The following is a 56,816-nucleotide window of genomic DNA, read 5'->3' on the forward strand; positions in this document are numbered from 1 at the left end:
CACCCTGTACCTGATCGAGCCGAACCTGCGCCGCGTCGATGCCCAACTGCACTGGGAACAGAAAGCCGGTGGCGTCATGCTGCTGGCCATCGCGGTCCTGGCGTTCTTCCTCGGCGTATACCCACAGCCACTGCTGACCCTGGTCCAGCACTCCGGCCTGGCGGGTTGATCGCTTAGGTTTCAACGCAACAAACAGAACGGCACCTTCGGGTGCCGTTTTGCATTTCGGGGCCCTGCCCTCCCCTCTTCCCAGCGAAACTCGGAATCGCCCTTCCTGTCACGTCGGCCCGGTCCGACATTCAGCCCAATGCCGCAGGCATAGACTGTTGCCAGATCAAACGCGGCGCTCAGCGGGCCTTGACCAAAGCTGCAGCGTCATCCACTCTATACGCAGGAAGCGTATGAAATGAATGCTCTGTTTATTGAACTACCGGCATTTGCACGGTACCGAAAGGACTTCCTTGACGACGAGTTGTTCTGCGAACTGCAGATCGAGTTGCTGCGCCACCCGCACGCAGGAGTTCTGATTCAGGGCACTGGCGGCTTGCGCAAGATGCGTTTCGTCGATGAGCGACGCAACAAGGGCAGGCGTGGCGGGCTGAGAGTGGTTTATTACTGGTGGTCCGGAGGGGCGCAGTTCTGGCTCTTCACCCTGTTCGACAAGGAGCAGATGGACGACCTGCTACCGCAGCAGCGACAACAGCTCAAACAACTGCTGGAACGTGAAATCGAGGCCAGAAGACATGACCAAACGTGACATCTTTTCCGAACTGGTAGAAGGCATCGACGCCCTCACCCAGGAGCGCCAGGGCAAGATCACCCTGCGCAGCCATAAAGTGAAGCTGGACAAACTGCCCCCCATCACTGCCACCGAGGTGATGAACATCCGCCAGCAACTCAACCTCTCGCGTTCAGTATTCGCCATGTACCTGCGCACCAACACCCGTACCCTGGAAAACTGGGAACAAGGCCGCGCCACACCCAACGCCCAGGCCACGACCTTGATGCGCCTGGTGGAACGCTACCCGGACACAGTGGAGCGCCTCGCCTCGCTGGCCTGATCCGGCACTGTTCGAAGGGCAACAAAAAACCCGCACCAGGCGGGTTTCTTGTTGCAGCAAACGCCAGCTTAGTCAGCCAGGCGCCAGGTCGTACCGCCCTTGCCGTCTTCCAGAATCACGCCCATGGCGGTGATCTGATCGCGAATACGGTCGGACTCAGCCCAATCCTTGTTGGCACGGGCTGCCAGACGGGCCTGGATCAGCGCCTCGACCTGTGCCCCATCGACCCGACCTTCGGCACCGGCCTGCAGGAAGTCATCGGCTTCCAGTTGCAGCACGCCCAGCACGCTGGCCAGCTCTTTCAGACGCGCTGCCAGACCCGCCGCCGCATCGATATCGCTCTCACGCAGGCGGTTGATCTCACGCACCATCTCGAACAGTACGGCACAGGCTTCCGGAGTACCGAAGTCGTCGTTCATCACCTGGGTGAAACGTTCGACGAAGGCTTCGCCACCGGCCGGAGCGACCTTTGGCAGGCCCTTGAGCGCGTGATAGAAACGCTCCAGCGCGCCCTTGGCGTCCTTGAGATTGTCTTCCGAGTAGTTGATGGCGCTGCGGTAGTGGCTGGCCACCAGCAGGTAACGCACCACTTCCGGATGGTACTTGTCGAGCACGTCGCGAATGGTGAAGAAGTTGTTCAAGGACTTGGACATCTTCTCGCCATTGATGCGGATCATGCCGCAGTGCATCCAGGCATTGGCGTAGGTCTTGCCGGTCGCCGCCTCGCTCTGGGCAATCTCGTTCTCGTGGTGCGGGAACTCCAGATCGCTGCCACCGCCATGAATGTCGAAGGTCTCACCCAGGCAGCAGGTGGACATCACCGAGCACTCGATATGCCAGCCCGGACGACCAGCACCCCACGGCGACTCCCAGCTCGGCTCGCCCGGCTTGGCGGCTTTCCACAGCACGAAGTCCAGCGGATCCTGCTTCGACTCATCCACTTCGATCCGCGCACCGATGCGCAGGTCTTCGATCTTCTTGCGCGACAGCTTGCCATAGCCCATGAACTTACCGACGCGGTAGTACACGTCGCCATTGCCCGGAGCGTAGGCATAACCCTTGTCGATCAGGGTCTGGATCATCGCGTGCATGCCAGGGATATGGTCGGTGGCCCGCGGCTCCATGTCCGGCTTGCGGATATTCAGCCGCGCCTCGTCCTCGTGCATCGCCGCGATCATACGCTCGGTCAAGGCCTCGAAGGACTCACCGTTCTCATTGGCACGATTGATGATCTTGTCATCGATATCGGTGATGTTGCGCACGTACGTCAGGTCATAACCGCTGAAACGCAGCCAGCGGGTAATCAGGTCGAAGGCCACCATGCTGCGGCCGTGCCCAAGGTGGCAGTAGTCGTACACGGTCATGCCGCACACGTACATGCGCACCTTGTTGCCATCCAAAGGCTTGAAGACTTCTTTGCTCTTGGTGAGCGTGTTGTAGATCGTTAGCACGTTAGTTCCTTGACTGAATCACTGACCCCAGGAGTCGCGCAGGGTCACGGTACGGTTGAATACCGGAGCACCGGGTTTCGAGTCCTTGATATCCGCGCAGAAGTAGCCTTCGCGCTCGAACTGGAAACGGTCTTCCGGCTGTGCGTTGCCCAGCGAGGGTTCGGCACGACAACCAGTGAGCACTTGCAGGGAGTCAGGGTTGATGTTGTCCAGGAAACTCGCGCTGTCCTCGGCCTTCTCCGGGTTCGGAGAACGGAACAGACGATCGTACAGGCGCACTTCGCACTCGACGCTGGCGGCAGCCGGCACCCAGTGGATCACGCCCTTGACCTTGCGGCCTTCAGGGTTCTTGCCCAGGGTGTCCGGATCGTAGGAGCAACGCAGCTCGACGACATTGCCCTCGGCATCCTTGATCGCTTCGTCAGCACGGATCACGTAGCTGCCGCGCAGCCGTACTTCACCGTTGGGCTCCAGGCGCTTGTAGCCCTTTGGCGGCTCTTCCATGAAGTCATCACGGTCGATGTAGATTTCACGGGCGAACGGCAGCTTGCGCACGCCCAGTTCTTCTTTCTGCGGATGACGCGGCAGTTCGAGGTTCTCGACCTGGTCTTCCGGGTAGTTGGTGATCACGACTTTCAACGGACGCAGCACGCACATGGCGCGCGGGGCATTCGCGTCGAGGTCCTGGCGGATGCTGAATTCCAGCATGCCGTAGTCGACCACGCCGTCAGAGCGGTTGGTGCCAACCATCTCGCAGAAATTGCGGATCGATGCCGGGGTGTAGCCGCGGCGGCGGAAGCCCGACAGGGTCGACATGCGCGGGTCGTCCCAACCATTCACGTGCTGCTCGTCCACCAGTTGCTTGAGCTTGCGCTTGCTGGTGATGGTGTAGTTCAGGTTCAGGCGGCTGAATTCGTACTGACGCGGGTGCGCCGGCACCGGCAAGTGCTCGAGGAACCATTCGTACAGCGGACGGTGGCTTTCGAATTCCAGGGTGCAGATCGAATGGGTGATGCCTTCGATGGCGTCCGACTGACCGTGGGTGAAGTCGTAGTTGGGGTAGATGCACCACTTGTCACCGGTCTGGTGGTGATGGGCATGGCGGATGCGATACATGATCGGGTCGCGCAGGTTCATGTTCGGCGAGGCCATGTCGATCTTGGCCCGCAGCACCCGTGCACCGTCTGGGAATTCGCCGGCACGCATGCGGGCGAACCAGTCCAGGTTCTCTTCAACCGAACGCTCGCGGAACGGGCTGTTCTTGCCCGCTTCGGTGAGGCTACCGCGGTACTCCCTGGCTTGCTCGGGAGTCAGGTCGCAGACGTAGGCCTTGCCTGCCTTGATCAGTTCCACGGCCCAGTCGTGCAATTGGTCGAAATATTGCGAGGCATAGCGCACTTCACCGGACCACTCAAAACCCAGCCACTTGACGTCGCTTTCGATGGCGTCGATGTACTCCTGGTCTTCCTTGGCCGGGTTGGTGTCGTCAAAGCGCAGGTGGGTGACACCACCGAACTCCTGAGCCAGGCCGAAATTCACACAGATCGACTTGGCGTGACCGATGTGCAGGTAACCGTTGGGCTCCGGAGGGAAGCGGGTCACGATCTGTGTGTGCTTACCCGAGTCCAGGTCCGCCTGGATGATCGGGCGCAGGAAGTTGACCGGTACGGCCGGTCCAGTCTTGGAATTCGAGGTAGGGTCGACAGTGGGCTTGCTCATAGGATCCTTGAACGTACAAGTGCGCGGCCGGGTGCGGCCTGATAAATCAAAACGAGTATCATAGCCGATGCTGTCAAGTGCCTGACAGAGCGCAGCTTTAAAACTGCGGCTATTAATAGCGTGCAAGTGAAAAAACAGCCTCGAAATTCATGGCGGTCACGCTAAACTGCGCTCCTTGGCTGCAGGATGGCCAAATCGGTGCGGACCGCATGCGTGCCCCGCCACCCAGGATTTTCTTGAAAACGCTTCTCCTTATAAAGAGTACCGACCATGACCCAAGTCAAACTGACCACCAACCACGGCGAGATCGTGCTGGAATTGAACGCCGAGAAAGCCCCGTTGACCGTGGCCAACTTCGTCGAATACGTGAAAGCCGGGCACTACGAGAACACCGTGTTTCACCGCGTCATCGGTAACTTCATGATCCAGGGCGGCGGCTTCGAACCTGGCATGAAAGAAAAGAAAGACAAGCGTCCAAGCATCCAGAACGAAGCGGACAACGGCCTTTCCAACGACAAGTACACCGTCGCCATGGCCCGTACCATGGAGCCGCATTCGGCCTCCGCGCAGTTCTTCATCAACGTCGCCGACAACAGCTTCCTCAACCACAGCGGCAAGACCGTTCAAGGCTGGGGCTACGCAGTATTCGGCAAAGTGATCGCCGGCACTGAAGTGGTCGACAAGATCAAAGGCGTGGCCACCACCATGAAATCCGGCCACCAGGACGTACCCGCAGAAGACGTGATCATCGAGAAAGCCGAGATCATTGAGTGATACTGCTGATTTCAGATTTGCATCTGGAAGAGGAACGCCCGGACATTACCCGGGCGTTTCTGGATTTACTCGGTGGGCGCGCCCGCGCCGCCGAGGCGCTGTACATCCTCGGGGACTTCTTCGAGGTATGGATCGGCGACGATGCCATGACCCCCTACCAGCTTTCCATTTGCCAGGCACTGCGCGAGCTCAGCGACAGCGGCACGCAGGTCTTCCTGATGCATGGCAATCGCGACTTCATGCTCGGCCAGGCCTTTTGCAAGGCAGCCGGCGCCACCCTGCTCAAGGACCCCAGCGTCGTCGACTTCTACGGTGAGCCGGTACTGCTGATGCACGGCGACAGCCTGTGCACCCGCGACGAAGCCTACATGCGCATGCGTCGTTACCTGCGCAACCCGTTGAGCCTGTGGATTCTGCGGCATCTGCCCTTGCGCACCCGGCGCAAGCTGGCGCGCAAGCTGCGCAACGAAAGCCGCGCCCAGACGCGCATGAAAGCCAACGACATTGTCGATGTGACCCCGGACGAAATACCGCGGGTCATGCGCGAACATGGAGTGGGCACCCTGGTTCATGGCCATACCCACCGCCCGGCGATTCACAAGTTGCAGATTGGCCAACAGGCCGCCAAACGCATCGTGCTGGGGGATTGGGATCGACAGGGCTGGGCATTGCAGGTGGACGAGCAGGGTTTCCAACTGGCTGCGTTCGATTTCGTACCCACGCAGCTGGCGTTGCCCGGTTCGTCCTGAACAGACGCCTTCGCTGGCAAGTAGCCCCTACAACAAATGCCACACCGTAGGAACCGGCTTGCCGGCGAAGTGGCCAGCAAGCCTTGCATCGCCCTTACGGACGCCTTCGCTGGCAAGCCAGCTCATACGACATTGGGCATCAATGCCCCGCCGACGCCGGGCCGGCCTTGGCGGCAAACGGTGGCTTGGCCAACCACACCAACAGAATCAGGCCCATGAAGCCCCAGCCCAGCAAGGTGAAATAGTCCACGGTCGAGAGCATGTAAGCCTGGCTGGTGAGCACTTGGTCCAACTGCGCGTAGGCTTGGGTGCTGGCACCGCCGAGGTTGTTCAACGCATCCCGGGTGACCGGATCGAAGATGCTCATGCTTTCGCTCATGTAGGCATGGTGCTGATCCGCCCGACGAATCCAGATCCAGGTCGTCAGCGACGCCGCAAAGCTACCCCCCAGCGTCCGCAGGAAGGTCGCCAGGCCGGCGCCGTCGGCGATCTGGTGCGGCGGCAGGTCGGACATGAGGATGCTCAGGGTCGGCATGAAGAACAGCGCCACGCCAATCCCCATGAACAGCTGCACCAGGGCGATGTGCTGGAAGTCCACCTCATTGGTGAATCCGGCACGCATGAAGCAGCTCAGGCCAATGGCCAGGAACGCCAGGCCAGCCAGCAGGCGCAGGTCGAACTTGTGGGCGTACTTGCCGACAAAGGGCGACATCAGCACCGGCAAAATGCCAATCGGTGCCACGGCCAGACCGGCCCAAGTGGCGGTGTAGCCCATCTGGGTCTGCAACCATTGCGGCAGGATCAGGTTGATCCCGAAGAACCCGGCGTAACCGCCCACCAGCACGATGGTGCCGATGCGGAAGTTGCGATGGGCGAACAGCCGCAAGTTGACCACCGGATGCCGATCCGTCATTTCCCAGATCACGAACACCGCCAGGGCAATCACCGAGATCAGCGTGCCGGCGATGATGAAGTTGGACTCGAACCAGTCCAGGTCGTTGCCCTTGTCGAGGACGATCTGCAAGGCACCGACCCCGACGATCAGGCTCAGCAGGCCGATATAGTCCATCGGCTGGCGACTGGTCACCACCGGTCGCGCCTTCAGTTGCTGCTGAACCACCCAGGCAGCAAACAGGCCGATCGGCACATTGATAAAGAAGATCCACGGCCAGCTGTAGCTGTCGGTGATCCAGCCACCGAGTATCGGCCCGGCAATCGGCGCCACCACCGTGACCATGGCCAGCAGCGCCAGGGCCATCCCCCTCTTCGCGGGCGGGTAGACGGCAATCAGCAGGGTCTGGGTCATGGGATACAGGGGACCTGCTACCACCCCTTGCAGCACCCGAAAGCCAACAAGCTCGGGCATCGAGGTGGAAATACCGCAGAGAAACGAGGCCAGCACAAACAGCAGGGTGGCCCAGATAAACAGCTTCACTTCACCGAAACGCCGGCTCAGCCAGCCGGTCAGTGGCAAGGCAATGGCGTTACTCACGGCGAACGAGGTAATGACCCAGGTGCCCTGCTCCGAACTCACCCCGAGGTTGCCAGAGATGGTCGGCAACGCCACGTTGGCGATGGTGGTATCGAGCACCTGCATGAAGGTCGCCAGTGACAGGCCGATGGTACTCAGCAGCAGGCTGGGAGGCGTGAAAGACGCGTTATTGCTCATCGCGAATCCTTAGGAACTGGGCTGGCACCCTGGTCTCTAGACGACACCAGGGTTGACGGATTGGCGAATCAGCGCTGGGCCGTCTTGCCGATGGTCGCGCTGTTGTCGTGGATCAGACGGGCGATCAGGGCATCGGCCTCGCCCAACTGACGGTCATAGACGTTGGTGCTGAAGGAAGCCTTTTGCGGTGGTTGCTGGGCCAGTACCGGGCCGCTCTGATCCCGCAGGTTGACGTTCACCAGGGTCGACAGGCCGACCCGCAGCGGGTGCTTGGCCAGCTCATCGGCATTGATGTGGATACGCACCGGCACACGCTGCACGATCTTGATCCAGTTACCGGTGGCGTTCTGCGCCGGCAACAGGGCAAAGGCGCTACCGGTGCCGGCGCCGAGGCTATCGATGGTGCCGCTGTACTTCACATCGCTGCCATAGATGTCGGCCTCGATGTCTACCGGCTGGCCAATGCGCATGTCACGCAGCTGGGTTTCCTTGAAGTTGGCGTCGATCCACAGCTGGTCCAGGGGAATCACCGCCATCAGTGCAGTGCCCGGCTGGACCCGCTGGCCCAGTTGCACGGTGCGCTTGGCCACATAACCGGTCACTGGCGCAATCAGCGTGCTGCGGGCGTTGTTCAGGTAGGCCTGGCGCAACTGTGCGGCCGCGGCCTGCACATCCGGGTGATTGGAGACTACGGTGTCGTCCACCAGGGCATTGGTGGTGTTGAGCTGCTGCTGGGCGTTGGCCAGGGCATTTTGCGCCGAGGTCAGGTCATCACGAGCGTGGGACAGTTCCTCCTGGGAAATCGCTCCGCTGGCCGCGAGGTTCTTGCGGCGATTGAAGTTGTCCTGGGCTTTCTGCACTTCGGCCTTCTGCGCCGCCACTTGGGCCCGCATGCCATCAACATTGCTGTACAAGCCGCGCACCTGGCGTACGGTGCGGGCCAGATTGGCCTCGGCACTTTGCAGGCCGACCTGGGCATCGTTGGGGTCGAAGTTGATCAGCACCTGGCCCTCATGCACCAGATCGCCATCGTCGGCGCCGATGCTGACCACCGTGCCGGTGACCAGCGGGGTGATCTCCACGACGTTGCCGTTGACATAGGCATCGTCGGTGCTTTCATTCCAGCGCCCATAAAGTTCGTGCCAGGCGAACACGCCCAGACCGCCGAGAATGACGATGGCCGTCAGCCCCAGGAGCATGACTTTGCGCTTGCGGGAGTTACCGGCGTCCGGGGTGTTTTCGGTTGCTTGAGTGTCGACAGTGGCCATGACAAATACCTCGAATTATTTAGTCTGAGGAGCTGGGGCTGGGTCGGCCGAAGCCAGGTTCTGGGCACCGAAGCCGCCCCCCAACGCCTGCATCAATTGAATCGACAGATCGATCTGCTGAGCATTCAGCGTGGCCAGCTGGCGCTGGGCCTGCAGCAGTTGCTGCTCAATACTCAGCACGTCCAGGTAGTTGCCGATCCCGGAGCCGAAACGCTGGACCACGGTGTTGTAAGAGTCCTGAGCGATGTCGGTGGCGTGCTGCTGAGCGACGATCTGCCGTCCGATTTCCCGCAGTTGGGAGATGCTGTCGCTGACATCCCCCAGGGCAGCCACCAGGGTCTTGTTGTATTGCGCGACTGCCAGGTCGTAGTCGGCATCCCGGGCGTCCAGGTCAGCCCGCAGCCGCCCGCCGTCGAAAATCGGCAGCGAGACAGTCGGCGCGATACTGAAGAAGCGACTGGCGGAACCGAACAGCGCATCCCCCAGCAACGCCTCGGTGCCCGCTCGCGCACTGAGGTTGAGGTTGGGGTAGAAACGGGTCTTGCTGGCATCGATGTTCTTGCTCGCCGCTTCCACCCGCCAGCGAGCCGCCACCAGATCAGGCCGGCGCCCCAGCAGTTCAGCAGGCAGCGTCGAAGGCAGGGCTACGGCGCTGGCTTGCAGGACCTTGGGTCGGGAGATGTCATCGGCCCGATCCGGACCCTTGCCGAGCAACACGGCCAAGGCGATCTTCGCGCTCTGCAATTGCTTCTCGGCGTCGATCAGGCTGGCCTGGGAGCTGGCCTCCAGACTTTCGGTCTGCTGGTACTGGTACTGACTGTCGATCCCGGAGTCCAGGCGACGGCGACTCAGGTCGAGCATCTGCCGGGTACGCTTGAGGTCCTCGTTCGCCAGGTCGTACACGATATGCGCACGCCCCAGGTCGCTGTAGGCACGCGCTACATCGGCGGCCAGGGTTAGACTCGCTGCCTGGCGGTCGACTTCAGCGGCTCGGGCCTGCCCCAGCGCTGCTTCCCAGGCCGCGCGCTGGCCCCCCCAGAGATCGAAGTTGTAATTGAAGCTGGCGCCAATGTTGCGCACCGTGGAATAAGCCCCGCCCTGCCCCAGCGGGTCCTGGTCACGGGCCAGGCGCGAGCGGCTGATACCGGCACTGGCATCCAGGGTCGGCATCCGCTCGGCATCCGCGGCATAGGCCGCAGCATTGGCCTGATGGGCACGGGCACTGGCGATCTGCATGTCCGGGCTGTCCCGCAGGGCTTCCTGGATCAGCCCGTCAAGCTGGGTATCGCCCAGGCTTTTCCACCAGTCACTTTGTGGCCAGGCTGCCGGCGACAAAGTCACACCGTTGAGAGACTGTCCCGCTGCGAGGCTTTTCGCCTCAAGGCTTACGCCGGAGGTATCCAGGCCGCTGTAATTGGCACAACCGGCCAGACTCATGGCCAACAGCACCAGGCTGAGGCGGGTACGCGAGGTTTTACTGCTCATTTTTCACCTAAACGCAGGATGGTGATCGGGTCACCGGCAGCCAGCAAAATTTTCTTGAGAATCTGCTCAAGGGTGCGCAACTCCTCGGGAGAGATGGCACCCGCCAATTGGTTCATTGCATTGGCACCGATGTAAGGCAGCCGATCAGCAAGCTTGCGACCTTCCTCGGTCAGCACCAGGCGCACCTGGCGCCGGTCGTCCTCCGAGCGTTGACGCGCCAGGAAGTCCTTCTGCTGCAGGCGGTCGAGCATGCGGGTCATCGAACCGCTGTCCAGGGACAGGTGGCGGCACAATTCGGCCGGGGTATCGACGCCGAACTGGGCCATGATGATCAGCACCTTGAACTGCGCGGCAGTGATGCCGTGGGGCTCCATGTGGGTGTCGATGATCCGGTCCTTGAGCAGGGCGGCACGCCCCAGCAGCAAGCCGAGATGGCAATTGTGAAAGTCGTCGGGTTTGAAATGCTTCATCTGACCACCAGTTAGCTGCCTAGGCAGAGAGTGTGTGTCGAGATATTACTGCCTAGGCAGCCAATGTCAACGCAGTGATTAGCTTGCTGTTTATTTGGTTGATCAACGGCGCAGCGCCGCCGGTTTGAAAACCGGCGGGCGCCTTGTTCGATCAGGGAGAGGTGGCGTGGACAAGAAGGGGGCCATGCCCCCTTTGGCGGCGAGCCTTAGAAGTCGCGCTTGTAGAAGATGTCCAGGGAGCTGGCAAAACCGCTGGCCGCTTCCAGGTAGACCTTCTTGCTCAGTTTGTAGCGCAAGGCAATGGTGCTGGCGGGTTCGAAGACCCCGACGCCATAACGCAGACTGAGTTTCTCGGAAATATTGCCGCTGGCCACCACGCTGGTGCTGTTGCCACTGCCTTGGGTGTCCAGCTGAAAGTCCTGGATGCCCAGGTTCTTGGCAATGCCGCCGGTAAGCTCGGCACTGCCCATCAACCCCAGGCCCAGGGCGGCCTGGGCCAGCATGTTGTTGTCTTCACCGGTGGAGCTCAGCGGCCGCCCCAGTACCAGGTAGGACAAGGCCTGTTCCTGACTCATGGCCGGTTCGGAGAAGATCTGCGTCGCCGGTTGCTCGGCGCTGCCACTGAGGCGGATGCCGGCAATCACGTCGTCGGTCTGGCGCACTGCCTCGATATCCAGGTACGGCTGGTCGATGGGGCCGGCAAACAGCAACCGTGCACGACGCACCGTCAGGCGCTGGCCATAGGCCCGGTAACGACCGTCGTTGAGCCACAGCTCGCCGCGGGTATCCATGTTGTCGCCAATGTGCACATGCCCCCGCAGGTTGGCGGTAAGGCCGAACCCGGCAAAGCTGAGCTTGTCCTGGCCCACTTCCACATCGATGTTCATCGCCATGGCCATGGGCTTCTTACCCTCGTCGGTCTGCTGGCCGACGATGACCGTGTCATCGGAAACCTTGACCGTCGAGGGCGGCAATTCGCGTACGGTGATCTGCCCCTTGGGGATCAGCACCTTGCCGTCGATTGCCAGCTTGTCGTCTTGCAGTGAGATCTTCAGGTCCGGAGCCATTTCCAGCGCGGCATAGGGCTCGACAGTGACGGGCAACTGCGTGCCCTTGAGGCTCAGGTCCACCGCCAAGGCTCGCCCCCAGGCGATATTGCCATTGAGGTTGCCCTGCCCGGCCTTGCCGCTTTTCCAGCCGCCGTTGAGTTGCACGCTCTCGCCCATGATCTGCGCGCTCAATTGCAAGTCTTCAAGGCTGATGGGCAGCTCGGAACCAGAGACCTCACCGCCACTGAGTTGCAGATTGCCGTTGACCTGAGGCGCCAACAGCCCGCCAGACAAGCGTCCACTGCCGTTCAGGTTGCCACTGAGTTTCTCCACCATGGGCACAAACGGCCGTGCCACGGACAGATCCAGACCACTGAGGCGGAACTCCCCGGACAACGGTTTGCTTTTGGGCAACGGATTGATCTGTGCCTGGACCATCAGTTCGCCCAACTTGCCGCCGTCGAACTGCAGCTGGGTATCGATGCGTCGCGGGTTGAGGCGGGTATCGAGCTTCAACGCCTGATAGGGGAAGTCCAGCCATTGGCCCTTGTCCTTGACCCGCAGGGTGCCACCACTGGCATCCAGCAGGATCTGGCCTTTGGGACCGCTGGCCGGCAGGTCCAACTGTACCTCGGCATTGAGCATGCCCTTCCAGGCGAAATCCTTGGGCAGCCATTGAGCCAGGCTGTCGATGGGGAAACGCTTGAGGTGATAACGCAGCTTCGGATCGGGCATCAATCGCTGGTCTTCGCCACACAAACTGGCATCGCCGCTGGTCCAGCAATGGGCGCCAAAGTTGAGGGTGCCATTGGCCAAACGCTCCAGCTTCGCCGGGTTCTGCAGTTTCCAGTCCTGGCCGCCGGTCTGTACATCGCCACTGGCCAGGCGCCCCCGCCAGTTGCCTTGATCCAGCGCGCCATCCAGCCCCAGGGCCAGTTTCAACAGTGGGCCTTGCAGGTCCAGTTGCAGTTTCTGTTTCTTGATATCGCCCTGGCCGGCCAGGGTCAGGGTGCCAAGCTGGGTGTCTCCGGCCTGAATTCCACTGCCCTTGAGATCCACCTGGGCCTGTTGTGCGCCGTCGAGAGTCGCCCCCAGTTTGAGGCTTTGCAGGCGGTTGTCGGCAAAGGCCAGTTGCTGCCCCGAGAGGTCCACCTTGCCCTGTGGCGCCTTGAGTGTGCCTGCCAGATCTACCCGGCCATTGAGTTGCCCGCGCAACTGCGGCCATAGCAGGCCCAGACGCGGCAGCTTGATGTCCAGCTGGCCGGCGATTTTCTGCTGCAGGCTACCGGAGCCATTGATGCGGTTGTCCCCCAGGCGGATATCCAGGGCACTCAGGTTCCACTGCTCCCCGGCTCCGTCGGCCTTGGCCAGCAGCACGGCCGGCTGCCCCCGCAGGCGCCCCTTGAGGTCGAGGTCGCCTGTGACCTTGAGCTGTTCGTTCTTCATTTCCCCCTGGCTGCGCAAGGGGCCGGCCAGGGTACCGGGCAACTCGGCCAGCCAATAGGCCGGGTTGATGGCCGACAGTTCCAGCGCCGTATCCCAGGCCACACCGTCGGCAAATTGCAGGTTCAGGTGCCCCTGGGCCTTGCCTTGTCCGGCCGTGAGCTGGAATTGCGGCAGGAAGATCTTGCTCAGGTCGCCGCTGAAGGGACTGCTCAAGCTGAAGGCGCCTGCCGGGCCATCCAGGTCACCCTTGAAATTGCCCAGGTAGTTGCCATCCCGGTAGGCCACTTCTGCATTGAAGCTGCGCAGCGCCACGGCCGGTTCTTCGATCAATGGGTAAAGGCGATGCCAGGGAAAATCCAGCCAGGCAAGCTTGGCCTCGGCCGAAAAGCCTTGGCTCCAATCAAGCTGACCGCTGAGATTGAGGCTCTGCTTGTCGTTGGCTCGCAGGTCCAGCGTGGCGATCTGCGCGCCCTTGGCGTCGACCTTGCCTTGCAACAGCAGAGCCACCGGCCCTTGCTCCGCCGGCAGACTGGCCTTGCCGTCGAGCTGATAGCCGTTTTTCAAGTCCCCCTTGCCGGTCAGTTCCAACTGATCCAGTTGCAGGGTGTCCGGCAAGTCGGCGCTGGCCTTGAAGCCACTGGCAATGATCCGCACTTGCGCCGGCAGGTTCTCCACCAGAGGTTGCAGCTCACCGCTCAACTGCCCTTGCAGATAGCCACTGCTGTCGGCCTTGAGTTTCAGGGTCTTGAGCAGATCGCCTTCGACCTGCATAGCCAGGGCCCAGGGACCACCGCCAGGAGCGGGCAAGCCGAGGGTGCCCTGAGCCGTCAGGGGCCAGTCGCCACTGGGTTGCAACAGGCCGGACAGGTCGAGGCTCAGGTCATCGCGCTGCAGGTGCACCGAGTCGATCTGCAAGCCCTGAGCGGTCCAGTGCGCCGCCAGTTGCAGCCCCTTGAGTTCTTCACTGCCGTTGAACAACAAGCGGCCGACCCGTACCTGTCCCAGCTCGATGGCCACGGGCAGACGCAGTTCCGGCAGGCTGATGGGCCCTGTGCTTTCTTCGGTATCGTTGCTGGGAGCGAACTGCAGGCTGACCTGATCGGCCTCCAACTGCTCAATGCACAGGGTCATGCGCAACAGGCAGGCAGGAGACCAGGCAAATTTCACCGAATCGAGCTCGACCCGACTGCCGTCCTGCTGCCAGAGCAGATGGTCTGTGCTCCATTGGCCACCCAGATGGCCCTGGAAATTGTCCAGGGTCAGCCCCGGCACCAGGCCCAGGGCCCAGCGGCTGCCGGCCTGGGTCCCCAGCACCGTGGTCAAGGCCAGAAGGGTCAGGATCACCAGCGCAAGAATCGCCAGCAGCGTAATCTTCAAGGTGCGCTTCAAAGCTCTGGCCCCATGGAAAAGTGCAAGCGAATCCCACCGTCGTCATTCATCGCGTGGGCCAGGTCGACCCGGATCGGACCTACCGGCGACACCCAGCGCAGCCCCACACCGACCCCGGTCTTGAGGTTCGGTAGCTCCAGTTTGTTGAACGAGTTGCCCTGATCGACAAAGGTCGCGATCCGCCATTTCTCGGCAATGGAGTACTGATACTCGACACTGCCAGCCACCATGTAACGCCCGCCGATGCGATCCCCTTCGGAGTTCTTCGGGGACAGGGTCTGGTAGTCGTAGCCACGCACGCTCTGGTCGCCACCGGCGAAGAAGCGCAAGGACGGCGGAATGGACTTGTAACCGTTGGTGGCGCTGCCTCCAAACTGCACACGCCCCAGAAAGCGGTGATTGTCCCAGGCCGTGGTCAGGCCTTTGAGCAGGACCGTTCCGTACAACAGGTTGGTGTCGGAGCCCACGCCTTCCTTGGCCAGCTTGGTATCGAATTGAATGCGATAACCATTGTGCGGATCGATACGATTGTCGCTACGCAGGTAGGAATAGGTCAGGCCAGGCATCAGCAGATTACTCAGGCCCGAGTCGTCCCCAAGGCGATACTCCTCACGTTGATACTTCAGCGAGACCACGCGCTGCCATCCGCTGGGCAACTTGCTGTGCCACTCGGGGCCCACTGTGAGCAGCTTACTCAGGGTATCGGTGCCGGAGATTTCTTCATTCTGATAACCACCGGCGAAGCGCAGCTTGTCGGTCAGGGGCGGGTCCAGGGGAATGTCATACCACAGGCCGACGTTCTGCCGGGGCGCCGAGACTTCGGCCTCCCAGCCATAACTGTGACCCTGTGGATTGACCCAGTGCCGGGTCCAGTTGGCCTTGACCCGGGGGCCGACGTCGGTGGAGTAGCCCAGGCCAAGCCCCATGGTCCGGGGCTTGCGGGTTTCCAGCAGGACCGCCACTGGAATCACCTCGTGCTCGGCAGCCGTGGGCGCGGCATCGACCCGCACACCCTCGAAATAGCCGCTGGACTGTAGCGCCTGGTTGAGTTCGGCAATCAGCTCGGAGTCGTAGGGGGCGCCGCTCTTGAAGGGCACCATGCGCCGCAACAGGTCTTCGTCGAACAAAGAATCCCCGGTGAAGCTGACCTTGCCCAGGGCATAACGCGGACCGCTGTCATACACCAGTTCGATGTCCGCCACCCCGGCCAGAGGGTCTACCGACAATTGCTGGCGGGTAAAACGCCCGCTGAAAAAACCGTAGCGCGAGGCCTGGTTTTGGATCAGGCGCTTGGCATCTTCGTAACGGCCATGATTGAGCACAGCGCCAGGCTTGAGCTGGTCACTGTCAGGGGTGCGGAAGGACTTGAGGGACGCTGCCGGGCCTTCGACCCGGATCGTCACGTTGCGCAGATGCACCGGCTCGCCGGGGTCGATACGCAACAACAGGCGGGGTTTCTCGCCGCCGCGCACTTCGCTTTCGATACGGGGCTGGTAGTAGCCCAATGCCTGGGCGGCTTTCTTCGCCTGCTCCTCGGCGCCCCGGCTGAATCGCAGCAGGGCTTCTTCATCGCGATCACCGACACCGCCAATGTAACCTTCCACATTGGCTTTCAGCTCGTCATTGGCGGGCTTTACCCTGACATCCAATTCGCTCTGCGCCAGCGCCGCACAGCTTGTGAACAACAGCAAAAAGCCGCTGGTAAATCTTCCTGGAAACTTCATAGGCGCGGATGCTATCACGAGCTTGGGGGGGCGATAGAGCGCTCAAGTGCTGGGAAAGTTCTATATCAGGCTGTTGCTCTTTGTAAGAGTTGCGGGTTCGGATGAAAGAATACGTGCTCGCGGACCGGCCCTACCGCGATCTCTCCAATCTCTTCATAACCCTGGCGTTTATAGAACTCCAGATAGCGCGGATTACCCGTATCCAGCACCACGCCCTGGGAATGCTCATCCACAGCACACCAATTGTGCACCGCCTCCAGCAGCTGTTCGCCGAAATGCTGCCCCTGGAATTGCGGGTGCACGCCTAGCAACGGCAACACATGGACCGCATCGCCGGGCAGGCAGGCCTGCACCGCCTCGTGGTACTCCAGATAGCGCCGCGTGCAACGAAACCCGGTACTCAGCACCATGCGCAGCCGCCAGGCCCAGCTTTCGGTAATGCCCAGGCGGCGTTGCGGTGGGGCGATCAGGGCAATGCCGATCAAGCGATCGTTGACCAGTAGGCCGATGGCCGGCAGGTCTTGCAGAAAATGCTGTTTCACCAGCTCACGCACCGTGGCCCGCACCCGCTGTTCATAACCGGCACGCTCGGATTCGAAAATGAAACCGAAGGTCGGCTCATGGCGATAGGCCTGGTACAGCAGCGACCGCGCTTCACGGGAATAGCCGCTGTCGAGCATATGGATATCGGCGATGGCGTTGGCGGTATCAGGCATGTCGGTCACTCTCCCCTGGGCCCGGCTCGAATGGCCGCGCTCTTGTTATTACGAACCTGGCGCGGCGCTGATCGTTCCCACGCTCAAGGACATTAGCAGCGCATTCGCGGGGCTGCCATGCTGGTCGACCCGGGCGTAGTCAGCTAGCATCGCTGTTTTGCCAGGACCGCCGACCATGAAGATCGTCTCGTTCAATATCAACGGGCTGCGCGCCCGCCCCCATCAGCTGGCGGCGCTGATCGACAAACACCAGCCGGACGTGATCGGCCTGCAGGAAACCAAGGTCGCCGACGAGCAGTTTCCCCTCGCCGACGTCCAGGCCCTGGGCTACCACGTGCACTACCACGGCCAGAAGGGCCATTACGGTGTCGCCCTGCTCTCGCGCCAGGCACCACTGGCCGTGCATAAAGGTTTCGAGGGCGATGACGAAGACGCCCAGCGGCGTTTTATCTGGGGTACTTTCGCCGATGCCAACGGCACGCCGGTGACCATCATGAACGGCTACTTCCCCCAAGGTGAAAGCCGCGACCATCCCACCAAGTTCCCGGCCAAGGAACGCTTCTACAGCGACCTGCAGCACCTGCTGGAAAATCGCTTTAGCAACGACCAGCCCCTGGTGGTCATGGGTGACGTGAATATTTCCCCGGAAGACTGCGACATCGGCATCGGCGCCGAAAATGCCAAGCGCTGGCTCAAGACCGGCAAATGCAGCTTCCTGCCGGAAGAGCGTGAGTGGATGGCACGCTTGAAGAACTGGGGCCTAGTAGACAGCTTCCGTCACCTGAACCCCGAGGTGAACGATCGCTTCAGCTGGTTCGACTACCGCAGTCGCGGCTTCGAGGACGAACCCAAGCGTGGCCTGCGCATCGATCTGATCATGGCATCCCAGGGGCTGCTGCCCCGGGTCAAGGACGCCGGCGTCGACTATGAACTGCGGGGCATGGAAAAGCCCTCTGACCATGCGCCGATCTGGCTCGAGTTGAGCTGATTCACAGGCACAAAAAAGCCCATCGCAAGATGGGCTTTTTACTACCGCTTACATGTGGACCACTTCAACCCGTTCAGTGGTGCCGGCTGCTGCGATGGCGTTGATGGCGCTCTCGAGAGTGGGCTCCGAATCGTACAAATGGCTGACCAGAATCACTTCCTTGCCGGCCTTGAGCTTGAAATAAGGTTTACCGCCCGATGAAATTTTCTTGACGTAGCGCTCAGGAGAAGCGCAGTGTGCGCGGAACAGGCCGAGAGCCGCCTCGGCACTGTCCCGGCAAGGGAATCGGTCGCTTTGAAGCATGGTCTGCGCCTCCTTTGTCTTCAGCAAGAATCTGCATGCACCACTGCCATACTGCTTCAGCTCGAACCAGGCACTCATTTGTAACTCCTTTGCTTACTACGAAATAGCAGCACAACACTGCCGGGGCATCTGCGGGGGGATGACGCGTTGGCAGTCGCCCCAATCCCCGCCAGACAAAGTTGCCAACTCTACGCAGCCTCCGAAGACTGGTCTTTAGGACAAGTCTCAAAAAATCTAGAGAAAACAGATATTTACGATGTAGGACTTTCGCCATTTATCGCCAGAAAGTGCTACCCGTCACATACCTGTCACCTCCCTGACTTAATCTCGCCAGCACTCTCCTCTTTCTCAATAGAAGGCCAGTGCCGCCATGCCCCGCGCTTCCACCGTCAGTGAACGAGATATCTGGTGCCGGACCATCAGCCTGTTTCTGATCGGCTTTGTTTGCTATGCCCTGCCTTGGTCGGTGTTTGCCGCCTTGCCCCTGGCGCCCGACAATGCCGCCGTGCTGCGTATCCAGGGCTCCAACACCATTGGCGCCCAGCTTGGCCCGGCGCTGGTCAAGGGCTTGCTTGAACAACAGGGTCTGCACAACGTCAGGATTGAGGGCGGTGGCAAGGACAATGAGAAACGCGTTCTAGGACAGAGCGCCCAAGGTCGGACAGTCAGAGTGGACGTTGCCGCCCACGGTTCGAGCACCGGCTTTAGCGCACTGAAAAACGCCCAGGCCGATATTGCGGCCGCCTCCCGACCGATCAAGGACAGCGAACTGGTGGAGCTGGAAAGCCTGGGGGACCTGAAAAGCCCTGGCGCCGAACAGGTCATCGCCATCGACGGGCTGGCAATCATCCTTCATCCGCGCAATCCGCTGAGCCAGCTAAGCACCGAGCAACTGGCCCGCCTGTTCAGTGGCGAGATCAAGACCTGGGAAGAGCTGGGAAGCACGGGCGGGCCGGTCCACCTGTATGCCCGGGATGATCAGTCCGGCACCTACGACACCTTCAAGGAGCTGGTCCTCAGCCGTCGCGGCAAGGCGTTGAACCCGGCGGCCAAGCGTTTCGAATCCAGCGAACAGCTGTCGGACGCGGTGAGCCGGGACCCTCAAGGCATCGGCTTCATCGGCCTGCCCTACGTACGCCAGGCCAAGGCCGTGGCGATTATCGACGGTGACTCCCAACCCATGCCGCCCCTCAACAGTCTGATCGCCACTGAGGACTACCCACTGTCGCGGCGTCTGTACCTGTACTTGCCGCCCAATGGGCAGAACCCCTGGGCGGACGCCCTGGTGAGTTTTTCCCAGAGCGCCAAAGGCCAGGCCATCGTCGCCGCCAACGGCTTTGTCGCCCAGACCGTGCAAGCCATGCGGGTAACGCCCAGCCCACAGATGCCCAAGACCTACCAGCAACTGAGCCGGGACGCGCAACGCCTGAGCGTGAACTTTCGCTTCGAGGAAGGCAGCGCCAATCTGGACAACAAGGCACGCCAGGACCTGAATCGCGTCCTGGATTACCTGCGCCAACACGGCAAGATGAACCGGCACGTCACTCTGGCCGGATTCGGGGATGCCAAGAGCGACCCGGCACGCGCTGCACTGCTGTCCAAGCTGCGGGCCATGACAGTGCGCAGGGAACTGGTAAAAAGCGGCGTGGTGTTTCGCGAGATCCGCGGTTTCGGCGCTGAGCTGCCAGTGGCGGCCAACAACGCCGACGAGGGCCGGATCAAGAACCGGCGCGTAGAAGTCTGGGTGTACTGAATACACAGCAACCGGCCTGCCACAGGCGTCGCCCGGCAGGCCGGCTGCATGATCATCAATGGCTGCTGCGCAGCATTTCCTTCGGCACATACTTGCCGATTTCGTACTTGCCAATGGCCGCGCGGTGTACTTCATCCGGGCCATCGGCCAGGCGCAAGGTGCGCTGCATGGCGTACATGTAGGCCAATGGGAAGTCATTGGATACCCCGGCCCCACCGTGAATCTGGATCGCCCGGTCGATCACCCGCAGGGCCACATTCGGCGCCACCACCTTGATCTGGGCAATCTCGCTCTTGGCCACTTTGTTACCCACGGTGTCCATCATGTAGGCCGCCTTGAGGGTCAGCAGCCGAGCCATGTCGATCTCCATCCGCGAGTCGGCGATCTTGTCGATATTGCCCCCCAGGCGAGCCAGCGGTTTGCCGAACGCAGTGCGATTCACCGCACGCTTGCACATCAATTCCAGCGCCCGCTCGGCCATGCCAATGGAACGCATGCAGTGGTGAATGCGGCCCGGGCCGAGGCGGCCCTGGGCAATCTCGAAGCCACGCCCCTCTCCCAGCAGCACGTTCTCATAAGGTACGCGGACGTTGTCGAACAACACTTCGGCGTGACCATGCGGCGCATCGTCGTAGCCAAACACCGGCAGTGGACGGACGATCTTCACCCCGGGGGTATCCACCGGCACCAGGATCATCGAGTGCTGCTGATGACGCGGCGCATCCGGATTGCTCAGGCCCATGAAGATCAGAATCTTGCAACGCGGATCACAGGCGCCCGAGGTCCACCACTTCTTGCCGTTGATGACCCACTGATCGCCGTCGCGCACCGCGCGGGCCGCCATGTTGGTGGCGTCGGAGGAAGCCACATCCGGCTCGGTCATGGCGAACGCGGAGCGGATCTCGCCACGCAGCAGCGGCTCCAGCCAGCGCTGCTTCTGTTCTTCGCTGGCATAACGCACCAGCACTTCCATGTTGCCGGTATCCGGCGCCGAGCAGTTGAACGGCTCGGGACCCAGCAGCGATCGGCCCATGATCTCCGCCAGTGGCGCATATTCAAGGTTGGTCAGGCCGGCCCCCAGTTCCGACTCAGGCAGAAACAAATTCCACAGACCTTCAGCCTTGGCCTTGAGTTTGAGCTCTTCCATGATGGCGGTCGGCTGCCAACGATCACCTTCGGCAACCTGACGCTCGAAGACCGCTTCAGCCGGATAAACATAGGCATCCATGAACGCGGTGACGCGCTCACGCAGCTCTTGAACCTTGGGGGAATAGGCGAATTCCATGGGCAGTTCTACCTTTTTGAAGAACGGGTGTTGGGGGACTGAAATCGATGCTAGATCAGCTACGAAAATTTACCTAGCCTATTCTCGGCGTGTATTAACATTCATCACCGATATATGATCGGCTGATCCGAAAGGCCTCCGAGCCTCCCTCACAGGCCCTAACAATAAGAGTGCAGCGCCATGAATCTGAGCAAGGTCGACCTCAACCTCTTCATCGTTTTCGACGCGATCTACACCGAAGCCAACCTGACCCGCGCCGGGCAGATCGTCGGCATCACCCAACCGGCGGTGTCCAACGCGCTGGCGCGTCTGCGCGAGACCTTCAATGATCCGCTGTTCGTCAGGACCGCCCAGGGCATGGTGCCCACCCCCATGGCACAGAACATCATCGGCCCGGTGCGCAATGCATTGTCACTGCTGCGGGTTTCAGTCCAGGAAAGTCGGATTTTCAACCCTCTGCAAGCGGTCAAGACCTACCGCATCAGCATGACCGACCTGACCGAGGCAGTGATCCTGCCCCCCCTGTTCCAACGCCTGCGTCGCCTGGCACCGGCGGTGATCATCGAGAGTTTCCTCTCCAAGCGCCGGGAGACCACCAAGGAACTGGCAGCCGGGCGCCTGGACTTTGCCGTGGACGCCCCCCTCAACACCGACCCCCAGGTGCGCCACGTCAAGCTCATGGAAGACCGTTACGTGTGCGCCATGCGCAAGGGGCACCCCCTGGCCGGCAAGGAAAAGTTCACCCTGGACGACTACCTGTCCCTGACCCACATCCATATTTCCAGCCGTCGCAGCGGCCTGGGCCATGTCGACCTGGCGCTGGGCAAGATGGGCATCCAGCGCAAGATCACCCTGCGCTCCCAGCACTACCTGATGGCTTCACAAGTGTTGCAACAAACCGACATGGTCATGACCGTCCCGGAACGTTTTGCCCGACGCCATGACCTGCAGGCCTTCAATCTGCCGGTCAATGATGTACCACCGGTGGAAACCCACCTCTATTGGCACGAAAGCACCGACCAGGACCCGGCTAACCGTTGGATGCGCGAACAGATGATCGAGTTGTGCCAACAGGTGACCGCCCACGAAAAGAAACTCGACCAGCAGACAGCCTGACCCCTTCGCCGGCAAGCCCTCACTGGAGGAGCCGGCTTGCCGGCGAACGGGATCGACGCGGATTGCTTGACGTATACGTAAACCTGCCTTTAGCTTAGCGCCAAGTCCCACCTTGAGCGCCTCCATGAGCAGCCAGACCTACAGCATCTCCGACCTCGCCCGCGAGCTCGACATCACCACCCGGGCCATACGCTTCTATGAAGAGCAGGGCCTGCTGGCCCCTGAGCGTCGCGGCCAGGAACGCATCTACTCCCCCCGAGACAAAGTCAGCCTGAAGCTGATCCTGCGGGGCAAGCGCATCGGCTTTTCCCTGGCCGAATGCCGTGAACTCATCGAGCTCTACGACCCCAGCAGCGGCAACCTGAAGCAGTTGCACAGCATGCTGGCGAAAATCGGCGAACGGCGAGAGCAGCTCGAACAGCAGTTGCTCGACATCGAACAGATGAAGCTGGAACTGGACACCGCCGAAGAGCGCTGTACCCAGGCGCTGGAACAAACCATCCAGAACCAGAAAAGCACCGCACAATAATCCTTGGGACACCTGCGCCGCTCGCGCCGGCATCCGCCCTCCCTCATAGAAGGTGAACCTGAATGTCACTCCCCAGCCATGTACGCCTGATCGAAGTGGGCCCCCGCGACGGTCTGCAGAACGAAGCCCAGCCCATCAGCGTCGAGGACAAGGTGCAATTGGTCGATGCCCTGACGGCGGCAGGCCTGGGCTATATAGAAGTCGGCAGTTTCGTCTCGCCCAAGTGGGTACCGCAGATGGCCGGTTCGGCCGAGGTCTTCGCCCGCATCCAGCGCAAGCCGGGGGTGGTCTACGGCGCGCTGGCGCCGAACCTGCGGGGCTTCGAAGACGCCCTGGCGGCGGGAGTCAAGGAAGTCGCGGTATTCGCCGCCGCATCGGAGTCCTTCTCCCAGCGCAACATCAACTGTTCCATCAGCGAAAGCCTGCAGCGCTTCGTGCCGATCATGGAGGCCGCCAAGCAGCATGGCGTCAGCGTGCGTGGGTATGTGTCCTGTGTGCTGGGCTGCCCTTACGAAGGTGAGGTAGCCCCGGAGCAAGTGGCCCTGGTGGCCCGTGAGCTGTACGCCATGGGCTGCTACGAAGTGTCCTTGGGCGACACCATCGGCACCGGCACCGCCGGCGCCACCCGCAGAATGTTCGAAGTGGTGGGCGCCCAGGTGCCACGGGAGAAGCTCGCCGGCCACTTTCACGACACTTATGGCCAAGCCCTGGCCAACGTCTACGCCAGTCTGCTGGAGGGCATCGCGGTGTTCGACAGTTCGATCGCCGGCCTCGGCGGCTGCCCCTATGCCAAGGGCGCTAGCGGTAACGTTGCTACCGAGGATGTGCTGTACCTGCTCAACGGCCTGGGCATACACAGCGGTATCGACATGGATCGCCTGATCGATGCTGGCCGGCAGATCTGCGCGGTGCTGGGCCGCCCCAGCGGTTCTCGTGTGGCCAAGGCACGTAGCGCCGGGTGAGCCAATGTGCGGCCGGGTGTTACCGGCCGCTCTAAACGGTGGCGGGAACGAGTAACACGGAAACAGTTTGTCGATTTTATTGCGATGCAGATTGTCCTACAAAAACATCAAGATGTTGATTTTAAAGGACTTTAAAAAGTTGGCACGGCTCCTGCTATCTCTATGGCATAACAAGAATAAAAAGCAGCAAACCTAATAAAAATAAGACGTAACGACTCTGACATAACAAAAACAACACGGCAGAGACGCAGCTAACAGATTTTTTTGGAGAGGATGTGATGTGCAGGAGGGCTTGCAAGAGCCACCCGCAACCGGTCAGAGAACAATAAAACTACCCTGAGGTAGCTCCCGAACTGGTTGGATCGCCCTGGCGACACGTTAGATCAGCGCTCAAAAAAATACGTTTGCTCTTGATCCCGGATGGGGATCGCCAAAAACAGCGGTAAAGGGCCACGGTTGCCAAAAACAACAATAGACCGCCCCTCAATAATAAAAAAAGAGCACGCAACGACAAATTAAAGGGGAGCTTCGGCTCCCCTTTGTGCTTTCTGCGATTTAGCTTTTGCCTGCCCTTCTCGCCCATAAAGCGTGCACCCGTCCAGATGCACGCTCCAACCATGCTCACACCCTGCTCACCTGCTCGCGCAACTCCTCGATGCTGATTTCGCGCATGCGGAATTTCTGGATCTTGCCGGTTACCGTCATCGGAAACTCCTCGACGAACTTGAAGTAACGCGGCGTCTTGAAGTGGGCGATGCGCTCCTTGCACCAGGCCTGCAGCTCGACTTCATTGGCGCAATGCCCGGGATGAAACTTGATCCAGGCGACGATTTCCTCACCGTACCTGGCGCAGGGAATGCCGATCACCTGTACATCGGCCACGGCAGGATGGGTGAAGAAAAACTCTTCCAGCTCCCGCGGGTAAATGTTCTCGCCACCGCGGATGATCATGTCCTTGTTGCGCCCGGCAATGCACACATAACCCTGCTCGTTCATGGTGGCCAGGTCGCCGGTGTGCATCCAGCCTGCCTGATCGATGGACTCGCTGGTGCCCTGGGGGTTGTTCCAGTAACCGAGCATGACGCTGTAACCCCGGGTGCAGAGTTCACCGATGGTGCCCCGGGGCACCAGATTGCCGGCCTCGTCGATGATCTTGCTCTCCAGGTGCGGCTGGGTACGGCCCACGGTGGTGACCCGCAACTCCAGATCATCGGCAGGACCGGTCTGCAACGACACCGGACTGGTCTCCGTCATGCCGTAGGCGATCTGCACCTCGCTCATGTGCATCTCGCTGATGACCCGGCGCATCACCTCGATCGGACAAGTGGCACCGGCCATGATCCCGGTACGCAGGCTCGACAGGTCGAACTCACCACGCCTGGGCTGGTCGAGCATGGCGATGAACATGGTGGGTACCCCATACAGGCCGGTAGCCCGCTCCTCGGCCACGGTACTGAGGGTCAGCAACGGGTCGAAGGCATCGTTGGGGTAGATCATGGTGGTGCCGTGGGTGATACAGCCCAGGTTGCCCATGACCATGCCGAAGCAGTGATACAGCGGCACCGGGATCACCAGCCGATCTGCCGCGGTGAGGCCCAGGCTCTCCCCCACCATGTAACCGTTATTGAGGATGTTGTAGTGACTCAGGGTCGCACCCTTGGGGAAACCGGTGGTGCCGGAGGTGTACTGGATATTCACCGGCTGATCGAAATCCAGGCTGTCCTGGCGCGCCTGCAATTGCTCGGCGGTGGCTCCAGCAGCCAGGGCCGTCAGTTGCGACCAGGGCAGAAAGCCGGAGGGCGGCTGGGCATCCAGGCTGATCACTCCACGCAACTCCGGCAGGCGCTCACAGTGCAATTGACCGATGGATTGCTCCGCCAATTCGGGGATCAGCCCCTGCAGCATGCCGTGGTAGTCAGAGGTCTTGAAGGCTCCGGCGCAGATCAGCCACTGGCAGCCGGACTGCTTGAGCACATATTCCAGCTCGGAACTGCGATAGGCCGGGTTGATGTTCACCAGGATCGCGCCGATCTTGGCACTGGCAAATTGGGCGATGCACCACTGGGCGCAGTTGGGGGCCCAGATCCCCAGTCGATCCCCCGTATTCAGCCCCAAGGCCAGCAGCGCCCTGGCATGCAGGTCGACTGCCTCGCGCAGTTGCTGCCAGCTGTAGCGCAACTGCTGATGACGCACCACCAGGGCTTCCCCCTGGGGATAGGCAGCGACGGTGTTGTCGAAGGCCTGACCGATGGTCAGCGCCAGCAATGGCTTGTCTTGCGTACCACGGGTGTAACTGCGATCCGGCTGGAAACCCGAGTGTTCCATGACGACCCCTATTGTCTTTATTAGTGGGTGTTCAGGAGCCTGGCCGATGGTGCGAAAAAGCCTGGCTCCAATCGAAAGCCCTGCTACTCTGGCGCAAGTTGACGTTTACGTAAAGGGCGATTGACAGCCTTCGGTCGCAGGTTTACGTTAACGTAAAGGTGAGAGCTAGACAGCGCCGCTCTCTGCAGCCCATTCCCTCAATAAAAACAAGTTTGAAGGTGCCCCGCCATGAGTTACCCGACCCTGAACTTCGCCCTCGGTGAAACCATTGACATGCTGCGCCAACAGGTCCAGGCCTTCGTCAAGGCGGAACTGGCTCCTCGGGCGGCACAGATCGATGTCGACAACCTGTTCCCCGCCGACATGTGGCGCAAGTTCGGCGACATGGGTCTCTTGGGCATTACCGTAGCGGAAGAATACGGCGGCGCCGGGCTGGGTTACCTGGCCCACGTGGTGGCCATGGAAGAGATCAGCCGCGGCTCCGCCTCGGTGGCACTGTCCTACGGTGCCCACTCCAACCTCTGCGTGAACCAGATCAACCGCAACGGCAACCATGAGCAAAAGAGCAAATACCTGCCCAAGCTGATCAGCGGCGAACACATTGGCGCCCTGGCCATGAGCGAACCCAACGCCGGCTCCGACGTGGTGTCGATGAAGCTGCGCGCCGACAAGCGCGGTGACCACTTCGTCCTCAACGGCAGCAAGACCTGGATCACCAACGGCCCCGACGCCAACACCTACGTGATCTACGCCAAGACCGACCTGGAAAAGGGCTCTCACGGCATCACCGCCTTCATCGTCGAGCGTGACTGGAAAGGCTTCAGCCGCAGCAACAAGTTCGACAAGCTGGGCATGCGCGGCTCCAACACTTGCGAGCTGTTCTTCGATGACGTGGAAGTGCCGGAGGAAAACATCCTCGGCGTGCTCAACGGCGGGGTCAAAGTGCTGATGAGCGGCCTGGACTACGAGCGCGTGGTGCTCTCCGGCGGCCCGACCGGGATCATGCAGGCCTGCATGGACCTGGTGGTGCCCTACATCCACGACCGCAAGCAGTTCGGTCAGAGCATCGGCGAGTTCCAGTTGATCCAGGGCAAGATCGCCGACATGTACACCCAGCTCAACGCCAGCCGCGCCTACCTGTATGCCGTGGCCCAGGCCTGTGAGCGTGGCGAAACCACCCGCAAGGACGCCGCCGGGGTGATTCTCTACAGCGCCGAGCGCGCGACCCAGATGGCCCTGGATGCGATCCAGATTCTGGGGGGCAACGGCTACATCAACGAATTCCCTGCGGGCCGCCTGCTGCGTGACGCCAAGCTCTACGAAATCGGCGCCGGCACCAGCGAAATCCGCCGCATGCTGATCGGTCGCGAACTGTTCAACGAAACCAAGTAAGAGCAGCCGCAAGTTGCGAGCTACGCGCGGCAAGCCACAACTGCCGTAACACCGACTTACTCTTGCAGCTTGAAGCTTATGGCTTCGAGCTGCGCTGGGAGCACCGATGATTCTGAAGTCTCAGCTCAACCCGAAATCACCCGAATTCGCGCAGAACGCTGCCAGCATGCTGGCCCAGGTCGACGCCTTGCACACCCTGCTCGCCCAAGTCCAGCAAGGCGGCGGCGCCAAGGCCCAGGAGCGCCACACATCCCGGGGCAAACTGCTGCCTCGGGAACGCATCAACCGCCTGCTCGATCCTGGCTCGCCGTTTCTCGAAGTCAGCCCCCTGGCCGCCTACGAGGTCTATGGCGAAGACGTGCCCGCCGCCGGCGTGATTGCCGGCATCGGCCGGGTAGAAGGTATCGAATGCATGATCGTGGCCAACGACGCCACGGTGAAAGGCGGCTCCTACTACCCGCTGACGGTAAAAAAGCACCTGCGGGCCCAGACCATCGCCCAACAGAACCGCCTGCCCTGCATCTACCTGGTGGACTCCGGCGGCGCCAACCTGCCGCGCCAGGACGAAGTATTCCCGGACCGCGAGCACTTCGGCCGGATCTTCTTCAACCAGGCCAACATGAGCGCCCAGGGCATCCCGCAGATCGCCGTGGTCATGGGCTCCTGCACCGCCGGCGGCGCCTATGTGCCGGCCATGGCCGACGAAGCCATCATGGTCCGTGAACAGGCCACCATTTTCCTCGCCGGCCCGCCCCTGGTAAAAGCCGCCACCGGCGAGGTGGTGAGTGCCGAAGAGTTGGGCGGCGCCGACGTGCACTGCAAGATTTCCGGGGTTGCCGACCACTACGCCGACAGCGATGAACACGCCCTGGCCCTGGCCCGGCGCAGCGTGGCCAACCTCAACTGGCACAAGCAGGGCCAGTTGCAGCAACGCACCCCGATCGCTCCGCTGTATGCCCGTGAAGAGCTTTACGGCGTAGTGCCGGCCGATCCCAAGCAGCCCTTCGATGTACGCGAAGTCATCAGCAGGCTGGTGGACGGCTCGTTGTTCGATGAATTCAAGGCCCTGTTCGGCACCACCCTGGTCTGCGGTTTCGCTCACCTGCATGGCTACCCTGTCGCCATCCTCGCCAACAACGGCATCCTCTTCGCCGAAGCCGCGCAAAAAGGCGCGCACTTCATCGAACTGGCCTGCCAGCGCGGGATTCCCCTGCTGTTCCTGCAGAACATCACCGGCTTCATGGTGGGCCAGAAATACGAGGCTGGCGGCATCGCCAAGCACGGCGCCAAACTGGTCACTGCGGTGGCCTGCGCCAAGGTGCCGAAATTTACCGTGATCATCGGCGGCAGCTTCGGTGCCGGTAACTACGGCATGTGCGGTCGCGCCTACGATCCACGCTTTCTGTGGATGTGGCCCAACGCGCGGATTGGCGTGATGGGTGCCGAACAGGCGGCCGGGGTGCTGGTCCAGGTCAAGCGCGAGCAGGCGGAACGCGGCGGACACCCTTTCGACGCCGCCCAGGAAGCCGAGATCAAACAGCCGATCCTCGATCAATACGAGCACCAGGGGCACCCTTACTACTCCAGCGCCCGGCTGTGGGACGACGGCGTCATCGACCCGGCACAGACCCGTGACGTCCTGGCCCTGGCCCTGTCTGCGGCCCTTAATGCCCCCATCGAACAGAGCCGCTTCGGCGTGTTCCGCATGTAATCCTGCGCGAGAAGAACATGAGCGACTTCAATACCCTGGAACTGCTGCGTGACCCTCGTGGCTTCGCCACCCTGTGGCTCAGCCGCGAAACCAAGAACAACGCCTTCAACGCCGAGATGATCCGCGAGCTGATCCTGGCCCTGGATCAGGTGCAGGGCGACCCGAGCCTGCGCTTCTTGCTGCTGCGCGGACGCGGCAAGCACTTCAGTGCCGGCGCCGACCTGGCCTGGATGCAGCAGTCCGCCGAACTCGACTACCAGACCAACCTCGACGATGCCCGGGAACTGGCGGAGTTGATGTACAACCTGGCCAAGCTGAAGATCCCGACCCTGGCCGTGGTGCAAGGCGCAGCATTTGGTGGCGCCCTGGGCCTGATCAGTTGCTGCGACATGGCAATCGGTACCGACGATGCGCAGTTCTGCTTGTCGGAAGTCCGCATTGGCCTGGCGCCAGCGGTCATCAGTCCCTTTGTGGTCCAGGCCATTGGCGAGCGCGCCGCCCGACGTTATGCCCTCACCGCCGAGCGCTTTGGCGGCCAACGGGCACGGGAAATCGGCTTGCTGGCGGAGAGTTACCCGGCTGCCGAGCTGGAACAGCAAGTCACCCAATGGATCGACAATCTGCTGCTCAACAGCCCCCAAGCCATGCGTGCCAGCAAGGACCTGCTGCGAGAAGTGGGCAATGGCGCCCTCACCACAGCCCTGCGTCGCTACTGCGAAAATGCCATCGCGCGGATTCGGGTCAGCGCCGAAGGCCAGGAAGGCCTGCGGGCCTTCCTGGAAAAACGCCCGCCCAGTTGGCAGTCCGAGACCACGACCAAGGAGTCCCGCTGATGAGCGCCCCTGTTCTAGACACTTTACTGGTGGCCAACCGTGGCGAGATCGCCTGCCGCGTGATGCGCACCGCCAAGGCCTTGGGCCTGACCACCGTGGCCGTGCACAGCGCAACCGACCGCGATGCCCGGCACAGCCGCGAGGCAGATATCCGCGTTGACCTGGGGGGCAGCAAGGCCGCCGACAGTTACTTGCAGATCGACAAGCTGATCGCTGCGGCCAAGGCCAGCGGCGCCCAGGCCATCCACCCCGGTTACGGATTTCTCTCGGAAAACGCCGGTTTTGCCCGAGCCATCGAAGCGGCGGGCCTGATCTTTCTCGGCCCGCCCGCCTCGGCCATTGACGCCATGGGCAGCAAGTCGGCGGCCAAGGCACTGATGGAAACCGCTGGCGTACCTCTGGTGCCGGGTTATCACGGCGAAGCCCAGGACCTGGAAACCTTCCGCAGTGCCGCCGAGCGCATCGGTTACCCGGTGCTGCTCAAGGCCACCGCTGGCGGCGGCGGCAAGGGCATGAAAGTGGTCGAGGACGTCAGCCAGTTGGCCGAAGCCCTGGCCTCGGCCCAACGTGAAGCCCAATCGTCCTTTGGCGATTCGCGGATGCTGGTGGAAAAGTACCTGCTCAAGCCCCGCCACGTGGAGATCCAGGTGTTCGCCGACCAACACGGCAACTGCCTGTACCTCAACGAGCGCGACTGCTCGATCCAGCGGCGTCACCAGAAAGTGGTCGAAGAAGCCCCCGCTCCCGGCCTCAGCCCCGAGTTGCGCAAGGCCATGGGCGAAGCCGCCGTGCGCGCGGCCCAGGCCATCGGCTACGTCGGCGCCGGCACCGTGGAATTTCTCCTGGATGCTCGCGGCGAATTCTTCTTCATGGAAATGAATACCCGGCTGCAGGTGGAACACCCGGTTACCGAAGCCATTACCGGCCTCGATCTGGTGGCCTGGCAAATACGCGTGGCCCAGGGTGAAGCCCTGCCCATCAGCCAGGAACAGGTCCCGCTGCTGGGGCACGCCATTGAAGTGCGCTTGTATGCCGAAGATCCGGGCAACGACTTCCTTCCCGCGACCGGGCGCCTGGAGTTGTATCGCGAATCCGCCGCTGGCCCGGGCCGTCGGGTAGACAGCGGGGTCGAGGAAGGCGATAGCGTGTCGCCCTTCTACGATCCGATGCTGGGCAAGCTGATCGCCTGGGGCGAAAACCGCGAGCAGGCTCGTCTGCGCCTGTTAAGCATGCTGGACGAGTTCGCCATCGGTGGCCTGAAAACCAACCTGGCGTTCCTGCGGCGCATCATTGCCCATCCAGCGTTCGCCGAGGCGCAACTGGATACCGGATTTATCCCACGCTATCAGGAACAATTACTGCCAGCGCCCAGCGAACTCGGCGCGGACTTCTGGCAAGCGGCCGCACAGGCGTTTACACAAAGCCAGCCGGAACGGGTGCGTAGCGACGACCTGCAGTCCCCATGGTCGGCAGTCAATGGCTGGCGCAGCGCGTTACCGGCCCAGACCAGCCTGCACCTGAGCTGTGCCGGACAGGATCAGGCCATCAGCCTGGGCGCTCGCTCGCCAGCCTTCCAGTTGCAAGGTGAACACCTATGGGTAGAGCAACAGGGGTTGCGTCGTGAACATCGCGCCATTCGCCGTGGTGACACTCTGTACCTGCACTGGCAGGGCGAGATGCACAGCGTCACGGCTTACGATCCGATTGCTGCAGCCGATGCCAGTCACAGCCACCAGGGCGGACTTACTGCGCCCATGAACGGCAGCATCGTGCGGGTGCTGGTCAGCGCCGGACAAAGCGTCGAAGCCGGTGCGCAACTGGTGGTGCTGGAGGCGATGAAGATGGAACACAGCATCCGCGCGCCCCAGGCAGGCGTCATCAAGGCACTGTATTGCCAGGAAGGCGAAATGGTTAGTGAAGGCAGTGCGTTGGTAGAGTTGGAGTAAACCCACTAATAAGAAAGCCCCTTCCTAGCTGTAGGAAGGGGCCTTTCAAGCAAGTTAAAACTTCGCAGTAGCTTGTACGACTACACCAATAACCCGGCACTCGTCGCTGTAGAGCATCTTCGGATAGGTGGGATTGAGGGGAACCAGATAATGCTGACTGCCCTCTTTCACCCACTTACGAAAGATCGCCTCGGCATTACCGGGACACTGTACGACCACCAACTTCCCAGGTTCGGCGGTAATAGCCGGGTCCACCAGAATCAGCATGTCCTGACTGATGCTCAAGCCGCTGGGCGCAATCATTGCGTCACCGACTACCACCAGCCAGAACGCCGCGCCTTGAGCCTGATAATCGGAAAGCTCATAGCGCTCCGGTACATAGGCTGACTTGCCATCTTCACGAACTTCCCCAGCAGCTCGCCAATCGCTCACCGGATAACGGAAATACGGATTGTACTTGTGCAACAGTGAAGGCTCGTTCACCAGGGGTTCGCCATCGTCACCGAGCATGGGTTTCTCGCGGACCACCAGGGCAACTTCCAGAAAGCCCATGCCGATCTCTTCAAGCACCCGATTCATGTCTTCGATCTTTGGCTGACGGCGTTTGCTCAACCAATGACCGATACCACCTTGAGACATGCCCAGACGCTCGGCGAGTTTTTCCTGTGTGACCTTGCGGCCTTTCATGTTGGCTTTGACCAACTCGATCCATTTGTCCATGGACTGAACAATACGTTGTGTATTTCCCGCCTCAACACACAACTTGTAGTATTTGAAATCTCGTCACAATTACAATACGTATTAATCTAGTTCATACCCCTCTTTCCTTTTCTCAAACAGGACGGAACACTTTATGAACGCAAGCAGCAAGGACGTGCCGGAGCTCGATACAGAGACCACATTGAATTCACTCAAGGGCAGCCACGCAGCACGACGGGCGATGGACTACTACTTGAAGCCCGCGCTAACCGGATCGGACAAGGAAGAGAAGTTTTTCGAGGTCAGGCGCAACCTCAGCAGCGAGGAAGCCATGATCCATGCATCCGATCTGCTGCGCTGTGCAGCAGCCACCGCCTATGACGCGGCCGACAATCTGCGGGGGGCCAAGCGTGACCTGGCTTTTTCCGTGGTGCACATGATCGACCTGGCCAAAGCCCTGGTGGACAAGTCCCTGGAAAGTCAGCGCTTTGAGTCCAGCTGAGGCGCCGGCAAGGAATAAACAGCGGAAACAGGAGAAATGGAAAAATATTTTCCGAAGGGCAGGGAAAAACATTTGACTTGCAAATGATAATGATTATTATTGCAAGCAACTGATCGCGAGATCAGTCGATAGCCCAAAGGACCTTAGGTCGGACCTTTGGATTATCTCCTCATCAGGCTAATCACGGTTTTTGACCCGGCTTTTTGCCGGGTCTTTTTTTTGCCAGTTTTCTGGCTTGGCTTCAGGCTAATGAAGACGTGGATGCAGCTAAAATAATGGCGGCGATAATAGCAAAAGAATGTCCTTTTGCAAGATAGCAGCCGTGCTAAATGGCCAGGAAAGACAAAAGTAGCGCTTGAGAATCAATCGCATAGCCACTAAGCTGCTTCTGCGTCAAGGACGACGCCCCCCCTTCTATTACCCCCCTCAGTGTGTAGAGTAGCGGTCATAACAATCCTATACAGGGACCGACCATGACCGTGGGTAATCACACTTCGTTTCAAATTACTGCCGACTTCGACAGCGGCAATATCAACGTGCTGGACATCAGCAATCCGCTGCAGGCACTGCTGGCCATCCGCCCGGATACCCAGAGTCCGCACTTCCAGTGGTTTCACTTCAAGGTCAGCGGCCTGCATGTCGGCCAGGAACATTGGTTCCGCCTGACCAACGCCAGCCAGTCCTCCTACAACAAAGCCTGGACCGGCTACCAGGCCGTCGCTTCCTATGACCATGTGAACTGGTTTCGCGTACCGACGATCTTCGAAGGTGACGCCCTGCGTTTCAATCTGGAGGCCACCCAGACTCACGTCTGGTTCGCCTACTTCGAGCCCTACAGTCGCGGGCGCCACGACTGGCTGATCGATCAAGCCCTGAGCAAGGCCGACACCGAACTGTTGGCAGTGGGCAAAAGCGTCGAAGGCCGGGATATCCAGCTTCTGCGCAAGGGCAGCGGCAAGGAAGGGCAGCGCAAGATCTGGATCATTGCCCAACAGCATCCCGGCGAGCACATGGCCGAATGGTTCATGGAAGGTGTGATCGAGCGCCTGCAACACCGGGATGACCCGGAGCTCAACTCGCTGCTGGCCAAGGCCGATCTGTACCTGGTGCCCAACATGAACCCGGACGGCGCGTTCCACGGCCACCTGCGCACCAACGCCAAGGGCCAGGACCTGAATCGCGCCTGGCAGAACGCCAGCCAGGAACTGAGCCCGGAGGTGCTGTTCGTCCAGCAGCAGATGGAAAAGTACGGCGTCGACCTGTTTCTTGATGTGCACGGCGATGAAGAAATCCCTCACGTCTTCACCGCCGGCTGCGAGGGCAACCCGGGCTACACGCAACGCCTGGCTGGACTCGAAGAGCATTTTCGCAGCCACTTGAAGCGCCAGACCCGAGACTTCCAGACTACCCACGGCTACGCCCGGGACAATCCCGGAGAGGCCAACATGACCCTGGCCTGCAATGCCGTCGGGGAGAAATACGACTGCCTGGCGCTGACCCTGGAGATGCCTTTCAAGGACCACGACGATAACCCCAACCCCGTCACCGGCTGGTCCGGCAAGCGCTCCATGCAGCTGGGCAAGGATGTCATGAGCACCCTCGCCGACCTAGTGGACCACCTGCGCTGAACCCGACTGACGGCTGCGCGAGCCTGTGCGCAGTCGTCACTCATCGGCGCCAGCCGGCACCCGTCGGCAATCCTCCGGCCCCAGCAAGCGCCCATCCGCCGCACGCAGTTCCAGCGCACGTAACGGTTGCCCGGTTTCCCGGTCGACCATTCGCGAATGCGCCTCGCCCTCCTCGTAGAAAAACGCCTCGCCCCATTGACGCAAGCCGATGATCAGGGGAAACAGCCCCTTGCCCTTTGGCGTCAGCACGTACTCCTGGTAGGCACTGCCATCCGAGGCCGGCACCACTTCAAAAACCCCGTGTTCCACCAGGGTGCGCAAACGTGCGGCAAGAATGTTCTTGGCCATGCCGAGGTTGCGCTGGAACTCGCCAAAGCGACGGATGCCGTCAAAGGCATCCCGCACAATCAGCAACGACCACCAATCACCGATGGCGTCCAGTGAGCGGGCCACCGGGCACTCGGCATCTTGCAGGCTGGTGCGTTTAACCATGCTGGGCAGTCTCCGTTCGGGCCACAGAAAAGTGGTTGCAATATAAAACCACGACCTCTACCGTACAACTGGTTTTATAACGAAACCAGATACGGAGCCCGACATGTCACGCGATCCTTCCCCTCCTGCCCCCTCGACTCTTTCACCACGGGTGGTGCTGCTGTTCGCCATCGCCTGTGGCCTGGCGGTGGGCAACGTCTACTACGCCCAGCCGCTTCTGGACGCCATGGCCCGAACCTTCGACCTGCCGCCGGCCACGGTGGGCATCATCATCACCCTGACCCAGGTGGGCTACGGCCTGGGGCTGCTGTTGCTGGTGCCTTTGGGCGACCTGCTCAACCGCCGGCGACTGATCGTCACCCAGACTCTGCTGTCAGTGCTGGCCTTGCTAATGGTGGCCCTGGCCCCCAACAGCGCCTGGCTGCTGTTGGGCATGGCCAGCACCGGCCTGCTGGCGGTGGTGACCCAAACTCTGGTGGCCTATGCCGCGAACCTGGCACCCACAGCCCAGCGTGGACAGGTGGTCGGCATGGTGACCAGCGGCATCGTGGTGGGCATTCTGCTGGCCCGCACCGTGGCCGGAACCATGGCCGATCTGGCCGGCTGGCGTTCGGTCTATCTGTTGTCGGCCGGCTTGACCCTGCTGGTGGCCCTGACCCTGTGGAGAGTGCTGCCCAGAGTTGAACAGCCACCCGCGGTGCAACGCTACGGGCAATTGCTCGGCTCACTGTTGCAACTGTTCAGGGAAGAAAAAGTGCTGCGCGACCGTGCAGTGCTGGCGATGTTGATCTTCGCCGCAGGCACCGTCTTGTGGACCCCGTTGGTGCTGCCTCTGAGCGCCCCGCCGCTGTCGCTGTCTCACACCGAAATCGGCCTGTTTGGCCTGGCCGGGGCCGCCGGCGCCCTGGGCGCAGCACGGGCCGGGCACTGGGCGGATCGCGGCCTGGCACAGTGGACCAGCGGCCTGGCCCTGGCGTTGATGTTGCTGTCCTGGCTGCCCATCGCCTTTACCCAATCGTCCCTGTGGGCACTGCTACTGGGAGTCATCACCTTCGACCTGGGCTTGCAGGCCGTCCACGTCACCAGCCAGAGCCTGATCTACAGCGTGCGCCCGCAAGCCCAGAGCCGCTTGGCCGCCGGTTACATGCTGTTCTACTCCCTGGGCAGCGCCGGCGGCTCGATTGCCGCCACCGCCACCTACGCCTGGGCTGGCTGGATCGGTGTCTGCCTGCTGGGAGCCGCTATCAACAGCCTGGCACTGGTCTATTGGCTGTGGAGCCTGAACCCCGGGAAAGCCCGGGCCGAGGCTCGCTGTGCCATTTGAACGACACAGCAGGTTTGCTCAAGGGGGACTCAACCACGCCCCCGCAGCATGCTCTGCAATACCCCGTCTCGGCGGACCCAGCCATGGAACAGTGCCGCCGCCAGATGCAGCAACACCGTCAGGAACAGCAGATAAGCCAGGTAGCCATGGGCCTTGCGCAAGAGAGCGAACACCTGGGCATTGGCCGGCAGGATCGCCGGCAACTGCAACGAACCGCTCAGCATCACCGGGTCCCCGGCCGCCGAAATCATGGCCCAGCCCAGTACCGGCAAGCCCAGCATCAGGGCGTACAGCAGCACATGTGAGGCTTTGGCCGCCAACACCTGCCAGCCCGGCAAGTCTGCCGGCAGCGGCGGTTGTCGAGTGGAAAAACGCACAAACAGGCGCACCGCCGCCAACAGCAGAATGGCGATGCCCAACGGCTTGTGCAGGTGGATCAGCCACTCATGACGGGCGGACACCGAGGTCACCATGCCGGCACCGATAAACAGCATGGCAATGATCATCAGCGCCATCAGCCAGTGCAGCAGACGCGCCAGCGGGGCGAAGTGTTGAGGTTGGCTATTCATGGACGCGGTTCCTGGGCGGAGGGCAATTGACTGACTTCACTGGTGCGACGCAGGTAGGAACTGGCGTAGGCGGCAGAGCGTGCCGCCAGCAGGGGATCATCGGAGGCCTGGATGCCATTGGGCAGGACCAGCGGGTCGTAATTGATGTCCCGGCACTGGCCACTGTTCTGCGGCTGGGTGCCTTGCAGCACCAGGGTCCCGGCATTGATCACCGGACGCTCTGCGGGCCAGGCCTTGCTGGCGTCATTGGTGGGGTCATCGGGCGCCGCCAGGGTGATCTGCAAACGCCAGCGCAACGGCCCTTGAGCCAGGCGCTGCGTCAGGTCCTGTTCCAGGTAGTCCGCGCCTTGCGGAGCACTGCCCGGGGCTGGCGCCTCACCGGTCTCGGGGACCACGCCCCAACGCACCGCCTGGCGCTGGCCACTGGCATTGACCAGGTAGAAGGCATTGATCCCGTTGTAGCTTTCACTGGCGTAGCTGGCTGAAGGCTTGGCGCTCTTGACCCATTGCAGGAAGGGCTCAGCCTCGGGGTGAGCGGCAAAGAACGCCGGCACCCTGGTCGGGTCCGGCTTGCCCGTGGCCGGATCAGGGGAGCTGGCCTGCTGCAGTTGATAGAACGCCTCGGGAGTGCCCACCGGAAACACCGGCATGCTGTTCATTCCCGTGCGCCACTGCTGGCCGTTGGCCTGGAGGAAACGCAACGCCAGGCTGCGGATCGGCACGCTGCTGTCCGGCGCATAGGGGTTGCCGCTGGGCAAGGCAAAACGCCCCACCACCGGCGTTTGCGCCTCGCTGAACACCTGTGCCGTGGAATAGGCCCGGGCCTCGCCACTGCTCTGGAAGTAACCGATGACACACACGCCCTTGGCGTGGTTGCGGCGAAACCCCGGATGCACGCCGTTATTGGTCTCCAGCACATCCACCAGGGCCTTGGGGGTCAGGCGTTGCGGGTCGAAACTGCCGTGCACGTAGGCCAGCGCCGCGGCAGCGGCGGCCACCACCCAGGCAATGGCCCCCAGGCGCAAGCTCAGGCTGACAGCACTCAAGGGCGGACGATCGGGTGGCGAGGATGGGGCAACCATGGACATCTCCAGTACGCGGGGCCAAAGGGGCAAGGACCTGTCAGACGCAACCCGGTACCGGTTATTCCAGACGCCGATATTTATTTTTCCGCGACTGGAATAACCTGCAGCACGGCGCGTCTTCCTAGTCCCAAGCCTAGTGACTGGCCCAGCACCTGCAGGACTTCATGAACGATTTCGACGAACAGCTACGCCTGCTGCTCCCCCGCCTCAGGCGCTTTGCCCTGTCCCTGACGCGCCAGCCCAGCAGCGCCGACGATCTGGTGCAGTCCTGCCTGGAGCGCGCCTTGTCGAGTCGGGCCCATAAACGCCCCGAAGGCGATTTGCGAGCCTGGCTGTTTTCCATCCTCTACCGGCAGTTTCTTGATGCCCACCGACGCTCCCGGCGTTACGCACGCATGCTCGAATTCTTTACCGGCCGTGACGACGCCCAGCCTTCGGTGGAGCGCACCGTAGTCGCCCAGTCGACCCTGGCAGCCTTCGAGCGCCTGAACGCCGAGCAACGCGCCCTGCTGCTCTGGGTCTCGGTGGAGGGCTTGAGCTACAAGGAAGTGGCAGAGATCCTCCAGGTCCCCGTCGGCACCGTGATGTCGCGCCTGTCCAGGGCCCGCCAGGCGCTGCGCCAACTCAGCGACGGCGAAATCAGCAGCCCCTCTCTACGGATACTCAAATGATCAGCCTGCCCCCCAGCGACAGCGACCTGCACGCCTACGTCGATCACCAACTCAGCGAAGCGGACCGCCGGGTGCTGGACAGTTACCTGGCCAACCATCCGCAGACGGCGGCCCAGGTCCAGGCCTGGCAGCAGGATGCCCAGCACCTGCGGGCCGCCCTCGGTGGCGCCCTGCTGCAAGCGCCCAACCCGGCGCTGGAGCCGACGCTGATCCGTGCGCGCCACCAGCAGCGGGGCTTGCGGCGCCTGGCCAGTGCCGCGGCACTGCTCGTGGCGGTCGGGGTTGGCGGTCTGAGCGGCTGGCAGGCCCGGGAGCTGACCCTGGCCGGCAACAGCGAGCTGCCGATGACCGATGCCCTCCAGGCGTATCGCCTGTTCGCCGAGCAAGGCATCCTGCCGGCGGACTTCAAGGTCCAGGACAACGGCGCCATGCAAGCCTGGCTGGATCGCTACTTCACCCAGGCCAGCCCGCTGCCGGACCTGCACGACGCTGGCTTCAAAGCGGTCAGCGGGCGCCTGCTCAGTACCGAACAAGGGCCGGCGGCAATGGTTCTGTACCAGGATCGCGAGGGGCGCAAAGTCAGCTTCTACATCCGCCCGCCAGGACCGCAAAACACCCTGCTACCCCGTGGCAGCCGCCGTGACGGCCCGTTGCAGGCACAGTACTGGTCCGGCGGGGGCTACAACTACGCCATGGTCGGCCCAGTGGAAATTCCCCTGTAGGCCTTCAGAACCCCACGTCCAGCACCACGTTGTCGATGTAGGTGCCCGCGGGTGGCGTGTTCTGGTCGGTGTAGATCCTGGCGTTGTAGTTGAAGATCTGGCTGCCGGTACCCAGGCCATTGCCCGGGTTCACTTCGGCATCGGTGCTGGAGCGCCGGGCACTGCCGACGCTGCCCCAACGGGTGTTGCCGGCACTTTTGAAAATGTCGTAGGCCAGGTAGTTGCTGCCGGAAATCATCCGCCGTCGCCCTCCTGCGCTCACGGGTTGCTGGCCGTCGCTCAAGCCCACGGTATAGGCACTGCCCTTGGTGCAGGACAGGTTGATGGTCTGCCCGGTGACCGTGGCGAACGCACTGACCACCGGCGCACTGCCAAAACTGATGTTCGGCGCGGTGATCACGCAATCGTTGGACACCGTCATGTTCACCGTAAGGGCCTGGGTGCCGCTGCCGATGTCCCGTCCCAGACAGATCCCCAGCGCGCCGATCCCGGCGCAATAGTTCCAGCTCCAGAAGATGCTCAGGTTCTCGGTGTAGACCCCTGCCGCTACGTTGCTGCCGGTGATGGTCCCCATGTAGATGGGCACGGTCTTGGCCACGGTGGCGCTGCCCAGCAAGCCCAGGAGGTCGATGATCGAGTTGCGCGCGAAGTCGAACTGCACGCCCCGAGTGATCGGATAGCTGGTGCTGTTGTTGGCGTACAGGGTGTAGCCGATGACATCGCCCGTGGGGCCGACCATACCGCTGGTGCTGGAAGTGATGGTGGCGTAGAAGTGGTCGTTGCTGGCCAGCAGGCTCAACAGCGAGCCGGTACAGCTCAAGCCCGCATTGGTGGTGGAAGCCGGCTGCGAAGTGGTACGCACCAGGATCGAGCTGACGGTCCCGAACCCCGCCGGTGCGGTGCTGACGGTGTTACACAGCGCCTGGGCCTGCAGCGTCAGCAGACTCGCCAGCAGCCCCACTATTGTCTGTTGCCATCCCTTGAACCTGTCCACCCTCAGCACTCCCTTGCCTCGTGACGCCACAACTACTGGCAGACCAGCGGGCCGATCAACGGCACCTGCTGCTGTTGCAGATCCATGTCGAACTGCGCACGGCAGTTCTGGCCATCAGCCAGGCTGACTTGCAGGCTGTTGTGTTGCGAAAGATTCTCCAGATACACCAGCCCATCCCAGCCGACCACCGCCCGAGCCCCGCTCTGCTCATGGGTCACGGTGCTGCCCAGGGGCAGTTCCCGTTGCTGGGCGTCCACCAGCACCACGCTGGCGGCGATGATCCGGGTCAGTGGAAACTCCAGCAAATAGCCGCTGCCACGACGCACCGCCACTCGCTGCTCCACATTCGGCGTCTGGACGTTGGCCGGCAGGTTCAACGGATCGATCTCGTACTTGCCCCGGTAATAGGCACTGCTCCAGGGCACCAGCAAGTGTCCGTTCTTGTCGGTCTGCCCCACCAACTGGTTTTCATAGCGCACCGGGATGTCCTGGTAACCATCGGTGCTGACCACCACGAAGGCATCGTCGATCTGGTTGGCGGCGAACACCTGGCGGTCCATCCACACCAGCGAGCCACTGGCATCGGCCCAGCGGGTCTCGGCATCGCGGGTGCCATAGACCCCCGCCTGCAGGCGCACCGACTGCAGGCGCCAGGTGGCATCCGCCTGGCGATAGTCGGCGCCATTGCCCGTGGCATAACCCAGGTTGTAGCCAACCCCGCCCTCCAGGGGCACCGAACGACTGAAATTGACCCGCTGGCGGTTTTCCCCCGTCTTGCTGCGTTCGTTGCTCAGGCTCAGGCTGCCGTGCAAGTCGAAGGGAATCACCAGCTGCGCCTGCATCGCCCACTGGCTGTCGCCGATCTCCCGGTTGGCCGACAGGTAGAAGCTGCTGTTGTGCCACAGCGGCTTGCTCCAGGTCAGGTTCAACAACCGGGTGCGGCTCGAGTCGGCGGCCCGCACATCGAAGTAGCCGGCCCCCAGGCTGCCGTAGCGATCCAGGTTGAGGCTCAGGGTCAGTTGCTCGCTGCGCTGGCTGAGGCTGATGTAGGGGCTGTCGACCACCGTCAGGTCGGCATACTGGTCACGACGTTGCATGCGCTGGTACGCCAGGCTGAAACGCTGGTTGTTGTACTGGTAGCCGAAGCTGAACTGCTGACCGCCGCTGCCGTCAAAACGGCTCTGGCTGAGCGCCGTGTTGAGCACGCCGAAGTTGCCCAGGCGCAGATTGCCGCCCACCCCGCCCAGCGTCAGGGAGTCCGAGGCCTCGGCATGCGCTTCCAGGGTCAGGCTGTCGCTCAGGCCATGGCGCAGGCTGCCGGAGGTGACACCCGGGCCATAGCCAAAATCACGCAGGGTGTAGTCCCGGCGCAGGTTCCCTGCGGCCACCGAGAAATCCGTCAGGCCCTTCTGCAGCAGGCTGCTGGTGACGTAGAACGGCACCGTGGTCGACACTTGCCGCCCCAGGGCGTCCGTGGTCACCACCACCGCCTCCCCCGCCCCGTTGATAAAGGGAATGTTGGTCAGGGTGTAGGGCCCCGGCTGCACCTCGCTGCTGCTGGACTTGTAGCCATTGATGAACAGGTCCAGGGAGGATGGCACCGCCGCTTCACCGGCAAACTGCGGCAAGGGATAGGTCACCAGGTCCGGGCGTACGGCGAAATCCCGAGACAGCTGGACCCCACCCAGACGCACCGAACTGCTCCAGGGCAAGGCGCTGCTCACCACGTCACCCGCCTCATAAGTCAGCAGGCGTTCTTCATCGGAAAAACGCCAGGTGGTGTCATAACGCCGATACCCATTGTTCAACGAGCTGCTGGCAACGCCGGACAAGGTCCGCCGGTACTGCCCGGTATTGGACAAGGTGCCCCAGGTATCGAACAGCCGCACTTCATTCCAGGCCGCCAGGTAGGTGCCGCCTTCATCGGTGTCATTGAGGTACAGATCGTAGTTGAGCAGCGCGCCGAAGCTGCTCAGGGCCGGTGTCCGCGGATAGGCCTGGCGACTGCCGATGAACTGCTCCGGCAGCCAATCCGGCGGCACATCAATCAGCAGGCGCTGGCCCTGACTGTCGTAATCGCTGTGCAGGCCCGGCAGGCTGTCCAGATCGACTTCGCTGCCCAGCCCCTCCGGCAGCTTGATGCCGGTTTCCCGCAGCGTCTGCACCGGCATGAACAATCGTCCGGCACGCTGCTCCACCGCCACCACCTTCCCTGTGTTCATCTGATTGATCACCAGTTCCAGAAACAACTGTGCATCGGCCAGCGACTCCAGGCTGCTGGGCGGTGGCGGCAGCTCGCCAGCTTGGCAAAAAGGCGCCAGCATCAGACCGCACAGGCCAGCCATCAGTCCTTTCCAGCAGCGCAAACAACGAGCAGCGTCCTGGCTCATGGCGGGTTCAAGTCCATCTATGGACATCTCCATCCCAAGGCGGATGCGTCACCGCGCTCACATCCGTCCGTACCTCTTCCTACCGCCACCTGGCAGGCGCTTGCATGACTGCAGTGGATCAGTGCGCAGGCGCCAGACTCTGCACCTGCGGCGCGCCATTGACCCGCAGTTGCAGGGTCGAATCCATTGTCAGGGGGTCCGTCACCGGCCAGCGCATGACTGCCCCGGGCAGCACGTAACCGAGTAAGCCCGGCGCCAGCGGCCGGGTCTGCCCGCCTTGCTTGAACGCCACATCGGTCAGGCGTGCGTGCACTGCCCCCTGGTTACGCAGCTCGAAAAACGTCTTGCCGTCCACCGCCACTTTGCGCCAGCTCAGGTCCGGCACCCCGGCGCCCTTGGGATCGCGAGGGCGGGAAGTGTCTTCCTTGCTCCAGAGCCCGGCGCCATAGGCGAACAACGGCACCGAGTAACGCATCTGGAAGCGGATCGCCGCCGCACTCTTGGCCCCCTCTTCCGGGGTGATGGGCTTGGCCGAAGGAATCTCGTCGATGATGATCCGGTACGCCAGCTCCTGCCCCGGCGGCACCTCACGGGTTCGGGTCAGGCGCACCAGTTGCTTCTGCCCGGGTTCGATCTTCGCCACCGGCGGGCTGCCGATGACGTCACGCTGGTTCTGATACTGGTCGGCAAAACCGCTCTGGCTCCAGGCAAACACCCGGATCTGCAGGTTGGCGGTTTCAGTACCGCGGTTTTCCAGCCACAGTGCACTGGCTTGCTGATCCGCCTCCAGAACCGGATCGATCGGCCAGATCAGCACCGAGCTGGCGGCCTGGACCCTGGGCACGCCGGACAACACGCCGGCCAGTATCAGGTAACCGGTGGCCCAAAGGCCCCGCAAAGGTAAATGCATACTGCTACTCCTTGTCCGCCTGCCGACTGGTTGTCGACTCGCCCCATCACCACGACAGCTGCACCTGCAGCACATCGCTGTAAGTCCCCCCAGGCTGATTGCCCGGCAACTGCACCTGCCCGTAAATCGGCAGGCTGATGTTATTGGCATCGCTGTAAGCCACGGCCACGCTCTGGCCTATGCCCAGGCTCTGGCTGTACGCCGCATCGCGAAACAACTGATAGGCCACCCGGGCACTGCCGCTATTGAGCTGCATATGTCGCCCGCTGCTGTTGTACTGACCGCCGTCCACGGTCATGTTCAGGGCCACTCCCGGTGTGCACTGCAATTGCACGCCCCCGATCAACGCCACTCGCACGGTGCTGGTGGACAACGCCGACTGGCTGCCGAAGGACAGGCTGCCGTAGTTGCTGACACCGCCTACCACCAGACAACCGGCGGTGATGGTGGCACTGACCTGGAAGTTCTGGCTGGTGGCCGCCCAGATCCACGCCGGCCAGGCACTGGCGCAGATCAGGGCAAACAGCGCAAGACCTTGGCTGGCCATGGCATCAGAAGGTCAGCTGCACGGACACCGTATCGGTGTAGGTGCCGGCCGGCAGCCCGGCCTTGCCCACGGCCTGACCATAGAGGTTCACGGTCTGCGCGACCCCGGTGCTCGGCGCCAGGTTGATCACCCCATTGATCGCCACGATCTGCGAGTGGCCGGAGTCGGTGTACAGGTCGTAGGGCACATAGTTGGCCACCCCGTCGTACAACGCCCGGGTGCCACCCGAGGACATACCGTCATTGTTGCCGCCCTGGATGGTCAGGCTGGGTGTGGTGCCGCTGGAGCAGAGAATCGACAGAGCCCCGCCACCGCCCCCCAGCACCTGGCCAGTGGCCGTCGTAAACAGGCTGTTGGTGGTGCCGAAGTTCAAGGCGCCGAAGTTCAGACCGGTGCTGCCGCCCACCCCGTTGACCTGGCAACTGCTGGTGAGGATCAGGGTCGAGCTGATCTGACCGGTGACCGTAGTGGCGGCGTTGGCCGTGGAAACCATGACCAGTCCCAACAAGGGCCAGCCAATCCTGGATACAAGCGCGTGCATGATGTGCGTCCTCTCGTGAGTTACCAATCCAGCGTGATGGTCAGGGTGTCGGTGTAGACCCCTGCCGGAACCGCGCGGGTATTCGCGACCACAGAGCCGAACACCGGAATGGGAATCCGCCTGCCGCTGCTCACTGCGAAATTGCGCTGCTGGCCGATGCTGTAGCTGTCGCTACCGGATGCATCGACAAACAATCGATAGGGAATGGTCTGGCGTCCGTTGCTCAAACGCCGGGTTGTACCGTCGCCGTTGAGGCCGCCATTGATGGTCACGGTGAAACCGGTGACCGAGGGATTGCAGGCCACCTGCAACTGGCCTTCGGCACTGTCGGTGAGGCTGGCCTTGATGGGGTTGACCCAGGTCGGCCCCTGCTGCCCGAAGTCGAGCATGCCCAGGTTGCTGATGGGGTTCGTGGAGGGCGCGCTGCCGCCACTGCTCACCTGACAACTGGCAGTGATCACCAGGCGCGCCTGGATCTGCCCGCTGATCGCCGCCTGGGCATCATCAACCAGCAGACACAGCGAGCCCAGGGCGACGATCGTCCAGGTCCTGCCTTTCATTGCACCCATCCCGGTTCCATCAGGACTCCCACGTGAGCCGTTCAACCTGAACGGCTGTCCCTGCTCTGCCCGGGTCCCCCGTGGCAGCTGTCATACCCCCGACCTCACCAGGTCAGGGTCACCTTCAATACATCGGAATAGCCCCCGGCCTGGGGAATCTCGGCCAGAGGTTCAATGCGCCCGTACAGGGGCAAATCCACAGTGCCGGAGTCCGGCACCCGTCCACTGACCGGGACATTCACCGGCAACGCAATGCGCCGGGCCGAGTCCTGGTAGAGGCGATAAGGAATGGGTTTGCCCAACGCACGGTTGCTGGCCAGGTAACGCACCTCGCCGACACCGCCATGCAGGCCACCGTCGACGCGCATCTGATAAGGGGTATCGGGATTGCACTCCAGACGTGGCAGACGACCACTGACCAATGCCGCAGCCAAAGGCCCCGCCGGATCGTTCAGGCGCGCAGTACTGCCAAAGTCCAAGGTGCCGAGTTGCTCGACACCCGCCTCCCGCTGCTGACCCACCAACTGGCAGCCACGCTGCACATCGACCCGGACCTGCACCTGCAAATCCGCGGCCCCCGCCGTCGTGCTGAGCAACGCGCTCATGACTGCCAAACCCTTATATCCATTCAAGGCCTCAATCCTTATGAGGAGCATTCGCTGAAATCAGGTTAGCAACCGCGGGCGAAACTGCCAGTTAGCGTATTAATCGACCTGCCCGGTGTGAATGACCGTCTATCGCCGCCATGCCTTTTCGAGATCACTGGCTGTTGGGTTTTCTATTGGTTAAATTGTCGCGCCGCTTTTAAGGTAGGCGGCCTGGAATCATCGGGGTAACCACCATTGGCCGCTTTACCGCCAACACCTGCACAGACTCAATCACCCTGGCGACGCCTGTTCGCCCGAGCCTTGCGCCGCCCGAACGGTGCCGGTGGTGTGATCCATGACTACTTTCGCCACAAGGCCCAGGACCTGGGATACACCCTCAGCCACAGCCAATTGCGGGTCATCGACTGCATGGCCCGGCAGGCCGACGACCTGATGCAACCCCCTGGCAAGGCCCAGAGCCTGTACCTGTACGGCGCCGTCGGCCGGGGCAAGAGCTGGTTGCTGGACGGCTTCTTCCGCGCCTTGCCCATCGCCGAAAAACAGCGCCTGCACTTCCACGACTTCTTCGCCCAGTTGCACCAGGGCATGTTCCGCCATCAGCAGCAGGCCGACGCTCTGGAAGCCACCCTGGATGAACTGCTCAACCAGTGCCGAGTGCTGTGCTTCGATGAGTTCCATGTCCATGACATTGGCGATGCGATGCTGATCACCCGGCTGTTCAAGGCCCTGTTCAACCGCGGCATCACGCTGTTACTGACCTCCAACTACGCCCCCGAGGGCCTGCTGCCCAACCCGCTGTACCACGCCCGCTTCAAGCCGGTGATCGAACTGATCAACGGGCGCATGCAGGTGATGGAGGTGGGAGGCCCCCACGACTACCGGAGCCAGGCCCGCTCCCACGATCAGCAGCTCTTCACCCAGGGTCACTATGTGTGGCCCGGCACCCCGGCCCAGCGCCAGGCCCTGGAACTGCCCGAGCGCCATGCCGCAGCGGCGCAACTGACAGTAGGCGCCCGGCAACTAACCGTGCGCCAGATCCAGCAGCGCAGCATCCGTTTTGAATTCAACGATGTGTGCGAACAGCCCACGGCCGTCATGGACTACCTGGAACTGAGTCGCCACTTCGACACCTGGATCATCGACGAACTGCCGGAGCTGGGAGAATGCTCGATCGCCGCCCAGCAACGCTTCATCAACCTGATCGACGTGCTCTACGACCAGGACAAACGCCTGCTGCTGATCGGCCAGCGCCCGCTGCACGAATGTCTCGGCGGCCACGCCATCGACCTGGCGCGCACCCGCAGCCGCCTCGGGCAACTGCGGGAAATCGGTCCCGGGCCGGCCCATGGCTGAGCCAGCGCACACCTGCATGCACAGGCTGCCGCTGACTTTTTTCCAGCTGCTTGACCTGCACCTGAGCAACTTGACGCTCGAACATCCGTGCCGGTTTGGCCTGCTGGCGTTCTCCCCCGCCGAATTCGCGGCAAAGGGCTACGAACTGATCGGCGAGCCCACGGACTTTCACTTCTACGAAAAGAGCCACTTGACGGATTACCACCAGCGAACGCTGGAGGTGATTTTCAAGTGCTACTTCTTCGGCCAGCAACGGATTGACAGTGGCTTCAACCTGGTGTGCGGCGTCCGCCTTACAACCTTGCTCAAGTACCTCAAAGGTTGGACCAAACCGGGCCACAGCCTGGCCTTTTACTTCTCGCACGACAAGAAAGAAGGCGCAGTGATTCTGGATGACCGGCATGTGATGCGTTTCAACCAATGGAGCGCCAGAGGCGCCTATCTGATTGCCACCCTGGAAAGCGACTTTGACTCAAGCAACCCCTCGGGCAGGATGGCCACCGAGTCAGTCAAAAAGACCTTTGAACACTACAGCCTGGCGTTGATCTTGCGCGACACCAGAAATACCAAGCAACCCGCCGCGTTCCGCAGGCTGGCTAGAGAAATGAATGATGCAATCATTTGATCGCGATGAAATCTATCGACTCATAGCCGCTCTGCTCAAAGCCATTCAAAACGGCGAGCGACCCGCGTTATCGGCATTTGCAGTGAGCCCGGCCATTCATGAGGAAATCATCGAGGAGCTGGAGTACTCGGGGGAGCAGGTTACGAACCTGACGGTCCCGCCTTATCACCTGGCCTTCAAGCCCGACAGCAGCGGCCGAGTTCCTCTGGACGTTTACCCGACAGAGGACGATCCACAATCGAGGCGAGTGGCGTGCCAGCTATGGTCCGCAGGCCAGAGGACGGATCTCACCCTGATGGCCGACTACTCGGAAAAACAGGAGGCAGCAGCCCTGACGTTCAGGCTGTTGGAAACACAGTAACCCTCGGCCCCGTCGGCAAATGGCCTATCCAGCAGCAAAACCCACCGATCTCCTTTATTCTGCTGCCCCTTTTCCTTCTTTCGAGTACTGACGCTGTTCATGGATACCCTTGCTCAACTGCGGGCCGGCCAGCTGGCCGGAATCAAGCGCCTGGACCTGTCCTGTGGACTGACCGAGTTCCCCCGGGAGATCTTCGATCTCGCCGACTCGCTGGAGATCCTCAACCTCAGCGGCAACGCCCTGAGTAGCCTGCCCGACGACCTGCATCGCCTGACCCGCCTGCGCATCCTGTTCTGCTCGGACAACCAGTTCAGTGAAGTACCGGCCTGCCTCGGCCAATGTGCGCAGCTGAGCATGATCGGCTTCAAGGCCAACCGCATCGAACGGGTCCCGGCCGCCGCCCTGCCGCCGCAGTTGCGCTGGCTGATCCTCACCGACAACTGCATCAGTGAACTGCCCGAAGAGCTGGGTAAGCGCCCGCTGTTGCAAAAGCTCATGCTGGCCGGCAACCGCCTGACCACCCTGCCCCAGAGCCTGGGCCAGTGCCACAACCTGGAGCTGCTGCGGATCGCCGCCAACCGCCTGACCGAGCTGCCGCCGTTCCTCCTGGCCCTGCCACGCCTGACCTGGCTGGCCTACGCCGGCAATCCGCTGGAGTCGGAAGCCGACGCCACGGCGCTGGCATCCACGCCAAGCATTCCCTGGAGCGAACTGACCCTGGAGCAGCGCCTGGGCGAAGGCGCCTCGGGAGTGATTCACCAGGCCCAGTGGCAACCCGCCGGGCAGCCGCCGCGCGCGGTGGCGGTCAAGCTGTACAAGGGCGAGATGACCAGCGACGGCTCGCCGCTGCATGAAATGAACGCCTGTATCAGTGCCGGGTTGCATCCGAACCTGATCCGGGTCGAGGGCCGCATTGTCGAGCATCCCCAGGGCCAGAACGGACTGGTGATGCAACTGATCGCCCCCAGCTACCGCAACCTTGCGGCGCTGCCGAGCCTGGATTCCTGCTCCCGGGATATCTACCCGGATAACGCGCACTACCGTGCCGGCGTGATTCTGCGAATCGCCCGCGGCATCGCTTCGGTGGGCGCCCACCTGCATGCCCAGGGCATTACCCACGGCGACCTCTACGGCCACAACACCCTGTGGAATGAACAAGGCGACTGCCTGCTGGGGGATTTTGGCGCGGCGTCCTTCCATGCCAAGGACGACACCCCAGAGAGCCGGGCGCTGCAACGCCTGGAAGTGCGGGCCTTCGGTATCTTGCTGGAAGAATTGCTGGAGCGCGGGGATGGCTCGCTGAGCCTGGAACAGCGGCAGAAACTGGCGGCGCTGGTGCAGCGCTGCTGTCGGCCAGAGGTGCTGGCACGACCGGACTTTGCCCAGGTCTGTGAGGAATTGGCGGGGCTTTAAAACAGCTTCGCCGGCCAGCCGGCTCCTACAGAGGTATGCAGGAGCCGGCTGGCCGGCGAATGACGGTCTTAACCCGCCAGGCCGACGAACATGTCCTGCACGTCGTCATGGTTGTCCAGGCCTTCGAGGAAGGCCTCGACTTCAGCCATCTGCTCATCGCTCAGGCCGCTCACCGGGTTCTTCGGCTGATAGCCCAGCTTGGCCGACAACACGGTGAAACCTTGCTCGGGCAATGCCTTTTGTACGGCATCCAGGTCCGCAGGCTCGGTCAGGAACAGGGTCGCGCCCTCTTCGCCCGGCTCGAAATCCTGGGCTCCGGCTTCGATGGCGGCCAGTTCCGGATCGGCGTCCGGGCTGTCCGGCGAGGCTTCGATCATGCCCACGTGGTTGAAGTCCCAGGACACCGAGCCCGAAGCGCCCAGTTGGCCCTTGCGGAAGGCCACACGGATTTCCGCCACGGTGCGGTTGATGTTATCGGTCACGCATTCAACGATCAGCGGCACCTGGTGCGGGGCAAAACCTTCGTAGGTCACGCGGTGGTACTGCACGGTCTCGCCCAGTTGGCCCGAACCTTTCTTGATGGCGCGCTCAAGGGTCTCGCGGGGCATCGAAGCCTTTTTCGCCTGCTCCACCACCAGCCGCAGGTGGGCGTTGGTGGCGACGTCAGCGCCGTTACGTGCGGCAATGGTGATCTCTTTCACCAGCTTGCCGAAAATCTTGCCCTTGGCGTTGGCTGCCGCTTCTTTGTGTTTAACCTTCCACTGTGCGCCCATTACTCACTCTCTTGATCTATGGCGTCGAGTTGGATTTGGCCGACGCGATGGGCAAGTTTATACGTCCTCAGGGCCCTGATCGACCAAAAAGTCAGCGACCGGCCCTACCCCGCCAGGCTTCAGCCCTTGTCGGCCTTGCCGGCGGCCGCGGCGAAACGCGCCAGACGCACATCCAGATGCCGCGGCCGACGCCCATGATCCTCGGCACGCTCCTTGCGGCGAATGGCGTTGCGCACCATGAGCGAGCCCAGGTAGCGGATCGGCTCCGGGGGGAAGTAACCCAAGGGACCGTTGACCAGGGGCGAACGGGTCCAGGGATTGTCCAGGCCCTGGACCAGGGAAGCGAGGATCTGCCCTCCCATATGACAGGGGCCCACGCCGCTGCCGGAATAGCCGAACCCATAGAAGAGATTGCCAGCGCGGCTCATCTGACCGAAGAACGGCAACCCGGTGACCGAGCGATCCGACGGACCGTTCCAGGTCGCAGCCACCGGCACCTCGGCAAAGGCCGGGAAGAACTGCCCCAGGCTCTTGTGCAGCAACCCGGCATAGGGCGACGGCTGGTCGAACACCGGCAGCATGCGCCCACCGTAGGCAAAGGTGTTGCCGCCCTTGCCGAGCATGATCCGGCCGTCCGGGGTGTTGTGGTAGTAGTGCACGAAGATCCGCGAATCCAGCACCGTCACCCCGCTGGTCAAGCCGATCTGCTGCAGCAACTGCGGACGCGGCTCGGTGATCAGCATGTCACTGGAAACAATCGCCACACTGCGTTCGAACTGCGGGAAGGCCCGGGCCATCCAGGCGTTCATCGCCAACACCACGCGCTGGGCACGGATCTGTCCCAAAGGGGTGCGCAACAGCGCCGGGCGCCCTTCTTCCAATCCGGTCATGGCGCTGTGCTCATGGATTCTGACCCCCAATTGCAAGGCCACCCGACGCAAGCCACGCACCAGCAACCCCGGCTGCACACTGGCGGCGGCCGGCGAGTACCAGCCTTCCAGGTGCTGGCTGGAACCGGCCATGCGCTGCACATCGGCCAAGGGACGCTTCTCGAAGGAATTGATGCCCCGGCGTTCCAGGGCCGCGATCACCCCGTCGGTGGAGCCGACCTGGGCCTGGTTGGTGGCGGTGTACAAGGTACCGTCGAGGCGATAGTGAGCCTCCACTCCATAACGCTCGCAGAATGCGCCGATGGCATGGATGCTGCGCTCCGACTCCTTGACCAGGCGCACCGCCTCCTCGATGCCGAACAGACGCTCCAGGGTGAAGTACTTGGCCGACCAGGACAGCGCACAGCCGCCATTGCGCCCACTGGCACCGGCGCCGCAGATATCCGCCTCGATCAGCAGCACATCCAGCCCGGGGTTCTGCTCCTTGAGCATGATGGCTGTCCACAAACCGGTGTAGCCGCCGCCGACAATGGCCACCTCGCAGGTGGTATCGCCTTGCAGAGGCGGACAGGGGTCCAGGGTTTCCTGTTGCAGGGCCTGTTCCAACCAGAAAGGTCGCATGGGTAAGTCTCCAGGAAAAAAAACGGCAAGTGGATGCGCTGGCAAGCCAGCGCCTACAACACTTCGTAGGAGCCGGCTTGCCGGCGAAGAGGCAGAAAAGTCAGGAACGCAACGGCTTGATCAACAACGGTCCATTGGGAACGAGCCCGCGCACCGGCTCGCCCCCATGGGGTCGGCTGTTCCAGAACGGCATGAGCAACAGCGCCGAGACCAGGGCACACCCGGCAAACACGATGAACACCGTCACCGTGTCGAAATAGCCCGGCAACAAGCCCCCCAGTACCGCCCCCACCGAGCCACAGCCATTGACGAAGCCTGCCGCCGTGGCCCCGGCCTTGGCCGAACCGAAATCAATGGCCGCCGCGCCGCTGATCATCGAGTCCGGCCCGTACAGGGTCAGCCCCATGAAAAACAGCAGCAGCATCACCAGCAGCACGCTGCCGGTGTGCAGCGCCCCCATGAACAGCGCCAGGGACACCGTCAGCGCCAAGAGGCTGAGGACACAGGCCGGCATGCGCCGGGCACCGAACAGCTTGTCCGAGGCCAGGCCGATCATGATCGGCCCCAGCAGCCCGGCCAGCTCGAAGGTGGTGGGCACGATCGCCGCCCCCACCTTGCCCACCGACGGCATCTGCTCATAAACGATCACCGGTCCCCACAGCAGAATCGCGTAGCGCGCCGGTTTGAGCAGGAAGTACGACAGGCCGAGAACCAGCACCGTGCGATTGCGCAGGATCTCCCGCAACGGCTCCCAGACACTCAGGCGGCGCTCGGCGGCCTCCTCCTCGGCACTCTGTGGCGCCAATGGCTCCACCGCCGGCAAACCCACATCCTGCGGGGTGTTGCGCTGGAAGATAAAAAACAGCACCGCCGTCAGCCCCACCACCACGGCACTGGAGATGAACGCCGCATGCCAGGTGCCGATCAGGGTATAGGCCCACCAGCCGGCAAAGGGCGACGCCACCAGCCCGCCAAAGGCGTAGCAGGAACTCCATAGCCCCAGGACCCGGCCACGCTCCCGGGCAGGAAAGAAACTGCCCATGTTCTTGCACAGCCCGGACCAGCCGGTGGACTGCGCCAGCCCCTGGATCAGCATGCACGTGGCGAACACCGGCAAGGTGGCGAAGCTGCCCATGACCAGGGCCGCGGCCGCGGAGATCAGCAGGCCGCCCAGCACTACCACCCGCGGGCCGAAACGGTCGGCGAAGATTCCCCAGGTGAACTGGCCCACGGCGTAGGCCGCCAGGTAGATGGCGTCGAGGTTGGCCATGGCCATCTTGTCGAGAGTGAAGTCGGGATCGTCGGCGATCCCCAGTTTGGCGACGGAAAAGGCTTTGCGGGTGAAGTAGAACGCCGCGTAGGCGATCCAGGTGATGGCGAAAATCTGCACGCGCCAACGTTTGATGGTGCCGTTGTGCTTATTCATTGTGGTTCTGACCTCAGGGTGAGTGTGCCGGCAGAATGAGGAGCAAACGCCTGTGTTTTTTATTGTTGAGCACTGCAGCAGAGCCCTTGAGGCAGGCACTGCTGGTCAGATGAGTCCTGTTGCTTTCCCTGTTTCGGGACTTGGGGGTGCACGCACAGGCATCAGGGCCGGGTACGGGTCGACTGACGGGTCACCCGGCCTTGAAAGATGGAAGCAATTACCAACTAATAAGTGAAATCGATTTATCGTATTTCAAATATAAGTCCAGCTTGTAAGAGGATCTGCCCATGTCGGTTTCCCACGCACAGTTGAAGGCCTTTCATGCGGTGGCCGTGCACGGCAACTTCACCAAGGCCGCCGAACGCCTGTTCCTCACCCAGCCGGCGATTTCCGATCAGGTGCGCAAGCTCGAAGAGCGCTTCGGCGTCATCCTGTTCCATCGCAACAAACGCTCGGTACGCCTCACGGATCTGGGAGAACGCCTGCTGGCCATCACCCAGCGCCTGTTCGTGGTGGAGGCCGAAGTCAAGGAACTGCTGCAGGACTCCCAAGCCTTGCAGACCGGCAGCCTGGTACTGGCGGTGGATGCCCCGGTGCATGTGCTGCCGCAGATCGCCCGGTTCTGCGAGCTGTACCCCGGGATCAATGTGAAGATCGAGACCGGCAACACCGACGAATCCCTGCTGCGCCTGTTCAACTACCAGGCCGACCTGGCCCTGCTGGGACGCGAGGTGGACGACGAGCGCCTGCTGTCCTTGACCCTGCGCAACGACCCGATGGTGGCCTTTGTCTCGCGCAATCATCCCTGGGCCGATCGCCAGTCCATCTGCCTGGCCGACCTGGATGACACGCCCCTGGTGCTGCGGGAAGTCGGCTCGGTAACCCGGCAGACCCTGGAAGAGGAAATGAATCGGGCCGGCCTGCGGATTCGCCCAACCATCCAGGTGGAAGGCCGGGAAGCGGCGCGGGAGGCGGTAGTGGTGGGGATTGGCGTGGGGGTGGTCTCGGCGGCGGAGTTCGGCGCCGACTCCCGGGTCTGCGCCCTGCCGATCATCGACTGTCAGCGGCGCATGACCGAAACCCTGGTGTGCCTGCGCGAGCAGAGTTCACGGCGGATCGTCGCGACCTTTCTCGATCTGGTACGCGAAAGCCTGGCCTCCCCCACCGCCCCGTAGGCGCCGGCTTGCCGGCGAAAGCGATCTCCAGGCACCACTACCGTAGGAGCCGGCTTGCCGGCGAAGGCGATCTCCCAGGCACCGCTACCGTAGGAGTCTGGCTTGCCGGCGAAGGCGATCCCTGGGGCCTCTTCGCTGGCAAGCCAGCTCCTACGGGGCGGTCAAGGAGCCAGGGCGAAAAACGCCTGGATCAAGCGCAGGTCACGGCGCCGTTCCATGCAACCGAGCATGTGCCGGTTGATCAGGCCAGCACCACGTATCGGCACCGTGCACACCCGCGGGTCGTGCCCCACTTCCACTGAACTGACGATCCCGACCCCCAACTGCGCCGCCACCGCTTCGGTCACCGCCTCGCGGCTGTCCAGTTCCAGCAGCACGCGGGGCTGGACCCTGGCCAGCACGCAAGCCTCATCAAAGGTGCGCCGGGTGATGGAACTGGGTTCGCGCAGCACCATGATCACCTGATCCAGTTGTTCGATGGCAATGCCTTCGGGCAGCTCCAGCCAGGGATGCCCCTGGGGCACCAGGGCACACATCCGCGACTCACCCAGGCTTTGCAGGTGCAGGCCCTTGCGCGGCTCGACTTCGGTCAGCACCGCCACGTCGGCGTGTTCCGACAGCAGCGCCGCCAGGGTTTCCTGGGCATTGCCCAGGCGCAGGTTGACCGTCACCCCCGGATACTTCGCCCGCAGGCTGGCCAGCATCGGCATCACCATGTGCGGGCCGTCCGCCGCCACTTCCAGGCGCCCGGTCAGCAATTGCCGGTTGGCCTCGAGCATGGCCTGGGCCTCTTCGGCCAGGCCGAACATGGCCCGGGTGATGGCCGCCAGCTTGATGCCTTCCTCGGTCAGTTCCACCCGGCGCGCAGTGCGCCGCAGCAGGGTGATCTGGTAATGCTCTTCCAGGGCCTTGATATGCCCGGTCACCGCCGGCTGGCTGATAAACAGCCGCCCAGCGGCCCGGGTGAAGCTGCCTTCACGGGCCACGGCGTCGAATGCGCGGAGTTGAAACAGGTTCATAGCTATCGGCCTCACTGATGGCTGGCATAACAACAAACAATTTGATTGATGACAAGGCAAACTGCAATTTAGTCCCCGTAGCTTCATCCCATCACTTTCGAGGACACAGCATGAGCATCGCCGAGCCAATCCTGCTTACCCCCGGGCCCCTGACCACATCCGCCCGCACCCGCCAGGCGATGCTGGTGGACTGGGGTTCATGGGATGACCGCTTCAACCAACTGACAGCCAGCCTGTGCCAGCAACTGCTGGCCATCGTCAACGGCGCCGACAGCCACCACTGCGTCCCCCTGCAAGGCAGCGGCACCTTTGCCGTGGAAGCCGCCATCGGCACCCTGGTGCCCCGCAACGGCAAGGTCCTGGTGCTGATCAACGGTGCCTACGGCAAGCGCCTGGCGAAAATCTGCGAAGTGCTCGGCCGCGACTTCAGCACCTTTGAAACCGCCGAGGACGAACCCACCACCGCCGCCGACGTCGAGCGCCTGCTCCAGGCCGACCACCGCATCAGCCACGTGGCCCTGATCCACTGCGAAACCAGCACCGGCATCCTCAACCCGCTGCCGGAGATCGCCCAGGTGGTGGCCCGCCACGGCAAACGCCTGATCATCGACGCCATGAGCTCCTTTGGCGCCCTGCCCATCGATGCCCGGGAAATCCCCTTCGAGGCGCTGATCGCCGCCTCCGGCAAATGCCTGGAAGGCGTGCCCGGCATGGGTTTTGTCTTCACCCGCAAGGAGTCCCTGGCCCAGGCGGCGGGCAACGCCCATTCCCTGGCCATGGACTTGCACGACCAGCACAGCTACAT

General features: G+C 62.2%; 52 protein-coding genes (2 of these 52 running past the window's edge). 25 read left to right on the forward strand and 27 right to left on the reverse strand.

The window, feature by feature from the left end; translation table 11 throughout:
- From nuoN to LOY69_RS19415, 3 genes are all read left to right on the forward strand, one after another.
- Positions 1-169, forward strand: the 3' end of a protein-coding gene (gene nuoN, locus LOY69_RS19405; protein WP_015636299.1) for an NADH-quinone oxidoreductase subunit NuoN. It extends 1,295 nt beyond the left edge of the window; 169 of the gene's 1,464 nt are visible here — the last part of the coding sequence; its start codon lies beyond the left edge, outside the window; it ends in the stop codon at positions 167-169.
- Between the two features lie 237 nt (positions 170-406).
- Entirely contained in the window at positions 407-757 is a 351-nt protein-coding gene (locus tag LOY69_RS19410; protein ID WP_207166232.1) for a toxin, read from the forward strand.
- A complete protein-coding gene (locus LOY69_RS19415) occupies positions 744-1,061 on the forward strand; it encodes a helix-turn-helix domain-containing protein (RefSeq protein ID WP_102864712.1) in 318 nt (105 codons plus the stop codon). Before LOY69_RS19410 ends, LOY69_RS19415 begins: the two co-directional genes overlap by 14 nt.
- Before the next feature lie 68 nt (positions 1,062-1,129).
- Here LOY69_RS19415 and cysS read toward each other — a convergent pair whose 3' ends face one another.
- Positions 1,130-2,512 carry a cysteine--tRNA ligase gene (gene cysS, locus LOY69_RS19420; protein WP_102881792.1) on the reverse strand — a complete coding sequence of 461 codons (1,383 nt, stop codon included), beginning with the start codon at positions 2,510-2,512 and terminating at the stop codon, positions 1,130-1,132.
- An 18-nt stretch (positions 2,513-2,530) separates the two neighbouring features.
- Entirely contained in the window at positions 2,531-4,231 is a 1,701-nt protein-coding gene (locus LOY69_RS19425; RefSeq protein WP_265073449.1) for a glutamine--tRNA ligase/YqeY domain fusion protein, read from the reverse strand.
- Positions 4,232-4,501: 270 nt separating this feature from the next.
- Between LOY69_RS19425 and LOY69_RS19430 the strand changes: the two genes are divergently transcribed.
- Positions 4,502-5,005: a peptidylprolyl isomerase gene (locus LOY69_RS19430; RefSeq protein ID WP_016965727.1), complete on the forward strand. Its 504-nt coding sequence runs from the start codon at positions 4,502-4,504 to the stop codon at positions 5,003-5,005.
- Positions 5,002-5,754 carry a UDP-2,3-diacylglucosamine diphosphatase gene (gene lpxH / locus LOY69_RS19435; RefSeq protein ID WP_102864709.1) on the forward strand — a complete coding sequence of 251 codons (753 nt, stop codon included), beginning with the start codon at positions 5,002-5,004 and terminating at the stop codon, positions 5,752-5,754. The genes LOY69_RS19430 and lpxH overlap by 4 nt, the downstream gene beginning before the upstream one ends.
- A 139-nt stretch (positions 5,755-5,893) precedes the next feature.
- Here lpxH and LOY69_RS19440 read toward each other — a convergent pair whose 3' ends face one another.
- From LOY69_RS19440 to LOY69_RS19470, 7 genes are all read right to left on the reverse strand, one after another.
- Entirely contained in the window at positions 5,894-7,423 is a 1,530-nt protein-coding gene (locus LOY69_RS19440) for a DHA2 family efflux MFS transporter permease subunit (protein WP_102864707.1), read from the reverse strand.
- Positions 7,424-7,491: 68 nt separating this feature from the next.
- Complete coding sequence (locus tag LOY69_RS19445) at positions 7,492-8,691, reverse strand: HlyD family efflux transporter periplasmic adaptor subunit (protein ID WP_213665652.1); 1,200 nt, start codon at positions 8,689-8,691, stop codon at positions 7,492-7,494.
- A gap of 15 nt (positions 8,692-8,706) precedes the next feature.
- Positions 8,707-10,176 carry an efflux transporter outer membrane subunit gene (locus LOY69_RS19450; protein ID WP_170003881.1) on the reverse strand — a complete coding sequence of 490 codons (1,470 nt, stop codon included), beginning with the start codon at positions 10,174-10,176 and terminating at the stop codon, positions 8,707-8,709.
- Positions 10,173-10,646, reverse strand: a complete 474-nt coding sequence (locus LOY69_RS19455; protein WP_102864704.1) for a MarR family winged helix-turn-helix transcriptional regulator — start codon at positions 10,644-10,646, stop codon at positions 10,173-10,175. Before LOY69_RS19455 ends, LOY69_RS19450 begins: the two co-directional genes overlap by 4 nt.
- Before the next feature lie 206 nt (positions 10,647-10,852).
- On the reverse strand, positions 10,853-14,530 hold the full coding sequence (locus LOY69_RS19460) for a translocation/assembly module TamB domain-containing protein (RefSeq protein WP_265073450.1): 3,678 nt from the start codon (positions 14,528-14,530) through the stop codon (positions 10,853-10,855).
- A complete protein-coding gene (locus LOY69_RS19465) occupies positions 14,527-16,254 on the reverse strand; it encodes an autotransporter assembly complex protein TamA (RefSeq protein WP_110652837.1) in 1,728 nt (575 codons plus the stop codon). The genes LOY69_RS19460 and LOY69_RS19465 overlap by 4 nt, the downstream gene beginning before the upstream one ends.
- A 65-nt stretch (positions 16,255-16,319) precedes the next feature.
- Complete coding sequence (locus LOY69_RS19470; protein WP_110596189.1) at positions 16,320-16,970, reverse strand: GNAT family N-acetyltransferase; 651 nt, start codon at positions 16,968-16,970, stop codon at positions 16,320-16,322.
- A 175-nt stretch (positions 16,971-17,145) separates the two neighbouring features.
- On the opposite strand from LOY69_RS19470, the gene xthA reads away from it, so the two are divergent.
- On the forward strand, positions 17,146-17,958 hold the full coding sequence (xthA, locus tag LOY69_RS19475) for an exodeoxyribonuclease III (protein ID WP_102881798.1): 813 nt from the start codon (positions 17,146-17,148) through the stop codon (positions 17,956-17,958).
- Positions 17,959-18,006: 48 nt separating this feature from the next.
- Here the strand turns inward: xthA and LOY69_RS19480 are convergent, their stop codons facing one another.
- Positions 18,007-18,339 carry a YegP family protein gene (locus tag LOY69_RS19480; RefSeq protein ID WP_102881799.1) on the reverse strand — a complete coding sequence of 111 codons (333 nt, stop codon included), beginning with the start codon at positions 18,337-18,339 and terminating at the stop codon, positions 18,007-18,009.
- A 292-nt stretch (positions 18,340-18,631) separates the two neighbouring features.
- Between LOY69_RS19480 and LOY69_RS19485 the strand changes: the two genes are divergently transcribed.
- Positions 18,632-20,014 carry a phosphate ABC transporter substrate-binding/OmpA family protein gene (locus tag LOY69_RS19485; RefSeq protein ID WP_265073451.1) on the forward strand — a complete coding sequence of 461 codons (1,383 nt, stop codon included), beginning with the start codon at positions 18,632-18,634 and terminating at the stop codon, positions 20,012-20,014.
- A 55-nt stretch (positions 20,015-20,069) separates the two neighbouring features.
- Here the strand turns inward: LOY69_RS19485 and LOY69_RS19490 are convergent, their stop codons facing one another.
- Positions 20,070-21,299: an acyl-CoA dehydrogenase gene (locus LOY69_RS19490; RefSeq protein ID WP_102881801.1), complete on the reverse strand. Its 1,230-nt coding sequence runs from the start codon at positions 21,297-21,299 to the stop codon at positions 20,070-20,072.
- Between the two features lie 180 nt (positions 21,300-21,479).
- On the opposite strand from LOY69_RS19490, the gene LOY69_RS19495 reads away from it, so the two are divergent.
- The 3 genes from LOY69_RS19495 (at position 21,480) to LOY69_RS19505 (ending at position 23,906) form a co-directional block, all read left to right on the forward strand.
- Positions 21,480-22,415, forward strand: coding sequence for a LysR family transcriptional regulator (locus tag LOY69_RS19495; RefSeq protein ID WP_102864697.1), 936 nt, complete (start codon positions 21,480-21,482; stop codon positions 22,413-22,415).
- Between the two features lie 124 nt (positions 22,416-22,539).
- Complete coding sequence (locus tag LOY69_RS19500; RefSeq protein ID WP_102864696.1) at positions 22,540-22,944, forward strand: MerR family transcriptional regulator; 405 nt, start codon at positions 22,540-22,542, stop codon at positions 22,942-22,944.
- A gap of 62 nt (positions 22,945-23,006) precedes the next feature.
- The gene (locus LOY69_RS19505; RefSeq protein ID WP_102881802.1) at positions 23,007-23,906 is read left to right on the forward strand and encodes a hydroxymethylglutaryl-CoA lyase; all 900 of its coding nucleotides are present in this window, start codon (positions 23,007-23,009) and stop codon (positions 23,904-23,906) included.
- A 621-nt stretch (positions 23,907-24,527) separates the two neighbouring features.
- On the opposite strand, the gene LOY69_RS19510 is transcribed toward LOY69_RS19505, so the two are convergent.
- The gene (locus LOY69_RS19510; protein WP_265073452.1) at positions 24,528-26,231 is read right to left on the reverse strand and encodes an AMP-binding protein; all 1,704 of its coding nucleotides are present in this window, start codon (positions 26,229-26,231) and stop codon (positions 24,528-24,530) included.
- Positions 26,232-26,459: 228 nt separating this feature from the next.
- On the opposite strand from LOY69_RS19510, the gene LOY69_RS19515 reads away from it, so the two are divergent.
- The 4 genes from LOY69_RS19515 (at position 26,460) to LOY69_RS19530 (ending at position 32,113) form a co-directional block, all read left to right on the forward strand.
- Complete coding sequence (locus tag LOY69_RS19515) at positions 26,460-27,623, forward strand: isovaleryl-CoA dehydrogenase (RefSeq protein WP_265073453.1); 1,164 nt, start codon at positions 26,460-26,462, stop codon at positions 27,621-27,623.
- A gap of 106 nt (positions 27,624-27,729) precedes the next feature.
- Positions 27,730-29,334, forward strand: coding sequence for a carboxyl transferase domain-containing protein (locus LOY69_RS19520; protein ID WP_123394616.1), 1,605 nt, complete (start codon positions 27,730-27,732; stop codon positions 29,332-29,334).
- Between the two features lie 17 nt (positions 29,335-29,351).
- The gene (locus LOY69_RS19525; RefSeq protein ID WP_110596135.1) at positions 29,352-30,167 is read left to right on the forward strand and encodes a gamma-carboxygeranoyl-CoA hydratase; all 816 of its coding nucleotides are present in this window, start codon (positions 29,352-29,354) and stop codon (positions 30,165-30,167) included.
- Positions 30,167-32,113, forward strand: coding sequence for an acetyl/propionyl/methylcrotonyl-CoA carboxylase subunit alpha (locus LOY69_RS19530; protein WP_102881806.1), 1,947 nt, complete (start codon positions 30,167-30,169; stop codon positions 32,111-32,113). Before LOY69_RS19525 ends, LOY69_RS19530 begins: the two co-directional genes overlap by 1 nt.
- A 54-nt stretch (positions 32,114-32,167) precedes the next feature.
- Here the strand turns inward: LOY69_RS19530 and LOY69_RS19535 are convergent, their stop codons facing one another.
- The gene (locus LOY69_RS19535) at positions 32,168-32,833 is read right to left on the reverse strand and encodes a LexA family protein (protein WP_102881807.1); all 666 of its coding nucleotides are present in this window, start codon (positions 32,831-32,833) and stop codon (positions 32,168-32,170) included.
- A gap of 133 nt (positions 32,834-32,966) precedes the next feature.
- Between LOY69_RS19535 and LOY69_RS19540 the strand changes: the two genes are divergently transcribed.
- The gene (locus tag LOY69_RS19540) at positions 32,967-33,314 is read left to right on the forward strand and encodes a DUF6124 family protein (RefSeq protein ID WP_102864688.1); all 348 of its coding nucleotides are present in this window, start codon (positions 32,967-32,969) and stop codon (positions 33,312-33,314) included.
- Positions 33,315-33,787: 473 nt separating this feature from the next.
- Positions 33,788-34,942 carry a M14-type cytosolic carboxypeptidase gene (locus LOY69_RS19545; protein WP_265073454.1) on the forward strand — a complete coding sequence of 385 codons (1,155 nt, stop codon included), beginning with the start codon at positions 33,788-33,790 and terminating at the stop codon, positions 34,940-34,942.
- A gap of 36 nt (positions 34,943-34,978) precedes the next feature.
- On the opposite strand, the gene LOY69_RS19550 is transcribed toward LOY69_RS19545, so the two are convergent.
- Complete coding sequence (locus LOY69_RS19550) at positions 34,979-35,434, reverse strand: winged helix-turn-helix transcriptional regulator (RefSeq protein ID WP_102864686.1); 456 nt, start codon at positions 35,432-35,434, stop codon at positions 34,979-34,981.
- 103 nt (positions 35,435-35,537) lie between these two features.
- On the opposite strand from LOY69_RS19550, the gene LOY69_RS19555 reads away from it, so the two are divergent.
- A complete protein-coding gene (locus tag LOY69_RS19555; protein WP_265073455.1) occupies positions 35,538-36,758 on the forward strand; it encodes an MFS transporter in 1,221 nt (406 codons plus the stop codon).
- Between the two features lie 29 nt (positions 36,759-36,787).
- Here LOY69_RS19555 and LOY69_RS19560 read toward each other — a convergent pair whose 3' ends face one another.
- Positions 36,788-37,327 carry a cytochrome b gene (locus tag LOY69_RS19560; RefSeq protein ID WP_102881811.1) on the reverse strand — a complete coding sequence of 180 codons (540 nt, stop codon included), beginning with the start codon at positions 37,325-37,327 and terminating at the stop codon, positions 36,788-36,790.
- Positions 37,324-38,409 carry a catalase family peroxidase gene (locus tag LOY69_RS19565; protein WP_265073456.1) on the reverse strand — a complete coding sequence of 362 codons (1,086 nt, stop codon included), beginning with the start codon at positions 38,407-38,409 and terminating at the stop codon, positions 37,324-37,326. The genes LOY69_RS19560 and LOY69_RS19565 overlap by 4 nt, the downstream gene beginning before the upstream one ends.
- 167 nt (positions 38,410-38,576) lie before the next feature.
- Here LOY69_RS19565 and LOY69_RS19570 point away from each other — a divergent pair, with 167 nt between their 5' ends.
- Both LOY69_RS19570 and LOY69_RS19575 read left to right on the forward strand, forming a co-directional pair.
- The gene (locus LOY69_RS19570; RefSeq protein ID WP_102881813.1) at positions 38,577-39,083 is read left to right on the forward strand and encodes a sigma-70 family RNA polymerase sigma factor; all 507 of its coding nucleotides are present in this window, start codon (positions 38,577-38,579) and stop codon (positions 39,081-39,083) included.
- Entirely contained in the window at positions 39,080-39,805 is a 726-nt protein-coding gene (locus LOY69_RS19575; protein WP_265073457.1) for an anti-sigma factor family protein, read from the forward strand. Before LOY69_RS19570 ends, LOY69_RS19575 begins: the two co-directional genes overlap by 4 nt.
- Before the next feature lie 4 nt (positions 39,806-39,809).
- On the opposite strand, the gene LOY69_RS19580 is transcribed toward LOY69_RS19575, so the two are convergent.
- The 7 genes from LOY69_RS19580 to LOY69_RS19610 all read right to left on the reverse strand — a co-directional run bounded on the left by LOY69_RS19580 (position 39,810) and on the right by LOY69_RS19610 (position 46,352).
- A complete protein-coding gene (locus LOY69_RS19580) occupies positions 39,810-40,799 on the reverse strand; it encodes a spore coat protein U domain-containing protein (protein WP_253085169.1) in 990 nt (329 codons plus the stop codon).
- Positions 40,800-40,831: 32 nt separating this feature from the next.
- Entirely contained in the window at positions 40,832-43,189 is a 2,358-nt protein-coding gene (locus LOY69_RS19585; protein WP_265073458.1) for a fimbria/pilus outer membrane usher protein, read from the reverse strand.
- 118 nt (positions 43,190-43,307) lie between these two features.
- Entirely contained in the window at positions 43,308-44,099 is a 792-nt protein-coding gene (locus LOY69_RS19590; RefSeq protein WP_102881817.1) for a molecular chaperone, read from the reverse strand.
- A gap of 46 nt (positions 44,100-44,145) precedes the next feature.
- Positions 44,146-44,646, reverse strand: a complete 501-nt coding sequence (locus LOY69_RS19595) for a spore coat U domain-containing protein (protein WP_102864677.1) — start codon at positions 44,644-44,646, stop codon at positions 44,146-44,148.
- Positions 44,647-44,650: 4 nt separating this feature from the next.
- Positions 44,651-45,187: a spore coat U domain-containing protein gene (locus LOY69_RS19600; protein WP_102864676.1), complete on the reverse strand. Its 537-nt coding sequence runs from the start codon at positions 45,185-45,187 to the stop codon at positions 44,651-44,653.
- Positions 45,188-45,207: 20 nt separating this feature from the next.
- On the reverse strand, positions 45,208-45,747 hold the full coding sequence (locus tag LOY69_RS19605; RefSeq protein WP_102864969.1) for a spore coat U domain-containing protein: 540 nt from the start codon (positions 45,745-45,747) through the stop codon (positions 45,208-45,210).
- Between the two features lie 104 nt (positions 45,748-45,851).
- Entirely contained in the window at positions 45,852-46,352 is a 501-nt protein-coding gene (locus LOY69_RS19610; RefSeq protein ID WP_123394622.1) for a spore coat U domain-containing protein, read from the reverse strand.
- Positions 46,353-46,589: 237 nt separating this feature from the next.
- On the opposite strand from LOY69_RS19610, the gene zapE reads away from it, so the two are divergent.
- The 4 genes from zapE to LOY69_RS19630 all read left to right on the forward strand — a co-directional run bounded on the left by zapE (position 46,590) and on the right by LOY69_RS19630 (position 50,107).
- Positions 46,590-47,708, forward strand: coding sequence for a cell division protein ZapE (zapE, locus tag LOY69_RS19615; protein ID WP_265073459.1), 1,119 nt, complete (start codon positions 46,590-46,592; stop codon positions 47,706-47,708).
- Positions 47,701-48,333 carry a hypothetical protein gene (locus LOY69_RS19620; RefSeq protein WP_265073460.1) on the forward strand — a complete coding sequence of 211 codons (633 nt, stop codon included), beginning with the start codon at positions 47,701-47,703 and terminating at the stop codon, positions 48,331-48,333. The genes zapE and LOY69_RS19620 overlap by 8 nt, the downstream gene beginning before the upstream one ends.
- Positions 48,317-48,694, forward strand: a complete 378-nt coding sequence (locus LOY69_RS19625; RefSeq protein WP_258010411.1) for a hypothetical protein — start codon at positions 48,317-48,319, stop codon at positions 48,692-48,694. The genes LOY69_RS19620 and LOY69_RS19625 overlap by 17 nt, the downstream gene beginning before the upstream one ends.
- Positions 48,695-48,793: 99 nt before the next feature.
- Positions 48,794-50,107, forward strand: coding sequence for a leucine-rich repeat-containing protein kinase family protein (locus LOY69_RS19630; RefSeq protein WP_265073461.1), 1,314 nt, complete (start codon positions 48,794-48,796; stop codon positions 50,105-50,107).
- Positions 50,108-50,175: 68 nt separating this feature from the next.
- Here LOY69_RS19630 and LOY69_RS19635 read toward each other — a convergent pair whose 3' ends face one another.
- The 3 genes from LOY69_RS19635 to LOY69_RS19645 form a co-directional block, all read right to left on the reverse strand.
- Positions 50,176-50,880 carry a YebC/PmpR family DNA-binding transcriptional regulator gene (locus tag LOY69_RS19635; RefSeq protein WP_060840179.1) on the reverse strand — a complete coding sequence of 235 codons (705 nt, stop codon included), beginning with the start codon at positions 50,878-50,880 and terminating at the stop codon, positions 50,176-50,178.
- Between the two features lie 119 nt (positions 50,881-50,999).
- Positions 51,000-52,391 (reverse strand): FAD-dependent oxidoreductase, encoded by a 1,392-nt coding sequence (locus tag LOY69_RS19640; protein WP_102881822.1) that lies wholly within the window; start codon positions 52,389-52,391, stop codon positions 51,000-51,002.
- A gap of 100 nt (positions 52,392-52,491) precedes the next feature.
- Positions 52,492-53,916 carry an MFS transporter gene (locus LOY69_RS19645; RefSeq protein ID WP_265073462.1) on the reverse strand — a complete coding sequence of 475 codons (1,425 nt, stop codon included), beginning with the start codon at positions 53,914-53,916 and terminating at the stop codon, positions 52,492-52,494.
- A 188-nt stretch (positions 53,917-54,104) separates the two neighbouring features.
- Here LOY69_RS19645 and LOY69_RS19650 point away from each other — a divergent pair, with 188 nt between their 5' ends.
- Positions 54,105-54,992, forward strand: a complete 888-nt coding sequence (locus tag LOY69_RS19650) for a LysR substrate-binding domain-containing protein (RefSeq protein ID WP_265073463.1) — start codon at positions 54,105-54,107, stop codon at positions 54,990-54,992.
- Positions 54,993-55,153: 161 nt separating this feature from the next.
- On the opposite strand, the gene LOY69_RS19655 is transcribed toward LOY69_RS19650, so the two are convergent.
- Complete coding sequence (locus LOY69_RS19655) at positions 55,154-56,011, reverse strand: LysR substrate-binding domain-containing protein (RefSeq protein WP_110652853.1); 858 nt, start codon at positions 56,009-56,011, stop codon at positions 55,154-55,156.
- 110 nt (positions 56,012-56,121) lie between these two features.
- Between LOY69_RS19655 and LOY69_RS19660 the strand changes: the two genes are divergently transcribed.
- A protein-coding gene (locus LOY69_RS19660; protein ID WP_265073464.1) for a 2-aminoethylphosphonate--pyruvate transaminase crosses the window boundary here: on the forward strand, positions 56,122-56,816 show its 5' portion. Its footprint extends 415 nt past the window's final position; the window shows 695 of its 1,110 coding nt (coding positions 1-695); it begins with the start codon at positions 56,122-56,124; its stop codon lies beyond the right edge, outside the window.

The organism is Pseudomonas sp. B21-059 (genome assembly GCF_026016285.1).
GTDB lineage: Bacteria > Pseudomonadota > Gammaproteobacteria > Pseudomonadales > Pseudomonadaceae > Aquipseudomonas > Aquipseudomonas danubii.

Bases quoted from the DNA above. Each gene is read 5' to 3' on its own strand.
- LOY69_RS19440 (WP_102864707.1), bottom strand. From the start codon at position 7,423: ATGAGCAATAACGCGTCTTTCACGCCTCCCAGCCTGCTGCTGAGTACC.
- LOY69_RS19650 (WP_265073463.1), top strand. From the start codon at position 54,105: ATGTCGGTTTCCCACGCACAGTTGAAGGCCTTTCATGCGGTGGCCGTG.
- LOY69_RS19415 (WP_102864712.1), top strand. From the start codon at position 744: ATGACCAAACGTGACATCTTTTCCGAACTGGTAGAAGGCATCGACGCC.
- LOY69_RS19655 (WP_110652853.1), bottom strand. From the start codon at position 56,011: ATGAACCTGTTTCAACTCCGCGCATTCGACGCCGTGGCCCGTGAAGGC.
- LOY69_RS19470 (WP_110596189.1), bottom strand. From the start codon at position 16,970: ATGCCTGATACCGCCAACGCCATCGCCGATATCCATATGCTCGACAGC.
- LOY69_RS19625 (WP_258010411.1), top strand. From the start codon at position 48,317: ATGATGCAATCATTTGATCGCGATGAAATCTATCGACTCATAGCCGCT.
- LOY69_RS19445 (WP_213665652.1), bottom strand. From the start codon at position 8,691: ATGGCCACTGTCGACACTCAAGCAACCGAAAACACCCCGGACGCCGGT.
- LOY69_RS19610 (WP_123394622.1), bottom strand. From the start codon at position 46,352: ATGAGCGCGTTGCTCAGCACGACGGCGGGGGCCGCGGATTTGCAGGTG.
- LOY69_RS19560 (WP_102881811.1), bottom strand. From the start codon at position 37,327: ATGAATAGCCAACCTCAACACTTCGCCCCGCTGGCGCGTCTGCTGCAC.
- LOY69_RS19510 (WP_265073452.1), bottom strand. From the start codon at position 26,231: ATGGAACACTCGGGTTTCCAGCCGGATCGCAGTTACACCCGTGGTACG.
- LOY69_RS19530 (WP_102881806.1), top strand. From the start codon at position 30,167: ATGAGCGCCCCTGTTCTAGACACTTTACTGGTGGCCAACCGTGGCGAG.
- xthA (WP_102881798.1), top strand. From the start codon at position 17,146: ATGAAGATCGTCTCGTTCAATATCAACGGGCTGCGCGCCCGCCCCCAT.
- LOY69_RS19455 (WP_102864704.1), bottom strand. From the start codon at position 10,646: ATGAAGCATTTCAAACCCGACGACTTTCACAATTGCCATCTCGGCTTG.
- LOY69_RS19575 (WP_265073457.1), top strand. From the start codon at position 39,080: ATGATCAGCCTGCCCCCCAGCGACAGCGACCTGCACGCCTACGTCGAT.
- LOY69_RS19430 (WP_016965727.1), top strand. From the start codon at position 4,502: ATGACCCAAGTCAAACTGACCACCAACCACGGCGAGATCGTGCTGGAA.
- LOY69_RS19555 (WP_265073455.1), top strand. From the start codon at position 35,538: ATGTCACGCGATCCTTCCCCTCCTGCCCCCTCGACTCTTTCACCACGG.
- LOY69_RS19485 (WP_265073451.1), top strand. From the start codon at position 18,632: ATGCCCCGCGCTTCCACCGTCAGTGAACGAGATATCTGGTGCCGGACC.
- LOY69_RS19450 (WP_170003881.1), bottom strand. From the start codon at position 10,176: ATGAGCAGTAAAACCTCGCGTACCCGCCTCAGCCTGGTGCTGTTGGCC.
- LOY69_RS19515 (WP_265073453.1), top strand. From the start codon at position 26,460: ATGAGTTACCCGACCCTGAACTTCGCCCTCGGTGAAACCATTGACATG.
- LOY69_RS19590 (WP_102881817.1), bottom strand. From the start codon at position 44,099: ATGCATTTACCTTTGCGGGGCCTTTGGGCCACCGGTTACCTGATACTG.
- LOY69_RS19570 (WP_102881813.1), top strand. From the start codon at position 38,577: ATGAACGATTTCGACGAACAGCTACGCCTGCTGCTCCCCCGCCTCAGG.
- LOY69_RS19505 (WP_102881802.1), top strand. From the start codon at position 23,007: ATGTCACTCCCCAGCCATGTACGCCTGATCGAAGTGGGCCCCCGCGAC.
- LOY69_RS19425 (WP_265073449.1), bottom strand. From the start codon at position 4,231: ATGAGCAAGCCCACTGTCGACCCTACCTCGAATTCCAAGACTGGACCG.
- LOY69_RS19545 (WP_265073454.1), top strand. From the start codon at position 33,788: ATGACCGTGGGTAATCACACTTCGTTTCAAATTACTGCCGACTTCGAC.
- LOY69_RS19410 (WP_207166232.1), top strand. From the start codon at position 407: ATGAATGCTCTGTTTATTGAACTACCGGCATTTGCACGGTACCGAAAG.
- LOY69_RS19550 (WP_102864686.1), bottom strand. From the start codon at position 35,434: ATGGTTAAACGCACCAGCCTGCAAGATGCCGAGTGCCCGGTGGCCCGC.
- LOY69_RS19465 (WP_110652837.1), bottom strand. From the start codon at position 16,254: ATGAAGTTTCCAGGAAGATTTACCAGCGGCTTTTTGCTGTTGTTCACA.
- LOY69_RS19620 (WP_265073460.1), top strand. From the start codon at position 47,701: ATGGCTGAGCCAGCGCACACCTGCATGCACAGGCTGCCGCTGACTTTT.
- LOY69_RS19600 (WP_102864676.1), bottom strand. From the start codon at position 45,187: ATGCACGCGCTTGTATCCAGGATTGGCTGGCCCTTGTTGGGACTGGTC.
- LOY69_RS19495 (WP_102864697.1), top strand. From the start codon at position 21,480: ATGAATCTGAGCAAGGTCGACCTCAACCTCTTCATCGTTTTCGACGCG.
- LOY69_RS19500 (WP_102864696.1), top strand. From the start codon at position 22,540: ATGAGCAGCCAGACCTACAGCATCTCCGACCTCGCCCGCGAGCTCGAC.
- LOY69_RS19525 (WP_110596135.1), top strand. From the start codon at position 29,352: ATGAGCGACTTCAATACCCTGGAACTGCTGCGTGACCCTCGTGGCTTC.
- LOY69_RS19640 (WP_102881822.1), bottom strand. From the start codon at position 52,391: ATGCGACCTTTCTGGTTGGAACAGGCCCTGCAACAGGAAACCCTGGAC.
- LOY69_RS19630 (WP_265073461.1), top strand. From the start codon at position 48,794: ATGGATACCCTTGCTCAACTGCGGGCCGGCCAGCTGGCCGGAATCAAG.
- LOY69_RS19480 (WP_102881799.1), bottom strand. From the start codon at position 18,339: ATGAGTGCCTGGTTCGAGCTGAAGCAGTATGGCAGTGGTGCATGCAGA.
- LOY69_RS19585 (WP_265073458.1), bottom strand. From the start codon at position 43,189: ATGAGCCAGGACGCTGCTCGTTGTTTGCGCTGCTGGAAAGGACTGATG.
- LOY69_RS19520 (WP_123394616.1), top strand. From the start codon at position 27,730: ATGATTCTGAAGTCTCAGCTCAACCCGAAATCACCCGAATTCGCGCAG.
- LOY69_RS19635 (WP_060840179.1), bottom strand. From the start codon at position 50,880: ATGGGCGCACAGTGGAAGGTTAAACACAAAGAAGCGGCAGCCAACGCC.
- LOY69_RS19540 (WP_102864688.1), top strand. From the start codon at position 32,967: ATGAACGCAAGCAGCAAGGACGTGCCGGAGCTCGATACAGAGACCACA.
- LOY69_RS19535 (WP_102881807.1), bottom strand. From the start codon at position 32,833: ATGGACAAATGGATCGAGTTGGTCAAAGCCAACATGAAAGGCCGCAAG.
- LOY69_RS19565 (WP_265073456.1), bottom strand. From the start codon at position 38,409: ATGGTTGCCCCATCCTCGCCACCCGATCGTCCGCCCTTGAGTGCTGTC.
- LOY69_RS19595 (WP_102864677.1), bottom strand. From the start codon at position 44,646: ATGGCCAGCCAAGGTCTTGCGCTGTTTGCCCTGATCTGCGCCAGTGCC.
- LOY69_RS19490 (WP_102881801.1), bottom strand. From the start codon at position 21,299: ATGGAATTCGCCTATTCCCCCAAGGTTCAAGAGCTGCGTGAGCGCGTC.
- LOY69_RS19605 (WP_102864969.1), bottom strand. From the start codon at position 45,747: ATGAAAGGCAGGACCTGGACGATCGTCGCCCTGGGCTCGCTGTGTCTG.